This window comes from Vibrio sp. AH4 (assembly GCF_030710545.1).
In the GTDB taxonomy this organism is placed as follows: Bacteria; Pseudomonadota; Gammaproteobacteria; order Enterobacterales; family Vibrionaceae; genus Vibrio; species Vibrio metoecus.
This window is the reverse complement of the sequence record NZ_JALAIV010000001.1, coordinates 1,977,263-2,034,933: the sequence shown is the minus strand read 5'-3', so window position 1 is coordinate 2,034,933 and position 57,671 is coordinate 1,977,263. Positions and strand designations below refer to the sequence as shown.

The window sequence follows — 57,671 nt, the reverse complement described above, 5'->3', positions numbered from 1 at the left end:
CGCGAGCGGCCAGCATAAACCAAGCGCAACTGCCCCACCCACTGCACCGATAATTTTTATTGATTTCATAGTCGAATATTTCCTTGGGATTGAGTCTAATTAGTTTAGGGGACGAAAGTCGTACAAGATACAAATAATTGTCAACATTTGCGCAAACAGCGGGAAAAGTATGAAATAAATCAGAGTATTGAATTGCAACACTGTTGATTAGGAATTCTCCAACCCTGCTCCCACTTCACCAACCCTATCCCTGCTACAGTAACAACTTGAACCGTTGCCAGAGAAAAGGCTGTGAATCGCTACGCCCTGCTTATTTTAGATAGCAACCCGGTCAGTATTGAACAATGGCGTCAAGAGCTGGCTGGTTTTGCCAATAAATTCGATATCTGCAGTGCAGAATCCATCGAAGAAGCTCAACAATGGTTAGAGTTTCTTGAACAACATGAGCAAATCGTCGCTCTCGTCATCGCCAGCCACCATGAGGCACTCAACGGTGCCGAGTTTTTAATCCGATTGGATAAAATTTCCCACACTCGTTACGCACGTAAAGTTCTGGTCAGCTGCGGGCAAGATATCCAAGCTATTCTTAACGCCGTGAACGAAGGCCGTTTAGATTATTGCCTGACCAAGCCATTGCAAGATCACGTTTTACGCAAAACCGTACTACAAGAACTCACTTCCTTTGTGTTAGAGCACGACAAAGACAATATGCTTAGTTACAGCACGGTCTTGGATCAACAACGTCTACTGCGCGCGCACATTGATCATAAAATGCGTAGCTACAGTGAAGGCTTTATCACCGATTACCACCGGCTCTCCGATAATGAATTAGCCGAAAAAGTGATCGGCGCTTTGTACCAATTTTTTGATGAGAAAGACGAAACACAGGCGTGCCGAACCTATTCAGCACAACATTTGCTCACCCAAGAAGGCGAACCAAACCGATTTTTATGGTTTATTACGGAAGGGGAAGTCGCGCTCTACAAAAAAGATGACCTCGGTCAGCAACGTGAAGTGGTACGCCACAAAAAGGGCAATATTGTCGGAGGGATGTCATTTGTCACTGGTGAGCCTTCCTTTTCTACCGCGATAACCTTAACCAAAACGGAAGTGATTAAACTCGATCGCGATGTGTTTAGCAAAGTGATGCATAACGATACCAGCTTACTGCCACTGTTTACTAACCTACTTCTGCGCCACTTTAACCGGCGTTTGCAACGCAGCATCACCACCAAACTGGAACTGCAAAAAACCCTCGACTCTCTTGAATCGGCGCATAAACAACTCATGGAACGCGAGAAAATGGCCATGCTAGGCCAACTGGTCGCAGGGGTCGCACACGAACTCAATAATCCTGTGGCGGCCATTTTGAGAGGTACGGAAACCCTCTCTTCGCATATTCGTCTTCTGATTGAGGGAGAAGATCGAGCAGACACAGAGCAGCTCGGTGCACAATTGCTTTACCAAGCCATGCAAGCCAAACCGATCTCAACCTCGGAAGAGCGGGGCAAAGCGAAACAATTAGAAGAACTCATTCATCATCGTTTGATGGCGAAAAAAATGGTCAAGCTCGGCCTTGATAATGACGAGCCGATGATTCAGCTTGCCAGAAGCCGCCCTGAAACCGCCCAAAAACAACTCGAACAATTAGAAAGTTACCATATTACCGGCAGCACACTGCGATCAATTCAAGTTTGCGCACAGCGTATCGCAGATATGGTGAAAAGCCTTAAAGGCTATGCGCGTCCCGACGATGAAACTTATCGATTGGCCGATATTCATGAAGGCATCGAAGACACTCTGGTCATTTTCGAAAATCGTCTAAAGCGGCATAAAGTAGAAAAAGAGTACGCCCCACTGCCTCTCATTTACTGTTTACCTATCGCTTTGCAGCAAGTCTGGACCAACCTCATTTCGAATGCGATTGATGCATTTCCGGAACATGGCGTATTACGTATAGAAACTCAGCAACAACAACATCAAAATATCGACTATGCCGTCGTTCGTTTTACTGATAATGGTTGTGGTATTCCAGACCAGCTTAAAGAGCAGATATTCGCCCTCAATTACACCACCAAACGAGAAGGTAATTTTGGTCTTGGGATTGGGCTTTCTGTATGCCAGCAGATCATTCTGCAACATCAGGGATGGATTGAAGTCGAATCCGAACCCAATCTCTACACCACCATGACAGTGTGGCTACCGCTCGATGCATCCACGGTCACAAGGAGCTAATGATGAATAAATACCTGATTTTATGTGTAGACGATGAACGAGAAGTGCTCGACAGTGTCGTGCAAGATCTTGATTGTTTTGAACAACATTTCATCATTGAAGCGGCGGAATCCGTCGCTGAAGCAAAATCGGTTATTGATGACTATCGAGAAGAGAGCATTCCTCTTGCTCTGATCTTGTGCGATCACATCATGCCAGAGCAGACTGGAATCCAATTCCTGATTGAACTCAACCAAGACAGCGATACCGCTAAAACACGCAAAATGCTGCTCACTGGCCAAGCGGGGCTGGAAGATACCGTTCAAGCCGTTAACCATGCCAGTTTACACTTTTATATCCCTAAACCATGGCACGGTGAACAATTACGTCAGGTGGTAAAAGAACAACTGACCCATTACGTCATTGAAAATGCAGATGACTTAATGCCTTGGATTCAAATTTTGGATGCAGAAAAAATTCTGAATGCGATCTCAGCCAAAAGAATGAGCTTTGGTGAATAGCAATCTGGCATTTAACTTGCTTAAAATTCATCTCAACGACAAAACTCTGACATTTTTTGATAGTAGCTTGATACATCAATGCCTTATGATGTCAACCATGAGCTCGGAGTCGGTTTTATGGCTTCAGTCACTGTGGATATACAGGCAGTGGCCTTGGAATTAATCAGAAGATATAGGTTTATCTTAATTATGCGTAAAACAATCATTGCAACTGCACTACTTCTTACCGCGGGTTCAGCATTCGCTGTTGACGGTAATAATAATGATAGCCGTACCGTAATGAGCAACTTTAGCTATGACTACGTAGAAGCGCGCATCGGCGCTAGCCCGGTTACTTTTGGTGCTGCGATGAGCCGTTCTGTACACCCTAATGCTCATGCTATTGCTCGTATCGACTCTGAATTTGAGAGTGACTATGACGTCGCCGCTGGATTTGGCTTCCATGCACCAGTCAATAACTGGGCAGATGTGACGGGGGAAATGCTATTTCGTTTAGTGGATGACCGCAAACGTTCAAGCGCCGATACCGGTATGGAACTGAATGTTGGTATTCGCCAATGGTTAGGCCCTCAACTCGAAGTCGGTGGCAAGGCAGGTTATGTGTCTATCGATAACAACGATGATTGGTTAGGCTCAGTGTATGCACGTTTCCATTCTACCGAACTCTTTTCTCTCGGTGCTGAAGCTCGCTTTAATGACTTTTATGACGACCAGTTGATGTTTACTGCGCGCTTTAACTTCTAAGTTCTCAGATAAACTCTGACATTAATAAAGAAGCCGGGGGTTATCCCGGCTTCTTTATTAAACTTGTTCATCATTGGATTCGTTTAGCGACGTACTCTAACGTTGCTGACAGCTTTCAAGTAGCTGACGCTTACGTGGCTCTTGTAACAACTTCCAATGGATCCCTTCAATAGCTCCCGCAAATTTCCACAGCAGTTTGACGTCCACATCGCTACCGTAAGCTTGACGTACTTTATTAAACACTTCCGGAGCACCCATGCTCATGAAGGTTTCAACATCATCAATCCCCGCTTTTTTCACCATGCGCTCTAAAGTGAGCTGCATATTGGGCAGATCACGCAAACGACGGCTCGCGGCTGAACGTTGAAACTCACGCTGATTCACCGAAAACTGGATGGAACGTTCGATAATGGAGTCTAGCTCAGGGTGATTTTTTTCATATAAATCAGTGATGTCGTAATAGTTTACCGTTGCGGTTGTCTGCTTCTTCACATGGCGATATTTTTCACATCCCAAAGCAATCAGTTCAGGATCAAGCTCTTCGCCACCACGGACAAAAATTCGATCTTCACTGACTAACACGTACATTGCATCATGTTGAAACAAACCAATCCCACCAAACATCGAGCGTTTTTGGTAGGCGCCAAACTTGTTTACGTAATCGAAAAACTGTTGCTCATTCATATCCATTGATCCTTTAATCATATTCCCCGATTAAGGAAGATCACCAGATAGCAGCAATAAAGCGAAAAAATGAAATCGATAGCAAGTCTATTCAATCGTTAGTATGAGCTTGCTTATTTTATGTAGCTAATGATAGTTAACGATGAAAAATAAGTCCGGACTTATCTCACACCCGTGTGATCATTTTGCGCCACATTATGAGACCAGTATCACAGCGTCAATTTTTTGTTGTCTGGGATGCTTAAGCCCCGTTTATTAAATCGCTCAATAGTTCAACGAAAAAACTAGTACACTCTCCAAAACGTGTGGAACCGTTTGCTTATTTAGTTTAGCGATAGTTAAAATGCTCCTAACTTTGCTTGATCGTGTATTTTATGAGTCACCTATCTTTTTACTGGCTACCAGAAACTAAACATAAACTCATCCAAGGATTGGAAAGTGAATTTGCGCAATTGGTCGAGCTTTCTATCAGTACCGGAAAAATATCCCTTCCCCCTATCTCGGATGTCGTTTTAAAAATTCAGCGGTTGTGCTTAATGGAGTCGACCTCCATTACCGATGTAGCAGACTGCTTGATTGAAGACCCTGGCCTTTCGGCCACCGTTATTCGTGTCGCTAATTCGGTTGTGTTTAACCGTCGCAATATTACCTGCACCGATATTGTCACCGCCGTTTCTCGGCTAGGCATTTTGCGGGTTCGTGATATTGTCACTGCACAAGCCATTGAGCAGTTGAAGCATGCCGTCAACCTCAGCAAAGAGTGCAACCGAATACTGATTAAAAGTGCTACGATTTCTCGGGAGCTCGGGGCAACCATGCTGCTAGTGACACAAACGTTTAAATGTGTCGATGCGAAAAAATACCAACATCTTGAGCTAGAAAAGGCCTTACTCGTAGGGCTGCTCGCCGATATTGGTCTGTTTTGTTTGGTCCATGAGTACCACTTATATCTGCAAAATGGGAACTATTTGGATCCCAATATTGCGTTGCAAATTTTCCAATCGCAATGCTCCTCAATCAGCCAGTTAGTGTTGCGCCATTGGGGATTTGATAGCGACTTTTTAGAGGTTTCCTGCAATTGCGAATTAGTCGCTACTCGTCCAGAAGTGAGTTATCTGGATATCGCGCGTATTGCACATCACCTACTTATGTTTAGAAAACAGGATGAGGCGATTGACGATCACGATGTCGAAATCAACTCTGAAGGTGCCGAAGTGCTGTACAAACTCAGTAATTTGAGTGAATTGGAATTTAAAAGTAAGCTGAGCGATGTAATCAGTGCCAGTGGCATCTGAACAAGCCAGCCATGAGGATGTTATGCTGTCAGGGATGATCTTTATTTTTTTACCACTTGTTGTCGGTTATCTGTTCACTATTCATAACCCGTCTCGCCTTCAACGCTTAAGCCGTGCAACCTCTAATTTGGTGTACGTGATCCTATTCTTAATGGGCTTAAGCTTAGCGGGTTTGGATAACCTGCAAAGCAATCTACAAACCATTGTTCAATATACTGCGGTGTTTTTTATCCTCTTAGGCGCTTGTAATCTGATGGCGTTACCTTTGGTTGATCGCTATCTGCCGCTGAAAACGGATACCACTCACAAAAAACTCCCGTTATCTAGCATGATGCTAGAGTCCGCTAAGCTAATTCTTGTCGTCGGTGCAGGGTTGGCAGTAGGTGTGATATTGGATCAAGACTTACATTGGGTTGAATCCGCCAGCGGTTGGATTCTGTTCCTCCTTTTGTTTTTTATCGGTATCCAACTGCGCAATAGCGGCTTGTCGCTCAAACAAATTCTGCTCAATAAACACGGTATGGTGATCGCAGCGATCATTATTTCAACCAGCTGGTTAGGTGGAATCGTGGCCGCTTGGGTATTAGATATGCCGATCTATCAAGCTCTAGCCATGGCATCAGGCTTTGGTTGGTACTCTTTAGCGGGCATTTTGGTTGGGGAAGCGTTCGGTCCAGTGTTAGGTGGCGCCTCCTTTATGATTGAGTTGCTGCGCGAACTGGTTGCCTTGGTTCTTATCCCGATGTTGATTCGCCGCCATCCTTGCACTGCCATTGGATATGCAGGTGCAACAGCAATGGATTTTACCTTACCCGTCATTCAAACCACAGGAGGCGTAAAGTGTGTTCCTGTCGCCATCGTCAGTGGTTTCATTCTTAGCCTGTTGGTACCGGTTTTAATCCTATTCTTTGTTTCTCTTGCAAGCTAGATCTCAAGATTTCCTGAGTGTCTCATTTACAATGTTTCGCTTTGAGATTTACAATTTAGCAAACAATGTATTAACCAAACGTTCTCAAACGACCGGTTTAGCGCACAAGGTCGTTTGGGAGTAATACTTTATTTCAGTGAAGTCCCATCGGAACTAACCAACTATAACAATTCAAAAGGAAAGATTATGAAACGCCTGAGCACTGCTTTACTCATGTCAGTCATCTCAGTCTCTGCCTACGCAGATAATGCTTGCCTAAGTCAAAAATACGACGCCTACATCGATGCCTCTCTTAATTGGTATAGCGATCTTACGAAACTCACAAGCGATCAATACCCAGGATTAACCGAAGTCAGTCAATGGTTCTTGGAGGGCAGACAACATCACTTCGCATTGAATCGCGCAGCAGTACATTACTATTTACAACACGATCCTTCCAAGGTTGAAACCGCTCAGCACGTTGAATCATGGTTAAAGCTAGAGCAGCAAGATATTAAACAGCTAGCAACCCGTAGTGATGAACTCGGCAAGCTGGCGAGTGTCACTTTTGCAGATCGACAAGCTGCGCCGCATTCGCAAAATTATGAATTACGCTCAGCACTTGCTGATCTACTCAGCCACCCTAAACAAATTGAATCGGCATTAAATCGATATAACCAAGCGATCGAAAAAGTCGAAGCGATTGACTGCCCTTAATCGCTCGCGAATGCAATCAAGGCTTTCCGAATTAAGACGGGACATTGCTCCCGTTTTGAATTAGATTGTCCCGCTTGAAACCCATCAATCAAAATAATAACGACGCTGTATGGTATCAGAACAAAAATCTGCGCAAGTCAACTTCGATTCTCTGCTCAAGATCTTCACCGTGCCAGAAGGTCCAGATTCGACTTTAACCAAGATCGATGAGGAACTTTCTCGCAATTTAAATCAGTTCCTACGTAAACACATTGTCGCCGAAGAAAAACCACTCAAAGAGATTGAGAAAGATTTTTCGAATGCTCAAATACCAGAGCAGCCACAATTTGTTTCCGATCACACGCAACATCTGCTTGATACTTTGGTTTCACATTCGGTGCATACCGCATCGCCAAGTTTTATCGGCCATATGACCTCAGCGCTCCCCTATTTTTTAATGCCGCTGTCAAAAATCATGATTGCCCTGAACCAAAATCTGGTCAAAATTGAAACGTCCAAAGCATTCACACCGCTAGAGCGTCAAGTGCTCGGCATGATTCATCGGTTAATTTACGGGCAAAATGACCACTTTTATCAACAATGGATGCACAGTGCCGATCACTCTCTCGGCGCATTCTGCTCTGGTGGCACCGTTGCGAATATCACGGCGCTTTGGGTTGCACGTAACAACGCTCTCAGAGCCGAGGGACATTTCCCTGGCGTAGAAAAAGCGGGCCTGTTCAAGGCCATGCGCCATTACGGGTACGAAGGCCTAGCAATTTTAGTCTCCGAGCGCGGTCATTATTCACTCAAAAAAGCCGCCGATGTGTTAGGGATTGGGCAAGAAGGGTTGGTTGCCGTCAAAACAGACGCCTACAACCGTATTTGCCCTGAGCATCTCCAACAAAAAATTGCAGAGTTAACGGCACAAAAAATCAAAGTGTTTGCCGTTGTTGGTGTGGCCGGCACCACGGAAACCGGCAATATAGACCCACTAAGAACAATTGCTCAAATTTGTCAGCGTGAACAGATCCATTTCCATATTGATGCGGCGTGGGGTGGAGCAACCTTAATGTCGAACCACTATCGTCATCTTCTTGATGGCGTTGAACTCGCGGATTCTGTGACTATCGATGCACACAAACAGCTTTACATCCCGATGGGCGCAGGCATGGTTCTGTTTAAAAACCCAGATGCGATGCATTCTATTGAACACCATGCACAATACATTCTGCGTCAAGGATCCAAAGATCTAGGTAGCCACACACTAGAAGGTTCCCGCTCTGGCATGGCGATGTTGGTGTACGCCAGCATGCATATTATTAGCCGTCCTGGCTATGAGCTGCTCATAGATCAGAGCATAGAAAAGGCGCGCTATTTTGCTGATTTGATTGATGCCCAAACCGATTTCGAATTGGTTTCTCAACCTGAATTATGCCTGTTGACATACCGATACCTACCCGCGCATGTGCGCGGAGCATTGGAAATGTCGCAAGGTGCACAGCGTACAGCACTGAATGAGTTACTTAACGAGCTCACTAAGTTTATCCAGAAAAAACAACGGGAAACAGGCAAGTCGTTTGTATCTCGTACTCAATTGAACCCATATCAATGGGATAAATTGGCCACCATTGTGTTTCGTGTCGTGTTAGCCAATCCGCTCACAACGAAGGAAATTTTGCGCAATGTATTGGATGAACAGCGTGAAATCGCCTTGCAAGCCCCCAAACTGATGCAGCAGATTGAGCAATTGACTCAAACCATTCTTAATCAATAGTCCTCGCGAGGAGTTACAGCAAATAGAAATAAAATTTCAGATTGTTGTAACTCTTGCGTCAATCATGGGCTAGAAGCCGTCTATATGAGCCAAACTGAACACCAAAAGTGTAGTTTTTATAAAATTTAATTGAGGCTTGTCATATTCTCACGGTCTTAATGAGAGTTTCGTTTCTGGATTTATCACGCTTAGGTTTATACTCGGCTTATTGGCGTTGGTGGGTCAATCATCCGGAAACCATTGATTTCTCCCCTATTGTTTTCGAACCCCAGACCAACGAGTTGTTCTCTAGCCTGCGTGAACACTATGAATACATTAGAAAAAATTCAAAAAAACCTGGAAAATTTCAGCAAGTCCGAGCGTAAGGTTGCCGAAGTGATTATGGCATCACCACAAACGGCCATTCACTCTAGCATTGCGACATTAGCTAAGATGGCTGATGTCAGTGAGCCAACGGTGAACCGTTTCTGCCGCCGCCTTGATACCAAAGGTTTTCCAGACTTTAAACTGCACTTAGCGCAAAGCCTTGCCAACGGCACTCCTTACGTTAACCGTAACGTAGAAGAGGATGATGGCCCAGACGCGTACACGCATAAAATTTTCGAATCAACCATGGCGTGTCTGGATGTTGCTAAAAATAGTCTAGACCCTGTGCAAATTAATCGAGCCGTTGACTTACTTACTCAAGCTAAACGTATTTCGTTTTTTGGTTTAGGCGCATCCTCGGCAGTCGCACGCGATGCACAAAATAAATTTATTCGCTTTAATATCCCCATCAGCTGTTTTGAGGATATTGTGATGCAGCGTATGAGTTGCATTAACTGTACGGATAACGATGTCATTGTGCTGATTTCTCATACTGGCCGAACCAAAAGCCAGGTGGAAATTGCTAACCTTGCTCGTGAAAATGGCGCTACAGTCATCGCGATTACCGCCAAGGATTCACCACTCGATAAAGCAAGCTCGTTATCGATTTGTCTTGATGTGCCTGAAGATACGGATGTCTATATGCCAATGGCAAGCCGAGTGGTACAAATGACAGTGATTGATGTACTGGCGACGGGTTTCACCTTACGTCGAGGTTCCGGCTTTAGAGAAAACCTCAAGCGGGTCAAAGAAGTTTTAAAAGACTCTCGCTACGATAAGTTACCTCCTTATTAGTCACAAATCCTCTTCTGAAGCAAACGGAGCCATTAGGCTCCGTTTTTCAATACTTGCAGCAATCCCCTTAATGCTGGCCACTTAAACGACTGCTTTCCTCCTGCAGCAACTGACGAATCTCAACTTCACCATGTGAGGTTTTCGGCGCAACCGAATCGAGCTGATGACAAGCGCAAACTTGCTGAAGAATATGTAACAGTCGCTCTAGTGTAAGCGGTATCGGATTACCTTTAATGGCTGTTGATTTCAATGCATCCCCAGCAACACGCTCAAATGAGGTGGCACACACACCAAAATCGGTCAAATTAGGGATGGCGAGACGTTCTAACATCATATTCACCCACAAAATTCCATCCTCGACACACGCATTTTTACGCCCAGTAAGGATGCGGGAAATCGTTTTGTAGCGTTGTAAAATTTCACCACGTCCCACTTCTCTCGCCGCTTCAATATTTTCACGCATGACATAAGGCGCTAAGCGTGCGGTGATGACACTGTGGGGAGCATCCAGTTTGCCGCCAAGAGCAGAAGCCAGCCCGTGTGCCGCCCCCAATTTGGCATTCGTAGAAGCCATTCCCCCTAACATGGCGGCAAACGATAAATCACCGCGGGCTTTTTTATCATCCCTTAGACAGCCGGGTATCATTGATCGAGTTAACCGACGCAGCCCCTCTTCACAAATCATATCGGTTAGAGGATTCGGCTCACCGCACACGTAGGCTTCCATCAAATGCGTAAAAGCATCCATCGCACCTCGTCCTGAGGTCAACGGATCCGTTCCGTAGGTCAACGTCGGATCAACAATCGCGACATCAGCTAACATATCAGGGCTACGTAAGCTGATCTTCACACGATCTTGAGCTGATTTGAGAACCGCATTTCGAGTCACTTCCGAACCCGAACTTGCTGTCGTCGGGATGGCAATAAAAGGCAGAGGTTTGGTCTTGAGAGGCACACTCCGCCCGACAACTTCAACATAATCGTATACATTACCTTGATTAGGGATAACCGCCGCAACAGCTTTACCCATATCAAGCACGCTACCGCCCCCAATCGCAATAACCATATCCGGTTTAAATCGGCGCCCCAACATAGCCGTTTCTTCGACCATAGTGATGTTGGGCTCCCCTGAGACCGCCACATGCTGATAACGCATATTTTGCTGATGTAGATAGTTGATAAGTGGCGCATATCGCTCAGGATTTTTTCCTGAAACCAACAACACGCTATATCCATATTGGCTAATGACGGAAAGAGAACTCTCTAGCGCTCCTTCACCAAAGATGATCCGTGTTGCTGTCATGAACTGAAACATGCACCCTCCGATGTTCTCATAAAGCTATAGTGCTAGATTGCGCTCAAAGTAAGCAAATTTGTTTGACCGAGTGCAACTTGCCAAAAATAACCATAAAAAAACCATTGGTTCTTGCACAACCTCACACCTAAGTTGAGCTGTTTCAATCGCTTCCATCATAACTGCGAGTGAGAAAGTGTAGAAAAAACACATTCCCTCCTCTAAAAAACCATCGTTTTTACCTATTGAATCAAGTGGCTAAATCACACTTTATTTCCCACTTTGGATCGTGCATAGTACGCGCAAACAAAATGAAGGAGAAAGATATGTTTGTGGTCATTTTTGGTCGTCCTGGCTGTCCTTATTGTGTTCGTGCAAAAGAACATGCTGAAACGTTGAAAGCAAAACGTGATGATTTCAACTACCGCTACGTAGATATCCATGCGGAAGGCATCACCAAAGCCGATCTAGAGAAAACCATCGGAAAGCCTGTAGAAACCGTTCCACAGATTTTCATTGATGAACAACACATTGGTGGTTGTACTGATTTTGAAGCTTACGCAAAAGAAAATCTGGGTCTGTTCGACTAAGTCTTTCTTGATGAGCCAATTAGCCTGCGAATATCGCGGGCTTTTTGTTATTAGTGATTTCATACTGCTCAGCGCTTCTTTTAGCTATTTCGCTCCAAAGAATGCGCATTCGCGCAAAAATTCACTTATCTTTTTGCAATATTCGGATACAATTCCCAAAATTTTATTATTCCCTCTCTTGTCACGCGTGAATTGAGTTAAATCGTGAACATCGACGTCGTTTTATTGCTAGAGCAAAATCCAATTTTGCTGATTTTTGTAGTCCTCGCCATTGGTCTCTCTTTCGGGAAAATTCGCTTTGGCAGCTTCCAGTTAGGTAACTCCATCGGTGTATTGATCACCTCGTTAATTATGGGTCACCTCGGTTTCTCTTTCACTCCAGAAGCCCTAACCATTGGTTTCATGCTATTTATTTATTGTGTAGGCATTGAAGCAGGTCCGAACTTCTTCGGTATTTTTTTCCGCGATGGAAAACATTATTTAATTTTAAGTTTAGTGGTTCTGATTACCGCTACTTGGATCGCTTATTTCGGCGGTTATTATCTCGATCTCGATTACGGTTTAGCCGCTGGGATGATGGCGGGAGCCCTTACATCAACCCCGGTGCTGGTGGGCGCACAAGATGCGCTAAACTCTGGGCTCGCCGCAATACCAAGAAACATGGACCTTTCACTGATCCTTGATAATGTTTCTGTCGGCTATGCCATGGCTTACCTTATCGGCCTCATCAGCATGATCATGTTTGCCAAACTGCTTCCTAAGTTGCAAAAACAAAACTTGTCCGACTCTGCGCAGCAAATCGCGCAAGAACGTGGTCTGGGCAGTCAACGTAAAGTGTACCTGCCAATTATTAGAGCCTACCGCGTTGGCCCGGAACTGATTAACTGGATCGATGGTCGCAACTTACGTGAGCTTGGCATCTACCGTCAAACCGGATGCTATATCGAGCGTATTCGTCGTCATGGCATTCTCGCTCATCCTGATGGCGACGCAATTTTACAAGAAGGCGATGAAATTGCTCTGGTAGGCTTCCCTGATAGTCATGCACGCCTTGACCCGAGCTTTCGTAACGGTAAAGAAGTGTTTGACCGCAACTTGCTTGACCTGCGTATTTCTGAAGAAGAAATCGTTGTAAAAAGTGACAGCATCGCGGGGAAACGACTCTCTGACCTTAACCTTTCTGAATTCGGTTGTTTCCTCAACCGCGTTGTGCGTGCGCAAATTGAAATGCCGATGGATCTCGATATCGTCCTCGCCAAAGGGGATGTACTGCAGGTCAGTGGTGAAAAGAGCAAGGTAAAAGGGCTAGCGGATAAGATCGGTTTTATCTCAGTACACAGCCAAATGGCCGATCTGCTCGCTTTCTGCAGCTTCTTCATCCTGGGCATTCTGTTTGGTTTGGTCACCATGACCTTTGGCCAGGTTTCTTTCAGCCTTGGTAATGCCGTAGGGTTACTGCTCTCAGGCATCAGTTTGGGCTTCTTACGAGCCAACCACCCGACTTTCGGTTATGTTCCACAAGGCGCACTCAACATGGTCAAAGACCTTGGCCTTGCGATCTTTATGGTGGGCATTGGTCTTAATGCGGGGAGTAAAATGTTCCAACACCTCTCTGAAGTGGGTGTTCAAGTCATTGGTTTAGCTTTCTTAGTGAGCGTCGTGCCAGTCGTGTTTGCCTATTTGGTCGGCGCTTACATTCTAAAGATGAACCGCGCCCTATTGTTTGGTGCGATTATTGGCGCGCGAACCTGTGCTCCTGCGATGGATGTGGTTAATGAATACGCCAAGTCCACCATTCCGGCACTGGGTTACGCAGGCACCTATGCTATCGCCAATATTTTGATGACGTTAACCGGTACCATTTTTATCTTACTCAGCTAACGACTCAATGATCAAATATTGGGGATTAAAAAAGGCACCTTACGGTGCCTTTTGTCTATTTGGATAACTCGTTTAGTGAACAACCTCTTCACGAGTACCAAAATACTCAAAAGCCAATCGATCATCACTGAGCGTTACTTTTACGGTACCACCATCGACGAGTGAGCCAAACAGCAGCTCATTGGCAAGTGGTTTCTTCAACTGATCCTGAATCACACGTCCCATCGGACGAGCGCCCATTTCTCGGTCATAGCCTTTCACGGCCAACCAGTGACGCGCATCTTCAGAGACTTCAAGAGAGACACCACGAGCATCTAATTGGGCTTGCAGTTCCACAATAAACTTATCAACCACTTGATGAATCACGCGTTCATCCAAGCTGTTGAACCAGATAATGTGGTCAAGACGGTTACGGAATTCAGGAGTGAATACTTTTTTGATTTCCGACATCGCATCATGGCTATTATCTTGTTGGATCAAGCCAATCGATTTTTTCACCGTTTCCGCCACCCCCGCGTTAGTGGTCATCACTAAAATCACGTTACGGAAATCGGCTTTACGACCGTTGTTGTCAGTTAGCGTACCGTTATCCATCACCTGTAGGAGCAAGTTAAAGATATCGGGGTGCGCTTTTTCAATTTCGTCCAACAAAACAACCGAGTGCGGGTGCTTAATCACAGCATCAGTCAGCAGACCACCTTGGTCATAACCCACATAACCCGGAGGAGCACCAATCAACCGGCTTACCGAATGACGCTCACCGTATTCCGACATATCAAAACGTAGCAGTTCGATACCGAGCAGTTTAGAAAGCTGCAGAGTCACTTCTGTTTTGCCCACCCCTGTTGGGCCAGCAAACAGGAAAGAACCGACTGGTTTATGTTCCGCGCCCAATCCGGCACGAGTCAGTTTGATTGACTCAGTCAGTACATCGATTGCAGCATCTTGACCAAACACCAACATCTTCATCTTCTGATCCAAATTCTTCAGAATATCTTTGTCAGAAGACGAGACGGATTTCTCAGGGATTCTCGCCATTTTGGCGACCATAGATTCGATTTCCGCCACACCGACCGTTTTCTTACGACGGCTTGCTGGCATCAAACGCGCACGCGCGCCAGCTTCATCAATCACGTCAATCGCCTTATCCGGCAGATGACGTTCATTAATGTACTTCGCCGACAACTCCACCGCCGCACGCAGTGCTTTATTGGTATAGCGTACATCATGGTGAGCTTCGTATTTGTTCTTCAGCCCCATCAATATCTTGGTGGTGTCATCGAGCGAAGGCTCAACAATATCAATCTTTTGGAAGCGGCGAGACAAAGCGCGCTCTTTCTCAAAAATGTTGCTGTATTCTTGATAGGTGGTAGAACCGATGCAACGCAATTTGCCGCTACTGAGCAGAGGTTTTATCAGATTCGCTGCATCAACTTGTCCACCAGAAGCCGCACCAGCACCAATGATGGTATGAATTTCATCAATGAACAGGATCGCGTCTTTTTCTTTCTCAAGCTGTTTCAAGATCGATTTGAAACGTTTTTCAAAATCACCTCGATATTTGGTACCCGCCAACAGCGACCCAATATCGAGTGAATAAATCACGCTGTGCTGAATCACTTCCGGCACGTTGCCTTCCACAATTCTCCACGCTAAACCTTCAGCAATGGCGGTTTTTCCTACGCCAGCCTCACCCACCAATAGCGGGTTGTTTTTACGGCGGCGGCACAAGACTTGAATCGTACGTTCCAACTCTTTATCACGGCCTATTAACGGGTCAATTTGACCTTGTTTAGCCAGTTGATTCAGGTTAGTCGCAAAGCTTTCCAAACGTTCATCAGCACTCACTTCTTCGGAACCATCGCTGCTACCAAACGAATCAGAAGAAGAGTCTTCACTGTGATTAGAGGCTTTAGTAATACCGTGCGAGATAAAATTGACAATATCCAAACGGCTGATGTCATTTTTCTTGAGCAGATACGCCGCATGTGACTCTTGCTCGCTAAAAATCGCCACCAACACGTTCGCCCCTGTCACTTCACTGCGACCAGAAGATTGCACGTGGAACACTGCACGTTGCAGTACACGTTGGAAGCTCAGGGTCGGTTGAGTCTCACGGGTTTCATCGTTTTTGGGGATAAGGGGCGTGGTCTGGTCGATAAAAGTATCCAGCTCACGGCGTAACACATCGATATCAGCTTGGCAGGCTAACAAGGCTTCCCGCGCTGCATCGTTTTCCAACAATGCAAGTAGGAGGTGCTCGACGGTCATAAACTCATGTCTTTTGTCTCGTGCCCGAGCGAACGCGCCGTTTAGACTAGACTCTAATTCTTTGTTAAGCATAAGGCCTCCTTAAGGAACAACCACGTTGTCTGGCAAGCTTACGCTTGCTCCATCGTGCACAAGAGTGGATGCTCATTTTCCCTTGAGTACATCGTTACTTGAGCGACTTTCGTCTCTGCAACTTCTGCAGTAAACGTGCCACATATTGCTTTTCCTTCGTAATGCACTTTGAGCATCACTTGTGTCGCCCTCTCTATATCCATAGAAAAAAAGCGCTCAAGAATCTCAATTACAAAGTCCATCGGGGTGTAATCATCATTGTTTAATACAACGTGATACATAGATGGTGGCTTAACCGCCGTCTTTTCTTTCTCCAGCAAATCGAGGTCTGGAGATATCCATTCAAAATTTTTACTCATAACACTTCAGTATTTGAGGACTTGTTACCGAGAATTCAACTATAAAGTGCTGTAAACCTAGCTTTTTTAACTAACTTACTGAGTTCGCACTTCGATGATTTTCGCCTCTTACTTAGAGACTAATGCAGCAATTGTAACGCTGCAAATAAAACATTGCGAATGGCGATCACGAATAGCGCGATTGCTTATTTTACCAACACCAGTATGCAACCTTGCTAGTAATTTGCTTCGCGATTTGCAAATGACAAATTTATATAATTGCAATTGCAAAATTGAGTTTTCATATCAAACTGTGTGCTTTTATACGTTCGTCCTATTGACTGCGTTCAATCATCGTCTAAATTGGTCAATTAGTGACTAACGTTAAGCATAAGCTGAATCGCTATTCACTTTTGAGAAGTCAGAGAGTCCTTGGGACGAATTGACGTTTCTCTTAAAACATCAGTTATAAAATGCATGAGGGATGTATAGCATGGCTACAGGTACAGTGAAATGGTTTAATAATGCCAAAGGCTTCGGTTTTATTTGCCCGGAAGGTGAAGACGGAGACATCTTCGCTCATTACTCAACCATTCAAATGGACGGATACCGTACACTCAAAGCCGGACAACAGGTTTCTTATCAGGTGGAGCAGGGGCCTAAAGGATACCACGCTAGCTGCGTTGTGCCGGTCGAGGGACAAGTGGCTAAGTGATAGGTGCACTGCCGCACTCGGTGTGTTTGATATTGATCAGCACCCAAAATAGAAACCCGCCAATGTGGCGGGTTTTGTTTTGCAATAGCGCACTATTAACGATCAATCACAGCGTTAAAGGTCACACTAGGTCGCATTAGCTGAGATGCTTTAGCAAATTCAGGCGCATAATAACCACCTAAATCAGCTGGCTTACCTTGTGCGCCATTAAGCTCAGCAACAATCTGTGCTTCTTTTTCTTCCAACTGTTTTGCAATTGGAGCAAATTCAGCCGCGAGATCTGCATCTGCCGTTTGTTCAGCCAGTGCTTGTGCCCAGTAAGTCGCAAGATAGAAATGACTACCACGGTTATCAATTTCACCAACACGACGAGAAGGCGACTTGTTCATGTCGAGGAACTTGCCGGTCGCTTTGTCGAGTGCATCCGCCAACACTTGTGCTTTGCTATTACCCGTAACAACGCTTAAATGCTCCAGAGATGCGGCTAGCGCTAAAAACTCACCCAGTGAATCCCAACGCAAGTGGTTCTCTTTTTGTACTTGTTGTACGTGCTTCGGAGCAGAGCCGCCCGCGCCCGTTTCAAACAAGCCACCGCCATTCATCAACGGAACGATGGAAAGCATTTTCGCTGAAGTACCCAGTTCAAGGATTGGGAATAAGTCAGTTAAATAGTCACGCAATACGTTGCCCGTTACGGAAATGGTATCTTGTCCTGCTTTCATGCGTACTAGTGAGTATTGCGTTGCATCAACAGGAGACAGGATCTTGATTTCCAAGCCTGATGTATCGTGATTTGGTAGATACTGATTCACTTTTTTGATCAGTTCAGCATCATGTGCACGCTCTGGATCAAGCCAGAAAACGGCAGGTGTACCTGAAGCACGAGCACGAGTTACCGCCAGTTTTACCCAGTCTTGGATAGGGGCATCTTTTACCTGACACATGCGGAAGATATCGCCCGCTTCGACAGTTTGCTCCAGCAGCACTTTGCCCGCTTCGTCAATCACACGCACCACACCTTCAGAATCAAGAATAAAGGTCTTATCGTGTGAGCCGTATTCTTCTGCTTTTTGCGCCATCAAGCCAACGTTTGGCACACTGCCCATGGTGGTCGGATCAAATGCGCCGTTCTGTTTACAGAAATCGATAACGGTTTGGTAAACACCCGCGTAACAGCGATCTGGAATCGTCGCTTTGGTATCTTTCTGCTTACCATCTGGACCCCACATTTGGCCAGAAGTACGGATCATTGCAGGCATGGAGGCATCAACAATCACATCACTTGGTACATGCAGGTTGGTAATGCCGCGATCTGAGTCCACCATCGCCAGAGCGGGTTGAGTGGCATATACCGCTTGAATCGCCGCTTCAATCTCTGCGCGTTGCGCTTCTGGTAGCGATTGAATTTTCGCGTAAACATCACCTAAGCCGTTATTGACGTCCACACCCAGTTGGTCGAACAGTTGGCCATACTTATCAAAAACCGCTTTGTAGTACACCTTCACCGCATGACCGAAGATCACTGGATCCGAGACTTTCATCATGGTCGCTTTCATGTGCAGTGAGAACAGCACGTCTTGCGCTTTCGCATCCGCGATTTCTTTTTCAAAGAAAGCAATCAGCGCTTTTTTGCTCATCACGCTGGTATCGATGATTTCTTTATCTTGCAGCGCGAATGGCTTTTTCAGCACTTTCACCGCACCATCTTTACCCACAAACTCAATCGCCACTTTGGTTGCGCCACTGACCGTGACTGACTTTTCACTACCAAAGAAATCTTTATCGCTCATGCTCGCGACATGAGATTTAGAATCCTGACTCCAAGCGCCCATTGAGTGTGGGTTCTTCTTGGCGTAGTTTTTCACCGAGGCAGGTGCACGACGATCAGAGTTACCTTCACGCAAAACTGGGTTTACCGCACTCCCCTTGATCTTGTCATAAGTCGCTTTAATCACTTCTTCTTTATCGTTGCTCGGTTCTTCTGGATAATTTGGCAGTGCGTAGCCTTTGTCTTGCAGTTCTTTAATTGCCGCTTTGAGCTGCGGAATTGAGGCTGAAATATTCGGCAGTTTGATGATGTTAGCTTCCGGTGTTTGTGCCAACTCACCCAATTCAGTTAACGCATCACCGATACGTTGTTCTTCGGTCAGATACTCAGGGAAATTAGCCAAAATACGGCCAGCTAATGAAATATCGCGTGTATCGATATCAATGCCTGATGAGACAGTAAACGATTGAATAATTGGCAGTAATGAATACGTGGCTAGAGCCGGGGCTTCGTCAGTAATGGTATAAATAATTGTAGGTTTATTGGTAGGCATGAACTTTCCCTATCTGTTCTAACAGCACCATTGGATGCAATGACACTGTGTGACTGTCCGTACTCAAGTCGGCGACATCCCCTCAACCTGAGTACGATCTTCTCACTCTTGCAAATCCTGTGTTCGAATGACGTTGAGCCGCCTTCGAGCTCATCCTTGAGTGAAGGTATTTATAATTAAACAAATTGAAGACAATAGTCTATTATCTTGTTCGCTAAACCTTTTCCAGGGCGCGCAAATGATAGCCGATATCGCTCCTGCGGAAAACTTTCAAACACAGTTTCTTTACATTTTTGCAAGGTGCTTAACATGTCATCTCGCTCTCCTAGCGACAATGCTCTCTCTTCTCCTGCGCAACGAAAATCGCATTTCAAACAGAAGGCAACAAAAAACACCGCTCGCGCCAATAACACATCAGGAAAGAGAAACTCTTCTACCAAGAGAAGAGCAACATCTAACGACATTGGCTCCCCTAAACGCACGATTTCGCCCAGTGAACGGAAAGTGATCCTATTTAATAAACCATATGACACTTTAAGCCAATTTACCGATGGGGATGGAAGAAAAACCTTGGCCGACTACATCCCGATTAAGGATGTCTACGCCGCAGGACGTTTGGATCGCGATAGCGAAGGGCTACTGATTTTAACCAATGATGGAATTTTGCAGGCCAGATTGACTCAGCCGCAATCCAAAGCGCCAAAAACTTACTGGGTGCAAGTTGAAGGTGCGCCACAAGAGAGCGACCTTGAGGCATTGCGCCACGGAGTGACCTTAAAAGATGGTCCGACTTTACCGGCGAAAGTAGAAATCATGCCCGAACCCACGCTTTGGCCACGCAATCCGCCGGTGCGTTTTCGCGCTGCGATTCCTACCACATGGTTAGCCATTACCTTGATGGAAGGGCGCAATCGCCAAGTACGACGCATGACGGCGCACATCGGTTTCCCGACTCTACGTTTAATTCGTTACTCCATGGGCGATTGGAACTTGGGTGATTTGCAGCCCGGCGAGTGGCGGGAAGTGACTCTTTAATACTTTTGCCAACTAAAAATATAACGCCCCAATAGTGGGGCGTTATCGTTTGGATCGCGATTAGCCCTAAACTACTTGTGACGTTCTTTCAGCTTATTGATCACATCATTCATGGCTAAGCCTTGCTCTTGCAGCAACACCAGCAAGTGGTACATCAAGTCGGCGGATTCGCAAATCAGCTCCTCCTTATCCCCTGCCGTCGCCGCCAGCGCGACTTCAACCCCTTCTTCACCCACTTTCTGCGCAATACGTTTGGTGCCACGCGCATACAAAGAGGCCGTGTAAGAAGAACTGGGATCGGCATTTTTTCGCTCAGCCAACAATTGTTCAAGCTGATGAAGCCAAACCATTTGCGACTCTTCTTGTGCATCACCATCCCAACAGGTCACGGTGCCTGTGTGGCAGGTTGGGCCAATCGGGTTCACTTTCACCAATAGCGTATCTTGGTCGCAATCCAGCGCGATATTTTTCAGTTGCAACACATGACCTGAGGTTTCCCCCTTAGTCCACAAACGCTGTTTGCTGCGCGAGAAAAAGGTCACTTGTTGAGTATCAAGGGTTTTTTGCAACGCCTCAGGGTCCATATACCCCATCATTAAGACTTGGCTGGACTGAAAATCCTGCACAATCGCTGGCACAAGTCCATCGACTTTCTGCCAATCAATACGGTCGGTTAGCGTGGCAAATAGGCTTGCTGGATTCATCGTCTCACCTCAATTCCTTGTTGTTTTAGATACTGCTTGAGTTCACCGATATTGATGATCTGCTTGTGAAAAACCGAAGCGGCTAAAGCGCCATCGACGTTCGCTTGAGTAAAGGCTTGCGCGAAATGTTCCATCGCGCCTGCACCACCGGAGGCGATCAGTGGAACTCGGCACACCGAGCGCACTAAATTGAGCTGCTCAAGATCGTAACCATTGCGCACACCATCTTGGTTCATCATGTTCAGTACAATTTCCCCAGCGCCGCGCTTTTGCACCTCTTGCACCCAATCACAAGTTTGCCACTGCGTCGCTCGGGTGCGGCTTTCATCACCGGTAAACTGATAAACCTGATATTGACCTGTTTCTTTATCAAAATAAGAGTCGATGCCAACCACGATACATTGCACGCCAAAGCGATCCGCAAGATCGGTGATCAGTTGTGGATTCGCCAGTGCAGGCGAGTTAATTGACACTTTATCTGCACCGAACTCCAAGATTCGCGCAGCATCTTGCGCCGACTTGATCCCGCCCGCGACACAGAAAGGAATGTCGATCACTTCCGCGACTCGCGCGACCCAGCTTTTATCGACCACGCGGCCATCACTGGAAGCGGTAATATCGTAAAACACCAGCTCATCCGCGCCTTCTTCGGCGTAACGTTTTGCCAGTGGCACAATGTCTCCAATGATTTCGTGGTTACGAAACTGAACGCCTTTCACTACCTGTCCATCACGTACATCCAGACAAGGAATTATCCGTTTTGCCAACATGCGAATGCCTCCTGCGCGGTAAATTTGCCATCCAATAGCGCGCGACCGACAATCACACCCGCAACGCCTGTGCCTTTCAGTGCCTCAATATCGGCGAGTGAACCAATGCCACCGGACGATTGAAACTGCACTTGTGGGTATTGACGGCAGAGATCGCGATACAGCTCAACGTTCGAGCCGGCTAGCGTGCCATCGCGGGAAATATCGGTACACAGTACGTGCTTTAAGCCAACCGTTAAGTAGTCATCAATCAAAGCTTCGATCGTCACGCCGGAATCTTCCTGCCAGCCAGAAATCGCGACTTTGCGCGTACCTTGTTCATCAATGTTGATGTCCAACGCTAAAACAATTTTCTCAGCACCGTATTTTTCCATCCAGCTTTTGACCAATTGCGGCTGTTTAACCGCGGTTGAACCCACCACCACGCGCTGCGCACCTGCTTCAAGCAGATCCACCACGTCTTGTTCACTGCGTACTCCACCACCAATTTGAATATTGGCGGGTGTGCTCGCGAGCAGGCGAGCAATCAAATCCAGTTGGCGTGCTGCGGTATTTTTCGCGCCAGTTAAGTCCACCAAGTGCAACCAACCTGCCCCAGCTTGGTGGTACAAATTAAACTGCTCCGCTGGGTCTACTTTATATTCGGTCACTTGTCCGTAATCACCTTGATACAGACGCACAACCTGACCTTCAATCAAATCTAATGCGGGAATAATCATTGTGGTTCCTTGTATTGCGCCAGCCTTCACCAGCGCTTGTCCCTAAAGCTCAAGAAAGTTTTGAATCAAGCGTGCGCCCGCTTTTGAAGAGCGCTCAGGGTGAAATTGCACCCCGTAATAGTTCCCCGCTTGAATTGCCGCGCTGAACGGCTGGCCATACTCGCACTGGGCTATGGTGTAATCGCCAACGGGCATAGCAAAGCTGTGCACGAAGTAGAAATAGGCATCAGATTCAATGCCCTTAAACAGTGGATGCGCCTCTTTGACTTGCACCGTGTTCCAGCCCATGTGTGGCAACGGCAGATCGCCAGTTTGCAGCAAACGGACCTCGCCATCGACTAACCCTAAACACTGCACAATCTCATCGGCTTTCTGGCCTTTCTCTTCGGACAATTTGCCAAGCAGTTGCATGCCAAGACAGATGCCAAGCAATGGCTTTTCAACCCGCTTCACTAGCTCGATCAAATCGCGTTCGGTGAGGTTTTTCATTGCTTCGCTTGCGGTGCCGACACCGGGCAGAAACAGTTTGTCAGCGGCGAGCACCACTTGCGGATCGCGCGAAATCGTCACTGCATAGCCTAATCGCTCAATGGCGAATTTGACTGAGGAGATATTGGCGCAGCCAGTATCAATAATCACCACATTCTGAGTCATCAGAGCACCCCTTTACTGCTCGGCAGATCGTTACCTTGCACCCTGATGGCTTGACGTAGCGTGCGACCAAACGCTTTAAACAGGCTCTCAATGATGTGGTGATCGTTATCGCCACTGGATGAGAGGTGCAGAGTGCACGCCAAGGTATCGGTCAATGAGCGGAAGAAGTGATACACCATCTCGGTCGACAGATCGCCAACTTGCGGGCGACTAAAGCTCGCATCAAATTTCAGATACGGACGACCCGAGAGATCCAACGCGCACTGTGCCAAACACTCATCCATGGGCAATGTGAAACCAAAGCGCCCAATACCACGTTTGTCACCCAGAGCTTCACGCAGCGCTTGACCCAGTGCCAAGGCGGTATCTTCCACTGTGTGGTGATCATCGATGTGCAGATCTCCAGCCACTTTCAGCTGCAGTTGAAAACCACCGTGAGTGGCGATTTGATCCAGCATGTGGTCAAAAAAGCCCAAGCCAGTTTCAATCTGATTACCACCGGTTTGGTCAAGATTAACGGTGACTTGAATATCGGTTTCTTTGGTTTTACGCACCACTTGGGCAACACGCGGCTTAGTGGTGAGATCTTTCACGATATCCAGCCAACCCATGGTTTGTGGGTGGTATTGAATACCGCGAATCGCCATATTTTCCGCCAGTTGCAGATCGGTCATGCGATCGCCAATCACGGCTGACGATTTGAAATCGACTTTGCCACCTTGCAGATACTCTTTGACCAAGCCCAGTTTCGGTTTGCGGCACGAACAGTTATCACGCTCAAAGTGTGGGCAAATCAGCACATCATCAAACTTCACGCCTTGCGATTCAAAAATGTCCATCATCATGTTATGCGGCGCATCGAAATCCGCTTGCGGGTAGCTTGAAGTGCCTAAACCATCCTGATTAGTCACCATCACTAAGCGATAGCCCGCCTCTTGTAGCTTGAGCAGGCTTGGGATCACATAAGGCTCAAGTTTGAGTTTGTCCAAACGGTCGACTTGAAAATCCACTGGCGGCTCAACAATTAAGGTGCCGTCGCGGTCGATAAAAAGAATTTTTTGTTGTTTGCTCACAAGAATGTCCTTTTCATCAGCAGCCCGCTCTGCGAGCTGCTGTAAACAAAATTACTGGTAGTAGTTGCGAATAAACGCGACGGTTTTTTCACACTCTTCGCGATTGCCAACACTGATACGCACACAGTTTTCAATCGGAGAATTTCGCAAAATAATGCCGTGCTCCCACGCCGCTTTAAATAGCGCATTGCCATCAGGGAATTTCACTAAGAGATAGTTACCCCAACCTTCAAAAACCTGCACACCCGGAACCATAGAGAGCCCCACTTGTAGGTATGCTCGATTCGCGCCGAGATCCAATACTTGGTATTTGGCGCGCGCGAGACCAGCAGGTGATAAGGCTTGCACCGCGATTTCGGCAACCGGCACCGGCACCGGATAAGGCGCAATCACTTTGAGCAAGACATTGATGAGCTCAGCATTGGCAAGCGTGAAGCCACAGCGTAGTCCCGCCAAAGCAAAGGCTTTAGAGAGTGTGCGTAGAATCGCCAAGTTCGGATATTGGGCGAGCAAATCGACCGTCGATGCCTCTGGGCAGAAATCGATGTAGGCTTCATCCATCACCACAATGGCGCGATCTTTGGTCATCTCCAGCAGTTTGATGATGTCGGCACGTTTGACCAAGTTCCCAGTCGGGTTATTCGGGCTACACACAAATACCAATTTAACGCGATCCAGATTGGCTTCAATGCTCGGTAAATCGAGTTGCCAATCGGCAGTCAGCGGCACTTTTTTACGCTCAACGCCAAAGGTTTCTGCACTGATCGCATACATACCGTAGGTTGGAGGGCAAAAAAGAATCGCGTCCTGATTGGGTTCGCAGAAAGCACGGATCAAAAGCTCAATCCCTTCATCCGCGCCGCGCGAAGTCAGTACTTGCTCCGGAGCTACCCCAGCGTAATTGGCGTAGGCTTGGATCATCGCCTTAGGTTGGCAATCACTGTAACGATTAAGGCGCGCAAAATCGGTTTTGTATTCGTTATTGAAAGGCGATTCGTTAGCATTGAGCCAGACATCACCACTACCACCAATACGACGCGCAGAAAGGTATGGGGTTAACGCTTGAATTTGTTGACGAGCCAGTTTTTCCATAATTTATTGAGCCTTCTGTAATTTTTCTACTCGAATCGTAACCGCACGTTTGTGCGCGTCTAACCCTTCTGCTTCCGCCATCGTTACCACAGTTGGCGCGAGCAATTGCAAGCCATCAGCGGTCAGCTCTTGCACTGTCATGCGTTTACTGAAATCGGCCAAACCTAAGCTGGAATAGGTGCGGGTGTAACCGTAAGTGGGTAGCACATGGTTAGTACCTGAAGCGTAATCTCCTACCGATTCTGGCGACCAATCGCCAAGGAAAATGGAGCCTGCGTTATCGAGCAGTGGAACCAACTCACGCGGGTTGCGCGTCTGCACAATCAAGTGCTCAGGGCCGTAGTAGTTAGAAATCGACACTGCTTGGGTGAGTGATTCAGCAATAATGATCAGACTGGAAGCCAAGGCTTTTTCAGCAATACTGGCGCGCGAAAGCACTTTAAGCTGCTTTTGCACTGCGTCCGTTACCTGATCGGCTAACACCGGAGATGGCGTCACCAACACCACCTGAGAATCAGGGCCGTGCTCTGCCTGACTGAGGAGATCGGCGGCAATAAAATCGGCATCCGCCGTTTCATCAGCAATCACCAATACTTCTGAAGGTCCTGCAGGCATATCAATCGCTGCACCGCGGAAATCGTTACTCACTTGGCGTTTTGCTTCCGTCACATAGGCGTTACCGGGGCCAAAGATTTTGTCGACTTTAGTCACCGTTTCCGTGCCATAAGCCATTGCGGCGATTGCCTGACCGCCGCCTAGGTTGTACACCTCATCAATGTTACACAGCTTAGCGACGTAGAGAATTTCATCCGCAATTGGCGGTGGTGAGCAGAGCACCACTTTACGGCAACCGGCGATTTGCGCAGGCACACCGAGCATTAGCACAGTTGATGGTAACGGTGCGCTGCCACCCGGAATATACAGACCCACTTTATTTATCGGGCGAGTCACTTGCTCACACACCACTCCGGGCATGGTTTCCACTTTGATTGGCTGCGCTTTTTGCGCCTTGTGGAATTTGCTGATGTTGTTGTATGCCTGCTCCAACGCCTGTTTCATTGTTTCCGACAAACGCGCGGCTGCGGCATCCATCTCTTCACGAGACACGCGCAGTGAAGCCGGTTTTACACGATCAAATTTTTCGGTTAATTCAAACAGGGCTGCATCACCTTCACTGCGGACTTTCGCAATCACTTGCGCAACCGCAGCGGTGATGTTTGCCCCTTCAGTAATCGCAGGGCGTTCTAAAATCGATTCTTGCTGAGCTTCACTCAACGATTGCCAAACAACGGTTCTCATTGCCTTACTCCATCATTTTTTCAATCGGTAACACCAAAATTGAGCTAGCACCGAGGGCTTTGAGCTGCTCCATGGTTTCCCAAAACAGGTTTTCTGAACTCACCATGTGCACTGCAACTTTGGATTTGTCGGCTGATAAAGGCAGAACGGTTGGGTCTTCTGCTCCGGGCAGCAAGGTTTTGATTTGAGACAGCTTCTCAACCGGAGCATGCAGCATGATGTACTTCGATTCTTTGGCTTGTTGTACGCCGTGCATACGAGTGAGGAGCTTATCAATTAGTGCCGCTTTATCTTCAGCAAAAGCGCCAGGACGTTGAATCAGGGTGGCCTTGGACTCGAAAATCACTTCGACTTCTTTAAGACCGTTGGCTTCTAAGGTTGCACCAGTGGAGACGAGATCCGCAATCGCATCGGCTAACCCCGCACGAGGAGCCACTTCGACGGAACCTGTCAACATACAAGCGCTGAAGTCCACGCCTTGGCGATCCATATAAGCTTTGAGCAGTTGAGGGTAAGTGGTGGCAATGCGTTTACCATTCAGATCTTGCGGGCCACGATACTCTGCATCTTTTTCAATCGCGATGGAAAGACGGCAACCACCAAAATCCATACGGCGCAGAGTGATAAATTCGTTACGTTGGTTGAGCGCCAATCGGTCTAAACGTGTTTCTTCAAGCACGTTCTCACCGACAAATCCTAGGTCAACGACGCCGTCCATGATCAGCCCAGGAATATCATCGTCACGCACTAACAGCAGGTCAATCGGCATATTGAGTGAATGAACCACCAAACGCTCACCCATGATGTTGAACTTCACACCGCATTTTTTCAGCAGCTCTTGGCACTCTTGGCTCAGACGGCCTTTTTTCTGTACCGCGATTCTTAGTCGTTGTGTTTGCATCTTATTCTTCCTTTGCAATTTGTTGAATTTAATAATTTTTTCAAAGCTTAAAACGAAAAACCCTCGGGAGGTTTGGTCTCCCGAGGGTTAGAATCTTTTTGTGGCTCTGATTTCAACTCCGGGAGATTCCTGTCCCCCGGGTATGCGTACATCTCCCGAAAGACACCTTAGGGATGATGATGGTGATGAATGTTCATTACGAAATTACGCATACTTAGTTACTTTCTATTTTTTTGAGAACTGCATTCACACTAACCAAGCTGAGTTTTTTTTTCAACCACAAATTGATACTTTTCTGGTTATTTTTTCATGACACCTTGTTTGAATCGAAAAAAGAGGCCGAATGGCCTCTTTTCTATATAACGATCATGCTGTGAATTAAGCGGAGACTTGCTTACTGACTTTCGCCTTAGAGAGTAAAGCGAAGATAAAGCACACTACCACAAAAGCTACAGAGGTTGCACCTAATGCTAACCACAGTGAGCCAAACATGCCTAACACTACGTAGCCCAATGCGGAAACCAGAGCAACGGCTAATGCATATGGCAGCTGAGTAGAGACGTGATCAATGTGGTGGCAACGCGCGCCTGTCGATGACAGGATGGTGGTATCTGAAATCGGCGAGCAGTGGTCACCGAAAACTGAACCCGCAAGCACCGCACCGAGCATCGGTAGCATCAGCGCAATATCTGTAGCGCCAGCCATATCACCAGCAATCGGCAGCATAATGCCAAAAGTACCCCATGATGTGCCGGTGGAAAATGCCATTGCGCCAGACAAGATGAACAGAATGACAGGTAACCAATGTGAGTCAATATTGCCTTGCACTAACGATGAAAGGTAAGCACCTGTCTTCATGTCACCAATCACCGAGCCAATCGTCCATGCGAAAATCAGGATCAGAATCGCACCAAACATCGATTTAGCACCAGTCCACAAGGTTTTTGCGATTTCAACGGTTGGCAATTTTTGACGAAGTACGGTGACAAAGGCCATCGCCAGACCAACTAATCCGCCATAAACCAATGAAGTACCGACATTGGTATTTTCAAACGCCCCAAAAATATTAAAGGATTGACCGCTTTCTGCTAATGCGCTCGCACCAGTCCAAATCATTGCGCTAATCGTCGCAACAACAAGGAATACGATAGGTAGAACCAAATCTAAAACAGTGCCACCTTCACTTTCGTGAATATCGAGCTCTTCATTTAGCTCATGCGCTTCTTTCGCATCGGTGCTAGGGTCTTCTTCAAAACCACGACCTTGAGAGGCGGCTATTTCATGTTTGCGCATCTGGCCGATATCCATTTGGAACCACACCACAGCAAACACCATTAACAACGCAAAGATCGCATAGAAGTTCATCGGCACTAGGCGAAGATAAGCGCCTAATGCAGAGTAATCTTCAATGCCGTGTGAAACCAAAATACCGCCGATAATGGTCATGATATAAGCACCCCAACTTGAAGCCGGCATCACCACACACATTGGTGCCGCTGTAGAATCAAGAATATAGGCTAACTTAGCGCGCGAAACGTAAAAACGATCCGTCACCGGACGGGCGATAGAACCAACAGCTAGGCTATTAAAATAGTCGTCAACAAAAATGAATACGCCTAAGAATGCTGCCAGTAATTTCGAACCTCGTTTACTTTTGACTCGAACCTGTGCCCACTGAGCAAACGCTCGGGTTCCCCCAGAGAGAGTCAACAACGCCGTCATCATACCCAGTAACAGTAGAAAGCCGACAATGCTCATATTCCAAGCATTGAGTGCTCCGTCTTTCACAAACACGCTACCGACTTGAGTGGCAATATATTGCAACGCTTGACCAACCGAATAGTCAGCCAACAGTAAAGCACCTAAGAAAATACCCACACCGAGAGAAAGTAATACGCGGCGAGTAATGATAGCCAGACTCAACGCCACAAGAGGTGGCACAACTGAGAACGGCGAAGAAGCAAAATCGATTAAATTCATGATCTTCCTAAACCAGTAAAAAATGGTTAGAGATCTACTGCAGACAAACTAAGTGACTTCATGTCAACTTAATTTATGTTGAACTAAGCGAAAGGGAAGCGAACACTTCACCCAACCCTACAGTAGCGCTCCATAGTTTAACAACAATATAGACTATGGCAGTGTTACACCTATTTGATGTAACCCCAGCCAGTTGCTTTGATCGGCAAACTGACTTCGGCGACAACGCCTTTCTCCACAACTCATAGGCATCACCCTAATTGTGGATACTCTTCGTAACCGCTCCTCTACAGCGAAAACCTCGTGGCTGACTATTCCAACTCATTTGGATCAAGTTCAGCCCGCTTTTCGCATTAGGTAAGAAACATTTTACTTAACAAAAATATCAATGCAACTAGGCATAGGTGAGAAAAACAAGTGGCACAGCTCACAAATCAGCCATACCATTGATACCTATTTCATAAAAAATTCTCACACCTTGATATATAGGTCTAATATTATTTATCTGTGTGATAAGTTTTCTGCAGTTACTTTTATATGCCTTGTGTAAATTTTCCAAAAACTAGGAAATGCCAATATAAATAAACTTTATATTTTTACTTTCTTACTATTTTGACTTAATATTTGCAGCGAAAACTTGTCAGTATAATAAGCTAGGTTTAGTATTAACTCGTTATCCAAATTGTGAACAGGAAATGGTAATGTCGGAAATCACTAAGACTTTATTAAATATTCGTAGCCTACGTGCTTATGCACGCGAACTGACTATTGAGCAACTTGAAGAAGCTTTAGATAAATTCACTACAGTTGTTGAAGAGCGTAAAGAAGCCGAAGCGGAAGAAATTGCTGCTCGTGCAGAACAAGAAGCGAAATTAGCCGCGATTGCAGAGCAAATTGCTAAAGATGGTATTGATCTAGAAGCGCTTATTTCTGCGCTGTCTGGTGAAACAAAAACGAAAGCAAAAGGCAAACGTGCTCCTCGCCCTGCAAAATACAAGTACATTGACACCAACGGTGAAGAAAAGACTTGGACAGGTCAAGGCCGTACTCCTTCTGCTATTCAAAAAGCACTGGATGAAGGCAAATCTCTCGAAGAGTTTGCTCTCTAATTCAGCGTTTCAAACGAATATGATAAAGGCTCCCAAAGGAGCCTTTTTATTATCTTTATCTTTCCCAATAAGCCTCTTCAAGGCTATCTTCCCGCTCGGGAAGACCACGTGAAAGACGTGGAGAATGTTGAGCCAACACCTCATAACTCGCACGGTTTGAATATTTACACACTTGAGAAAAAGAGGAATAGGTTAAAAACTCATGTTGATGCTTACTTGAGTTAGGTACATTTTCTTTGTGGTATTTATTGGCAGCCATATCGTGTAACAAGGCCGATAATGCTGCATCACCCGCACCATTGGTATTTTTTATCTTCTCTGGCCCACCCATGTACGGTGAAATATGTGAATAAACACGAATCGGGTTTATACAACTGTCTTTACGTGCAGGGCGACTAAATTCATAGCGATTAAATTCCGCTACTGAACCTGGTAATAATGGGAGTGATGTTTCACGCTTGGCGGATTCTTCTGTATATCCGGCCATAAATAAACCAACTGGGCCAGCAGTACATAACACTAAATCTACCCAATCCAAGGTTTTATCAGACGCAGCTAGAGGATCACTTTCTCCGGTTAACGCCAATGCTTCATCTTCATTCATTGCAACGACAGTGACATGATCACGTAAAAAGTCTTGCCAGAATTTAGGATCATCCTGAATAACAAATTTGGTTCCTAGGGTTAATACCACAGGAACATCGTATTTTTTGGCATATTCAATGGCGCGCATTGTCGCTTCTGGCATCGGGTCGCCTTCTTTACAGCGAACTAAATAAGCGGTGATCACTAATGCAGATGCACTGGCAAATATTTTCTCAGGAATACTGTCTGGGTGTAATTGGTTCATTTGACCTTCGCTGATCGCAAAAGTACGTTCACCATCTTCGGTAATCAGCGCAAAACAGCGCCCAATTGCACCTTCAACACCTTGTAAATAATTCAGATCCATACGGCTAGAAGTATTACATAGGTAACGATAACCATAGCTGCCAATTTTAATGTCTTGGCTCATCACACCCAGTAGGGTTGAGCGGTCATCGGCTAACACTGAATAGTTGTGCAGCGTATTCCCTATGGTTCCACCTGCATATTCATTAGTAATTAAGCGCTGATCTTTTAATTCGTTATATAAGGCTTCAGCCGCTTGATCATCGATCACTAATGAGTGTCCCTTACTCAGGCCATAACGCTCAATCAAATCGGAATCCACCTTGGCCTCAATATCCACCAACGTTTGATCAATACCGATAATATGAGTGCGCGACATCTTCTTATTTTCTTGCGCTTGAATCACTAAAGGGTCACGCGCGTGAACCGGAAAATAATGCTTAGATTTGCGTTGGCCAGGAAATTTCATAAGGGTTACTAGGCTTCTGGGATGAAAGGAGCGCCGATTCTACCGCGCACCTTTTAGTGCAGCAACAAAGGAAAAAATAGCAAACGTTTGCATGGTGATGATTTTATTTCACTCCCTATCTTTAGCGCTTGGAGCACAAGTGATTCAATGATTTAGCAACATTTGTTTAAGGCTCGATGAAGTGTGATTACCGTCTCGGATCTGTCCTCGAAAAATTCTTTCTGTTAGAATCCTCGTCCAAGTTCCTCAAGTGGTAGAAAAGTGATGTCTGTAGAGCACAGCGCAAACAGCCAAAAGAAAGTGATTGTCGGTATGTCTGGAGGGGTTGATTCCTCAGTTTCAGCCTATCTTCTCAAGCAACAGGGTTACCAAGTGGAAGGCCTGTTTATGAAAAACTGGGAAGAAGACGATAACGAAGAGTATTGTACTGCGGCAGAAGATCTCGCCGATGCTCAGGCTGTGTGTGACAAACTCGACATTCCACTGCATACCATTAACTTTGCTGCGGAATACTGGGATAACGTATTTGAATACTTCCTTGCTGAATATAAAGCCGGACGTACCCCAAACCCAGATATTCTGTGTAACAAAGAAATCAAATTCAAAGCCTTCTTAGAATTTGCCGATGAAGTGTTGGATGCCGATTATATTGCTATGGGGCACTATGTGCGCCGTACTTTCCCGCACAATGGCGAAAAACCGCAAATGCTGCGCGGCTTGGACAACAATAAAGATCAAAGTTACTTCCTTTATACGCTGAGCCACGAACAAGTAGCGCGTAGCCTATTCCCCGTTGGGGAGCTCGAAAAACCAGAAGTACGCCGCATTGCGGAAGAACAAGGTTTAATCACGGCGAAAAAGAAAGATTCTACCGGCATCTGTTTTATCGGTGAGCGCAAATTTACTGACTTCTTATCTCGCTATTTGCCAGCCCAACCGGGTAAAATTGAAACCCCCGAAGGGAAAGTGATTGGTGAGCACCAAGGCTTGATGTACCACACGCTCGGACAACGTAAAGGTCTGCACATTGGTGGTATGAAAGAGAGTAGCGAACAGCCATGGTATGTCGCGGACAAAGATCTCAAACGCAATGTGCTCATCGCAGTACAAGGTGCCGATCATCCACTGCTCAAATCTCATGGTTTGGTCGCGGCACAACTGCATTGGGTTGACCGTACCCCCATCACTGAGCCTGTACGTTGCAGTGTAAAAACCCGCTATCGTCAAAGTGACATCGCTTGTACCGTCGTTCCCGTTGGTGATGACCGAATTAAAGTGATGTTTGACGAGCCACAAGTGGCTGTGACTCCGGGACAATCCGCCGTATTTTATCAAGGTGAAATCTGCCTTGGTGGCGGCATCATCGAAGAACGCATTTGATAGTCGATATTTAGGAGATTTACGTGGCTAACGCAATTTACGACCGTACCATCGCTTTCGCTGGCATTTGTCAGGCAGTGGCACTTGTTCAACAAGTCGCCCAAAATGGTCACTGTGATTCAGATGCGTTTGAAACGTCGCTTAAAGCGATTACTTGTACCAATCCAAGTAACACGCTAGAAGTCTTCGGTCACGAAAGTCAACTCAAACTCGGTTTGGAGTGCTTGGTCAAAGGGATTGACAGCACTCCAACGGGCAGTGAAATCACCCGTTATCTGATTAGCCTAATGGCGCTTGAACGTAAGTTGAGTGGCCGCCGTGACGCGATGAGCCAACTCGGTGACCGCATTCAAATGATTGAGCGACAACTTGAGCATTTTGACTTATTTGATGATCAGATGATCAGTAACCTCGCCAGTATTTACCTTGATGTGATTAGCCCGATTGGCCCACGCATTCAAGTCACTGGCACTCCAACCGTATTACAGCAAACCGCTAACCAGCACAAAGTGCGCGCCCTACTCCTATCAGGGATCCGCTGCGCCGTATTGTGGCGTCAGGTTGGTGGACGCCGTCGTCACCTGATTTTCGGTCGTAAAAAGATGATCGAACAAGCGCAGCTTTTATTAGCGCGAATCTAAATGATGACGACCCATTCAAATTACTCACACCTTTAACTCAATATTCAGGAGAAGAACATGGAACTGTCAGCATTGACTGCTGTTTCACCGGTAGATGGCCGCTACGGAAGTAAAACGATTGCGTTACGCAGTATCTTCAGTGAGTTTGGTCTCCTAAAGTACCGCACTATCGTTGAAATTCGCTGGCTACAAAAGCTAGCCGCCACTGCTGAGATCGCAGAAGTGCCTGCATTCAGTGCCGAAGCGAATCAATTCCTTGATGCGATTGCCGCCAACTTCAATGAAGCGGATGCGCTGCGTATCAAAGAAATTGAACGCACTACCAACCACGATGTAAAAGCCGTGGAATACTTCCTGAAAGAAAAAGTGGCTGCCATGCCTGAGCTGCATGCGGTCAACGAGTTCATTCACTTTGCTTGTACTTCAGAAGACATCAACAACACTTCACATGCGTTGATGCTCAAGGAAGCGCGTGACACGGTGATCCTGCCTGAAATTCGCAACGTGATTGACGCAATTCGCAAACTGGCTGAAGAGTACCGCGATATTCCGCTGCTTTCTCGTACTCACGGTCAACCAGCCTCTCCCTCGACCATGGGTAAAGAGATGGCAAACGTGGCATACCGTATGGAACGCCAGTACAAGCAGATCGCTAACGTTGAAATCCTAGCCAAAATCAACGGTGCAGTCGGTAACTACAACGCACACCTTTCTGCCTACCCAACCGTGGATTGGCACAAATTCAGCGAAGAGTTCATCACTGAATCTCTGGGCGTAGACTGGAACCCGTACACCACGCAAATCGAGCCGCATGATTACATTGCTGAGCTGTTTGAAGCGGTGGCGCGTTTTAACACCATCTTGATCGACTTTGATCGTGATGTTTGGGGTTATATTGCTCTGGGTCACTTCAAACAAAGAACCATCGCGGGTGAAATTGGCTCTTCTACCATGCCACACAAAGTCAACCCAATCGACTTTGAAAACTCAGAAGGTAACTTGGGTCTGGCGAACGCGATGTTTACTCACCTAGCGCAAAAGCTGCCTATCTCTCGTTGGCAACGTGATCTGACGGATTCTACCGTGCTGCGTAACCTAGGTGTTGGTGTGGGTTATGCGATCATTGCCTACACTTCAACCCTCAAAGGCATCAGCAAACTGGAAGTGAACCGCGATGCGCTGCTTGCAGAACTGGATCACAACTGGGAGGTTCTGGCTGAACCAATCCAAACTGTGATGCGCCGCTACGGCATTGAAAAGCCTTATGAGAAGCTCAAAGAGCTGACTCGTGGTAAGCGTGTAGATGGCGAAGCGATGCGTCAATTTATTGATGGTTTAGAGCTGCCAACCGAAGAGAAAACGCGCCTGAAAGCCATGACACCAGCCAGCTACATTGGCTATGCGATTGAGCTGACGGACAAGCTGTAATCTCAACAAGAGAGAGCAAATGACTAAGGGGAGCAACGGCTCCCCTTTTACTTATCGACTTGGTTTATACCAGACCATTTCACTCCTGCTTTTCAAAAAACAGAGTAATCCGACCGACTTCAAGACCAAATTTGCGAATTTTGGTTAAGTTGAACACCCGCTTCTCATCTTGTCGATACAACCAGTCATCAAAGTGTACTTGCACATCACCACTGTCGCGTTGCAGCACAAAATCGTATTGCCACTGCAGTGCATTGCCCACTTCTTTACCGCGAGCCGTTCCAACAATATCATCCGCTCGTCCTTCGTACTCATCGTTAGCCGTTCGGTTAATCGTCCAGATCCGTTGATCCTTCTCCCCATCATCAAAAACGAAATCTTCGACTAAAATCAGTTGGTTACTCTCAACTCGGCCTTCTATTACCACCTCAAAACGGCGCGTCTGCTTCTCGGTGTAGTCTTGTACCATACCCCAAGCATGAGTTGTGCCGACAAAGTAATTGAACAGATCAAACTTGGGCGTTGCCACACGGTAATCATCGATATCCGCTGAACATCCGCTAAGCCCTAAGAAGAACAATAACAGCCAAGTTGAGTAGTATTTCATTACCGATTCATTCCTATCAGTTGATTACGTAAGGCTAAATATTCAGTTTGTGGGGAAAGCCAAATTGATAAAAAGGCATCGTTGAATGCTTCATCCATAACCACTCCAATGCTTTGTTGTGCCTCTTGCTCACGAGCAAAGAAAAACTCACCGCTTTTCCCATCAGAAACGTAGATCAGGCGATCACCTATCGAGACATCCGGTAACATTTGCTGTAATTGATCCAGCCAAGACTGGGTTTGTGGCTCTTTGAACCCAAGCTTGTGCCATTGGTCTTTAGTGGCATCAATTAACTGTTGACGTTTAATGTTACGCAGATAACGAATCTCCAATGCCATGGGATGTGGAGAAATATCCTGTGATTCATGGTACTGCCCATCGGGTGCTCTCAGTTGTGAAGAGTAAATATCCAACCAAAACCACGAAAGCGTTGCCTGCCCGACCACAGGCCAATCCGTCCATGTACTGGACGGTTTATGCTCAGCTTGTGCTGCACTAGCGGCGTCGGCGTATCCCAAACCGCTCATCAGCAAAACGAATAGGGTTATAAGTCCTTTTTTCATGCCTCATTACCTTCAACAGTAACCAAGTGATACCTATCCATTCCAAAAACAGTGCCAACATCACCAGCAATGTGGGGTATTCCCAACTCACTGCGCCGATTCGATAGCCGAACCAATAACTTAAGCAACCTAAACCACCACCCGCGATACACAATAAAGTCTTAGAATATCGGGTAAGCTGCGGCAGCAAATGGCCTGCATACCAAGTAAAGGCAAACCAAAGTGCCATTAACCACAGCGGAAATTGCCCGTCGGCAAAGGTCAGCACCCCTAATAACATATTGCCGCTGTCAATTACGATGCCAACGACCGCCATCCATACCATCTTTTCAAATAGTGGGTGATGCTGCATCGCGGTTAAACCATAAGTGGCCACCACCAATAATGCGGTAAGCCATAACCAAGTGTGCTGGCCCCATACTGCCAGCGCCCAAAGTAGGTCAAACCATAATGAAGTCACCACTAACGCCATGATTAATCTCGTTCAAACGTCATATGTACTGTGCTGATACTGCGGGCTAAAAAACCCCCTTCGCAATAACAAAAGTAGTAACGCCACATGCGAATAAAGCGTTCGTCATAACCCAGCTCACGCACTTGGGGCAATTGCTGTTCAAAGCGTTCACGCCAATGTTGCAATGTCACCGCGTAATCCATACCGATGTCGTGCAGATTACGCACCACAAATCCTGTGCGTTTCGCTGCCAGCGTAGTTAACGCGCTGACCGACGGCAAAAAGCCGCCCGGGAAAATATACTTCTGAATAAAATCTACGTTATTGCTGTAGCTTTCATAACGTTGGTCAGCAATGGTAATCGCCTGAAGTGCCATCTTGCCGTGAGGTTTGAGCAAGTCGTAACACTGAGTAAGGAAGGAGGGTAAAAACGCTTTGCCAACCGCCTCAATCATTTCAATTGAAACCAGTTTGTCGTACTGACCTTCCAATAAACGATAGTCTTGTTTCAGAAGCGTAATTTGCTCACTCAAACCCAACGCTGTAATTTGCTGTTTTGCGTAAGCAAATTGCTCTTCAGAAATCGTGGTTGTGGTAACTTTACAACCATAGTTTTGCGCAATGTAAATCGCCATTGCGCCCCAACCTGTGCCAATTTCTAACACGTGATCGGTCGGTTTAAGCTGTAATTGCTCACACAAACGCTGCATTTTTGCCTGTTGCGCCTGCTCCAAAGAGGCATCAGGATCACTAAACAGCGCGCTGGAATACAACATGCTGTCATCTAAGAACAGTTGGTATAGCGCATTACCTAAATCATAGTGTTGATGGATATTGTTTTTCGCTTGCTCGATCGTGTTACGTTTTAACCAATGGGCAATCCGGTTTAACCATTGAGTTACTGGGCTACTTTGGCTTTCCAATTTATCGAGCGTACCGAGGTTGGCCGCCATCAACTGCATCAAGGCCGTCAGATTAGGGCTTTCCCACCAACCATCCATATAGGCTTCGGCCGCGGCAATACTTCCACCTTTCAGAATACGACTGTAAAAATCCGGGTGCTTAACCTCGATTACGGCATGAATAGCATCAGGCTTATCTTGGCCAAATTGCTCATGCGATGTTTGCGTTTGCCCAGGAAAATGCTCAACCACGGTTAAATTGCCTTCGAGATACTGCAATGCACGATGAATGACACTGCGTGCGCCTTTTTGCCAACTAGTGAGAGAGCGGGATATTTCTATTGATGAGCTATTTAACATGAGTTTGCTCCTTATTATTGTTTTGGCTCTGGTTTGGGTGCGCGTAAAACGGCGCGCCTTTACGCCACAGTTTGAAGGCGTGCCAATAAATTCCCAGTACCACTTTTACTGCCATAATCGGCGTTTTGATCAATCGAGGTAATAAATTGCTAGCAACCAAAGGTTCTGCCTGCATGGCTAATGTTGCATCAAACTCTTTGCCGCTCCGATGGCACTCTAAATGGATCATCAGCGCGCGGGTTAAGGGTTTGATTTTCCAGTGGTATCTCTGTTCGATGGGATTGAATGGCGACACATGAAACGCTTTCGCATGCTGCCACTCAATCACGGCAGCCTTTTCAGAGGTTAATGCTGTCTGTGCTGGAACCGCGTAGTAGTGGCGCTCATTCCACGGTGTATTGCTGACTTCAGCCAACAGATAACGCCAACGCTTTTCGCTATCGTAGACATAGTAAAAATTGACTGGGCTGAAGTAGATACCGAGATAACGCAGATGAATCAAAGCCACCACTCGGCCGCCTTCTATTCGCTCTCCCGTCAGTTGCTCAACCTTATCAAGCACCGCTTGTTTGAGCGGACCTTGACCGAGGTAATCTTCACGTCGAAAACGCGCCCAATGCCACCAACGCTCACCCAATCCCCACTCTTTATCCGCCAGCTGTGGCCATTCATCTAGATCAATACAAGGCATAAACAGCGGAGAGTTGAGTGCATGTTCCACCGGTCTAAAACGTCGGTGTCTGACTTGCCCCACCATCAAACAACTTTGCCCAACCACCACCTTTTGCACCACTGGCATTAGGCCGCTCCTTGCTCACGGCGCTGTGCGTAAGCTTCCAATTGGGTCACCACATCCAACGCGCTGCGTACCCCATCTTCATGAAAGCCGTTATGCCAGTATGCGCCACAAAACCATGTATGGTTGACACCGCTGATCTGCGCTTTTTTCTGCTGTGCTTCAATTGCAGGACGAGAAAACACCGGATGATGATAGGTAAATCGGCGCAGTATCTTGCTCGGGTCAATGTCCTCACTACTATTGAGTGTGACGCAGAACGTCTCTGGCGCTTCAATATGCTGCAAAATATTCATGTTGTAGGTCAAAGATGGCAAGCGCGTCTCCTGATTGGTCTCACCTTTCAGCCAGTAATTCCACGATGCCCATGCCGCTTTGCGTTTGGGTAACAAACGAGTATCGGTATGCAATACCACTTCATTGGCTTGATAAGCCAATGTAGAAAGCAGTTGTTGTTCGGTGGGGCTTGCATCACTGAGCATGGCGAGGGCTTGGTCACTATGGCAAGCAAAAATCACCTCATCAAAACGTTCACTCTGACCATTGACCACAACGTCTACCCCACTTGGTAAACGCGTCACTTGAGTGACCGCGCTATTGAGGCGAATTCGGTCACGAAAGCCTTGCGTTAGTGGCTCAATATAACTGCGCGAACCGCCGGGGATCACATACCACTGTGGACGATGGGTGACATCCAGTAGGCCATGGTTTAGGAAAAAGCGCGCGAAAAACATCAGAGGGAAAGCTCGCATATCCGCCAGAGAGGAAGACCAAATCGCCGCCCCCATGGGTAGAATGTAGTTTTCACAGAAGTATTCAGAAAACTGATGCTGAACCAGAAAATCACCTAAGGTTTGCTCATTCGCCAATGGGTTATCAACACACGCTTTCGCTAAGCGGTTAAAACGTAAAATTTCCCTGATAAATCGGTAAAACTTAGGGTTCAGCCAGTTACGTTTTTGAGCGAATAAGGTCGTCAGGGTATGCCCGTTGTACTCCAAACCATTGGCATCATTCCGCACACTGAAGCTCATCTGTGTCGGGTTACCTTGCACGCCAATCTCATCCATCATTTTGATGAAATTTGGATAGGTTCTGTCGTTATAAACGATAAAGCCCGTATCCACTGCGTACGGCTTACCCGCAAGCTCAACATCCACCGTCGCAGTGTGCCCGCCAATGTAGTCATTGGCTTCGAATAGGGTGATATCGTGATAACGGTGCAGATAGTAACCACAGGTTAAACCTGAAATGCCCGAGCCAATGATTGCAATTTTCATCAAAAAATCCTTATTAAGCCTTCAACAGACGTCGAACTAAGCGACCTTGCCATGCATAAGGCAAAGCACCGAGTAGCCGAATCAGCCAAGTAAATCGTTTAGGGAAATAGAGTTGTGACACACCGCGCGCCAAGCCAGCTTTGATCTCTTGGGCGGCACGCTCTACTGTGATGATCATCGGCATGGCAAAAGTATTGCGATCCGTGAGTGGTGTGGCGACAAAGCCCGGAAAAATGGTGGTCACTTCAATACCAAGCGGACGCCAATCGAGTTGCAGCGCTCGTGCTAAATAAGCGACGGCCGCTTTGGAAGCGCCATAAGCTTCTGCTCGCGGCAAGGCCAATTCACTGGCAATTGAGCCAACAATCGCCACACGGTGGCCACGCGACAAATGTGGCTGAATGCCCTCAATCACCGCCGCCACGCCAAGCACATTGATATTGAACACGCGTGCCATCAGTGTGACATCCATCTTGCCATCATCGATGTATTCACAATCGCCCGCATTTAAAATCCAGAGTTCTGGCTGACATGGAAGCTGCGCTAATGCCGCTTTGGTGCCAATATGATCGGTGACATCAAACGCCAAGGGAAAAATGTTGGCGTGTTGTGCCTGCAAGCTGTCTAACACTGGCTGATTGCGTCCACACGCAACCACTTGCCACCCCTGTTTGGCATAATCCAATGCCAATTGTTTACCAATTCCGGAGGTCGCACCGGTAATGAACACAGCGCTCATTGTCCTAGCCTCCGCTTAATCGCGCGGATAACTTGCCCCAACACAGGTAACTGCTCATAAAGCATTTCCCCCATATCGAAATAATCGCGATGGTAGGTCACTTTGCCCTCGGCAAAGCGCAAGTGGCTCACGCCTTTCACATCCACCTGTTCGCCCTTGGCTAATTTTGGGTGACGTAAATGCATGGTCCAGACCAAAAAAGCGCCCTCATTCACCGCATACTGCTCATGAATGGTAAAAGTACAGGTATGAACGTTTTGGTAAAGATTCAAAAAATACTGGTAAAGGGCATCAAACCCTTCGATGCGATGTGCAGCATCTTCAAACACCACATCAGGATGATAGATTTCAATTAGCCTATGTAATTGGCTTTTATCTAATTGTTGATAAAACTGCGCGACGTGTTGTACGTCCATGATGCCCATCCCTAAAGTTATACAAATTTAAGATTCGTATAATGCATTACAACCATAGTTGAGTTTACAAAGTTGTACAATATTTTTTCTGTACAACTTTATAGTTCATACTACGAAACTTAGAGCGCGGGGGATCACTGCAAAGAGTTAATAGAGCGAGTAGAAGAGAAATTAAAGCAGAGATAAAAAAACCAGCCCGAAGGCTGGTTCTAAAACATTACAGATTACGCAGGGCGGCGATACGTTTTTCCAATGGTGGGTGAGTCATCATTAATTCAGACAGAGAGCGTTTACCCGTAATACCAAACGCCATCATCGAACCTTCAAGATGCGATTCTTGACCCATTTTCAACCGCTCCAATGCAGCAATCATCTTGTGTTTACCAACGAGCTGAGCCGCACCGGCGTCGGCATAGAACTCGCGACGGCGGCTGTACCACATAGTAATAAAGCTTGCTAGCAAACCAAATACCAGCTCTAGAGCCATCGAGACCCCAAAGTACACCATTATATTGCTACCTTCACCCTCTTCAGAGTCACGTGAAGCAACGATATTGGCGATAAAACGTGACAGGAAGATCACGAAGGTATTTACCACGCCTTGCATCAACGTCATAGTGACCATGTCACCGTTCGCAATATGGCTAACTTCATGCGCCAACACAGCTTCGGCCTCATCACGCGTCATGTTGTGCAACAAGCCGGTAGAAACCGCGACCAGAGAATCATCACGCTTAGCCCCCGTCGCAAACGCATTCATATCTGGTGCATCGTAAATCGCCACCGTTGGCATACCAATACCCGCTTGGTTTGCTTGGCGGCGTACTGTTTCTAATAACCAATGCTCAATTTCATTCCGCGGAGTATCAATGACCACACCACCCACTGAGCGTAGCGCCATACTTTTAGACATCAGCAGTGAAATAAACGCACCACCAAAGCCAAATACCGCCGCCATCACCAACAACCCAGACAAACTGCCCGGTTGCATGCCGGTAACAGCATAAACAATATTCAAAACAACACTAAGCACCAATACGACAGCAAGGTTGGTTGCTAAGAATAACAATATACGTTTCATGACTTACTCTCCGAAGGACACTTCTCAGCTGATGCGATGCGCGACTTTACCACACATCGTTTGTTCTTATTTACAACATATGTTCTTTCATTTGAAAAACAAGGTTAAGCAGGAAATTGCAACATTTAATGTCTAGCTAACCTAGCAGGCGTTTTAAATGAGCAGAGATATAGACTTTGGTCGTATTGAGATAGGCATAGCGAAAGAATAGAGTGCGGAAGTCAATGGAATTTCACCATAAACAAAGGAAAACACATGGCTGAAGCACATAGCTATCAAATGGCGATTGATTTACTTTGTTGTCATTTAGGTATCAGTGAACAAGAAGCTCGTACTCAACTCGGATTGGAAGCCAAAGAGCAGACACTGCAACAGCAGATTGTTGAGACTCAACAATCCCTGATGGGACTGAGTGCAGAAAAATAAGCACTTCGGATACTAAAAAGGCAGCTCACGCATGAGCTAATGCCGATCAGTTAAGACTTTAATCGGCAGATCAGTTGAACGATCCTGCCTGTATGTAAAAATCCGGTAGACCCTGTTTATCGGATTTTTTTATGCACGTTTCTCAAGCCCTCGACATCATCAACAGTTATAAACCCAATCACGTTGAAACACTCGCAGACCTCCTGCCCATTGAACTCATCAATAGTGCTTATCAGCTTACGGATACCGTGACTCTAAGAAAACGAAAGCTCACTTTAGAGTCGATGGCATGGTTACTGGTTGGCATGGCTATCTATAACGATAAATCCATGGCTGACATTGTAAATATGCTCGATATTGTTGACCGCACAGGCAAGCCATTCGTTGCTCCAAGTGCATTAACACAGCGAAGAAAAAACCTTGGTGAGTCAGCGGCTAAAGCGCTCTTTGAGTGTACGCAACGTCATTGGTTCAAACAGGCTAACTTACCAAACTGGAACGGACTTACGTTACTGGGTGTTGATGGGGTTTTATGGCGAACAGAAGACTCAAAAGATAACGCTGAAGCGTTTGCTAAGCCCACTAATCGGGATGGTAAAGAAACACAGTACCCACAGGTACGTATGGTCTGTCAGATGGAGCTGAGCAGTCACTTAATCACAGGCAGCGCTTTTGGCTGTTATACCGTTAATGAAATGAAGCTGGCAGAGCAGCTTATCGACACAACCCCCGATAACAGCTTAACGCTCTTCGACAAAGGCTTTTACTCCCTAGGTTTACTTCAAGCATGGTGTTCGCAAGGCATCAATCGACATTGGCTTATCCCCATGAAAAAAGGGCTGATTTATGAAGTTGTTCAGTCTTTTGGCCGACAAGATAAACTGATAAAACTGAAGAGTAACCCGCAAGCGCGTAAGAAATGGCCAGAGCTAGAAGAAGAGGTAGTGGTACGTTTAATCACGAGAGCTAAAGAGGGGAAACAATACGATGTTCTCACCTCAATGGTTGACCCGATGCGTTATCCGAAATCAGATATAGTCGGTTTATATGAATACCGTTGGGAAATTGAACAGGGGTACCGAGAGCAAAAGCAATACATGCTTGGTAACCGTCTTACACTGCGAAGCCGACTCCCAGAGCTGGTGAGACAAGAGCTCTGGGGAATACTCCTGACATACAACTTAGTCAGATATCAAATGGTGCAGATGTGTAATACGTTGAATGGAGACTACTTGCCATACCAACTGAGCTTCAATGGAGCCTTAGCCCACATCATGCGCCTAATAGTGGGACTTCCCTACTCGTCACCAGGAGCAATACCAAGGCAACTGCAAAACTTCTACGCAATGAGTGGAAGCTTAATACTTGAGCCAAGGCGAGAAAGAGCCTTCCCTAGAGTCGTGAAGAAGAAGCCAAGCCGATACCCTAGAAAATACAATGCCGCTCACCTTAAGTGAACGGCATTAGCTCACGCATGAGCTGCCTTTTTGTTTTGTCACTTTTCTATACTTACGCGGTAGGAGTGACTTCTAACACCTGTTCAAGATGGATGAATTTGCCCAATTCCTGACGCTTCGCGCTCGGCATATAGGGAATTTCACCCAGCTTAGGCGCACCAATTCGTCCTTCCAGATGTTCAATAATCTCCGCATAATGCTCCGTGCCAGGATTGACTCGGTTAGCAACCCAGCCGATCAACTCAAGGCCATCGGCACGAATCGCTTCCGCCGTTAAAATTGCATGGCTCAAGCAACCTAACTTAATTCCAACGACTAAAATCACGGGCAAGCGCTCTTGTTTAACCCAAGTGGATAAACAATCAGAATCCGATGTGGGTACTCGCCAACCACCCGCCCCCTCAACTACCACCAACTCCGCATTTTGTTTATGTTTCGCTAGCTTATTGCTCAGCAACGCATAATCAATCTCCACATTTTCATGTTTAGCTGCAATGTGAGGAGATGTCGGTAGAGCCAAAGCGTAAGGATTCACATCGTCATACGGCATTGTCACGGTTGCTGCTTTCATAAGATGCAAAGCATCTGAATTGCGATAGCCAAATTCCGTTTTATCACTACCCGCCGCCACTGGTTTGTAGCCAATTGTGGCAATATTCTGCGCCGCTAGCGCCTGAAGAATCGCTTTTGATGCGACTGTTTTCCCAACGTCGGTATCCGTCCCTGCGATAAAAATAGCATTTCTCATCGGTGAATAACCCCTAAACAAACTTGATATGTGGCAGGCACAAGACCCTGTTGGTTACGAAATGATTGGTAGGCCAACTCAACTTTTGCCAACGTTCGGCGACTGATCAGCCCGGTTGAACGCCCATTGACATGATTGGCACCGATCCCTTTTAGATCGCGCATCAGTGCGAAGGCTGTCTCATACCAAACGGTGATTGGCGCTAAGTCTAAGTGATGTTGCGCACACTCGGCTTGCGCTAACGCAATTTTTACCTGATTGATGGAAATGAACTGATTGATATGACGATGGTGATCAACACTTCGCCAAGCTTCTTGTAGCTCAAACAAGGAGCCATCGAGCAAGGTCGAAACAAAGGCTTGACCTTGTGGTTTGAGCACTCGCCGTATCTCGCCCAGCGGCAAAGATAAATCTTCACACCATTGCAGCGCTAAGCTAGAAAACACCAAATCGAAACTGGCTGGTGTGAAAGGCAGTTGCTCGGCATCCGCTAACTGGTAATGCATACCCTCATCGCCACAGCGTTGCCTTGCTTGCTCAAGCATGGCTAAGGAAATATCGGCGCATACCACCTGCGCACCACGTTCACGCAACAACGCAGAAAAATAGCCCGTTCCACAACCGAGATCGAGCACCAACAAGCCATCCATTCGACTCGGCATTTTATCGAGTAAACGCAATCCAACATCGCGCTGAAAGGCCGCATGTCGATCATAATGCTCGGCGGCTTTGCCGAAAGCTTGAGCAATAGCACTTTTATCTTTCAGCTCTGTATAAAGTTCGCAAGCGGTCATACTCATGCGCGCTTCTCCATCACTCTTTGTAACTGTTCAGCCAGATAGCGGACTTGTTGCTTTGAGTGTGCTGCTGTCAAGGTAATGCGTAATCGCGCGCTACCGACAGGCACAGTCGGTGGACGGATTGCACTCACCCAAATACCTTGCTGTTTCAGTTGATGGGATGCCGCCATTGCTTGCTCGCTGCTGCCTAATAGCCAAGGTTTGATTGGCGTTGACGTCGACACGTAACCCGGCGTGTCACTACACCATTCATCAAAACACGCCATCAGCTCAGCCAGTTTTTCTCTGCGCCAAGACTGGCTTTGGATCATCCGCGCAGCATGAGTCAGAGCATGTACTTGCGCGGGAGGTATTGCCGTTGAGTAGACATGGTGACGAGCAAACTGGGTCAGATAATCACCGACTTGTGCATCACACAATACCGCAGCTCCAGCTAAACCGAACGCTTTGCCAAACGTGACGACCAGAATATCGGGATGAATACCTGCCGCTTGGCAGCTACCCGCTCCATTCTCCCCAAGCACGCCAATGCCATGCGCATCATCCACCATCAACCACGCGCGCTGTTTCAGCGCAGCCACGATTTGTGCTAAAGGTGCGCAATCGCCATCCATGCTAAACACCCCTTCCGTCACCACTAAGCTGTTGCTCTGCTCATTCAGTAATTGGCGAAGATGGTCAGGATCATTGTGCTTAAAGCGTTTCATGGTGGCAGGGCTTAGCATGCCCGCTTCCATCAAAGAGGCGTGATTGAGTTTGTCTTGCAGCAGCAAGTCCTCTTTTTCGAGCAGAGTAAACAGCAGGGCTTGATTGGCACTAAAGCCAGAGCTGAACAAGACTGCTCGCTCGTAACCAAGCCAGTGACACAACTCATGCTCTAACTCAGCATGGGCGGAGCTAAAACCAGTCACCATCGGCGAAGCGCCACTGCCTGCGCCAAAGCGCGCCAGACCTGTTTGCCAAGCCTGCACTAACTCAGCATCACTGGCTAAACCAAGGTAATCGTTGCTTGAGAAGTTCAGGTAAGTACGATCTTGCTGAATCAGTTCACCTTGTGCGCTTCGCTCTAAAAGCTGAATACGGCGAGTCAGCCCTGAATGTTCACGCTCATTCAGAGCTTGCTCAATCCGCGACTTAAAGCGCAGCATCATAGAATAAATCGTCAGCGGTTGGGCGAGCGGCTACCCGTTCAACGACACGATCCAGCAATTCATTTTCCGTGATTTCATCAGGCTTTTGCGCCACTTGTTCACGGTTAATACCTAGCTTTTTAAACAGCAGCATATCGCTGTCTTCCGCGGGGTTGGGTGTGGTCAGCAGTTTGCAACCGTAGAAAATCGAATTGGCTCCGGCCATAAAGCACAGCGCCTGCATCTGCTCATTCATCTTCTCGCGTCCAGCTGAAAGGCGAACCGCAGATTTCGGCATCATAATGCGCGCCACTGCAATCAAGCGAACAAAATCAAAGGGTTCCACATCATCCACTTGTTCCAGTGGCGTACCTTTCACTTTGACCAGCATGTTGATCGGCACACTTTCAGGATGAGTCGACAAGTTCGCCAGCTCCACCAATAACCCAGCGCGGTCATTGGTGCTTTCCCCCATGCCGATAATGCCCCCCGAGCAGATCTTCATCCCAGCATCACGCACGTGCGACAAGGTATCTAGGCGATCTTGGTATGTGCGTGTGGTGATGATGTTGCCGTAAAATTCCGGAGAGGTATCAAGGTTGTGGTTGTAATAATCCAGCCCCGCTTGCGCCAATTGCTGCGCTTGATCTGGCGTCAACATACCCAGCGTCATGCAGGTTTCTAGCCCCATATCCTTGACGCCGCGGATCATCTCTTTGAGCAGCGGCATATCACGCTCTTTCGGATTCTTCCACGCCGCGCCCATACAGAAACGGGTCGAACCTGAAGTTTTGGCTTTTTGCGCCGCATCCAACACGCGCTCGACTTCCATCAAACGCTCTTTATCTACATCCGTACGATAGTGAGCACTTTGTGGGCAATATTTGCAATCTTCTGGACAAGCGCCGGTTTTGATCGACAGCAGCGTGCTGACCTGCACATGATTGTGCGGATGATGAAGACGGTGCACCTGCTGCGCTTCAAACAGCAGATCCATAAAAGGTTTATCCAGTAACGCTTTGACCTCAGCGACCGTCCAGTTATGACGAACTTCCACGTGTAATCCTTATTGGGGTTATTGGTTTTATGCTTGGCTAGTCTACTGACAGGCGTTAGACTGTCAACAACAAGAAAATCACAAGGTTTACATGTGATTATTAATTAATCTTCTATTGCTTTTGGAATGATGATGGATTTAGCCTTCGACCGTTGCCACATCTGGCATCCCTACACTTCGACCTTGACACCTCTGACCTGTTATCCGGTAAACCGAGCCGATGGCGTAATGATCACGCTTGAGGATGGGCGCAGCTTAGTCGACGGCATGTCCTCTTGGTGGGCAGCGATCCACGGTTACAATCACCCCAAACTCAATCAAGCGGCGCACCAGCAAATCGAGCAGATGTCACACATCATGTTTGGTGGGTTAACTCATCAACCGGCGATTGAGCTTTGCCAAAAGCTGCTCAAGCTCGCGCCCAACAATTTACAGCAAGTGTTTCTCGCTGATTCGGGTTCAGTCGCCGTAGAAGTGAGCCTGAAAATGGCGTTGCAGTATTGGCACAGCAAAGGTCAGCCGAGAGCAAAGTTTCTCACCCTACGCCACGGCTACCACGGCGATACCTTTGCGGCGATGTCAGTGACCGATCCAGATAACTCCATGCACAGCCTTTACAAGGGTTTTCTGCCCGAGCATATTTTCGCTAATTCGCCAGAAGGTGGATTTTTTGATGCGTGGGATGAGCGTGATATTGCCGATTTTCGTCACAAATTGGCTGAACATCACCACCAGATTGCCGCAGTAATTCTTGAGCCTATCGTGCAAGGGGCTGGCGGTATGCGCATCTATCACCCCGAGTTTTTACGCCAAGTTAGAGCTTTGTGTGATGAATTTGGTGTGCTGCTGATTTTGGATGAGATTGCGACCGGCTTTGGTCGCACAGGCAAAATCTTTGCCTGTGAACATGCAGGAATTCAACCAGATATTTTGTGTGTGGGCAAAGCACTGACTGGCGGCTATATGACACTGTCAGCCACTCTCACCACCAAACAAGTGGCCGATACTGTGTGTGCGGGAGAAGCCGGTTGCTTCATGCATGGCCCTACTTTTATGGGCAATCCGCTGGCTTGTGCGGTAGCAAGCGCGAGTTTATCGCTGATTGAGCAAGGCGATTGGCAACAGCAAGTCGCGGACATTGAAGCGTTTTTTGCCGAACATCTACCTAAACTCAATAATTTTCCACTAGTGAAACAAACTCGTTGGCTAGGCGCGATTGGTGTGGTGGAGACACGTTTTCCGGTCAATATGGAGGTGATTCAGACTCTCTTTGTAGAACATGGGGTTTGGATCCGACCCTTTGGTCGATTGATTTACCTGATGCCACCGTATATTAGTCAACCTGAACATCTGCAAAAACTGGTGGATGCCATTGCAGCCGCGTTAAACCAACCAGACTGTTTCAAGCAATAAGCTATGCACTGAGCTAATATTTCAAGCACAAAAAAGCCGACATCATCATGTCGGCTTTTGTCGTTCTTATGTGCTTTGAGCACTGATTTCCCTTACAGGAAAACGGGATTAACCGATATGGGTTAAACCGCCCATGTACTTTTGCAGTACCGCAGGAATCGCAATGCGACCATCGGCTTCTTGGTAGTTTTCCAAAATCGCGACCATGGTACGACCCACTGCCAGACCAGAGCCGTTCAGCGTGTGCACCAACTCAGGTTTCTTCTCACCTTTGCGGCGGAAACGCGCTTGCATACGACGCGCTTGGAAATCCCACATGTTTGAACAAGAAGAGATTTCACGGTACGTCTTCTGCGCTGGAACCCAAACTTCCAAGTCGTAAGTTTTGCACGAGCCAAAGCCCATGTCGCCCGTACACAGAATCACTTTGCGGTAAGGCAGCTCCAGCAGTTGCAGAACTTTTTCTGCATGGCCAGTCAACTCTTCCAATGCCGCCATGGAATCTTCAGGGCGAGTGATTTGTACCAGTTCCACTTTATCAAACTGATGCATACGGATCAGACCGCGAGTATCACGACCATAAGAACCCGCCTCAGAGCGGAAACAAGGCGTGTGTGCGGTCATTTTCAGAGGCAGTTCAGCTTCATCTAAAATGGTGTCGCGCACTAAGTTCGTCACTGGCACTTCTGCGGTTGGGATCAGTGATAGACGGCGTGGCTCTTCATCACTGGCTTTCTCAGTCAGAGGCTCCGTGTGGAATAGATCTTGACCAAATTTTGGTAATTGGCCTGTACCGAACAGCGTTTCAGCGTTCACTAGATAAGGCACATACAGCTCAGTGTAGCCGTGTTGATCGGTGTGCAGATCCAACATGAACTGTGCGATAGCACGGTGCAGACGAGCAAATTGACCTTTCATCACCACAAAACGCGCACCCGTGATCTTAGTAGCGCTCGCGAAATCCAGACCGTCGCCCATTTCACCCAAGTCCACATGATCTTTCACTTCAAAATCATAGGTTTTTGGGGTGCCCCAACGAGAAACTTCTACGTTTTCGCTGTCATCTTTACCGTTTGGTACAGCATCGTCTGGAATGTTAGGCACGGTTTGAGTGATCGCATCCAACTGCGCCATGACCGCATCCAACTCAACTTTTTTCGCATCCAGATCGTCACCCAAGGTGCCGATTTGTTGTTTAACCGCTTCTGCGCCCGCTTTGTCGCCAGACGCCATCAGTTGACCGATTTGCTTGGAGATGGAGTTACGCGTGGATTGTAAATTCTCAACTTCTACTTGAATGGACTTACGTTGTTCTTCAAGAGTACGGATAGTCTCCACGTCGAGTTTAAAACCGCGACGTGCCAATTTTGCAGCTGTTTCGTCCAGCTCAGTACGAAGTAATTTAGAATCCAGCATTGCTAATCCTATGCTTTAAGAGTTGCGAGAAAGCGCGTGTGCTTCCTTTTTAGCCAAAGCCACGCGTATTGAAATTTACCCTGCCAAAGATAACCAAAAGGCACTACTTTTCATAGCGCTTTTGTGGGCTTTTTGCGTTCAAATCCGCCAGATACGCTAACTTTTCAGCAATCTTAGTTTCTAGCCCGCGTTGAGTAGGCTGATAGTAGCGAGTTCCACTCATTTCTGGTGGGAAATAGCACTCCCCTGCAGCATAAGCGCCCGGTTCATCATGGGCGTAACGGTATTCCTCACCATAACCGAGATCTTTCATCAATCGCGTTGGGGCATTACGCAGATGCGGCGGTACTTCAAACTCAGGCAGATTATGCGCATCCGACAGCGCTTGTTTCCACGCGGTGTACACCGCATTGCTTTTCGGTGCGCAGGCGAGGTAGACAATCGCTTGAGCAATCGCGCGCTCGCCTTCTGCAGGCCCCACACGGGTAAAGCAATCCCACGCTGCGAGTGCCACTTGCATGCCCCGTGGGTCGGCATTACCAACATCTTCAGAGGCAATCGCGAGCAGACGGCGCGCGATATACAAAGGGTCACAGCCTGCGGAAATCATCCGCGCAACCCAGTACAGTGCCGCATCGGGATCGGAACCTCGAATCGATTTGTGTACAGCGGAAATCAGGTCATACCAAATATCGCCCTTGTTATCAAAGCGCGACACTTTTTCACCGGCTACTTCGGCAAGCAGAGGCAAATCAATTTGTTTGCGTCCCTGATCATCCTCACGAGCCATGTCATACAGCAGCTCAAGATAGTTGAGCGACATGCGCGCATCGCCATTGGCCAGCTCGGCTAAGCGATCCAACACGTTATCAGCAAATACCGCCGCCACTTTGCCAAGCCCGCGTTCAGTATCGGCAATCGCTTGATGCAGAGCTTGCAGAATTTCTTGTTGATTGAGTGAGGTGAGCTTATAAACCCGCGCGCGGGAAAGCAGCGCGTTATTAAGCTCAAAAGAAGGGTTCTCCGTGGTTGCGCCAATAAAAGTGACCGTACCGTCTTCAATATGCGGCAAAAACGCATCTTGCTGCGATTTATTAAAGCGATGGACTTCGTCGACAAACAAAATGGTGCGACGACCACTGAGTTTGTTCTCACGTGCTTTTTCGATCGCGGCACGGATCTCTTTGACTCCGGACGTCACCGCCGACACGCGTTCTACTTCCGCATTCGCGTAGTTAGCAGCCACTTCAGCTAAGGTGGTTTTTCCAGTGCCCGGAGGGCCCCAAAGAATCATCGAGTGAATATGCCCCGCTTCTAATGCACGGCGCAGCGGTTTTCCCGGCCCTAAGATGTGTTGCTGACCAATATACTGCTCCACGGTTTGTGGGCGCATACGGGCAGCTAACGGACGAAAATCTTCGTCGCCGGAAAAATCTAAGCTGTAATTACTCACTCGACTCGCTTCCTCGGTTCGGTTTTAGTTGCGCTGATCGTCAACTTCCACGCCTTTCGGCACTTTGTAGTTAAATACGCTAGCGTTGGGTTTTTGCTGCTTCACCTTGTTAAAGATAAATTCGCTCTGCTGACCATCTTGCTCAATCACTTTAAACCCTTGCACTACCCCTTTCTCACTGATGGTGATTTGGAAACGGCCTTGGTTTGAATCCAGCGCGGTAGGCGTCAGAGTAAACACATCGCCCTTTTCTTCCACATGGTAGGCATCCCAATCGCTGGCTTTATTACGAGTCAGCAGCACAAAAGGCGTCTGCTCTAAAGCTTCTTCGGCGCGGTACAAGGTGACCTGTTCCACGAAAGGATCGAAATGCCATAACGTCGTACCGTCGGAGACCAGTAAGTTTTCATCCGGCGTTTCGGTTTCCCAACGAAATAGGCTCGGACGAGCAATATCCACCTTGCCGTTTCCGGTCAGGATCACTTTGCCTTCAGGGCTTAATACTTGCTGATTAAAGTTCGCGCTGAAGCCTTCACTCATGGCTAAACGCTCACTTAAGGTATCTTTAGGGGCGGCAATCACCGAGAAACTACAAAATAACAGGGCTAACCATTTGTTCATGCTGACTCTGCTCCAAGCAATTTAGCAATGAGGAAGATAATAAAGCAAAAGCCTAAGCGTTTGCCTTCTCTAACGTGTCAGTGATGTGTAATAAACTATTGCCCACAACACTGTTTGAATTTTTTACCGCTTTCGCAAGGGCAAGCATCATTGCGACCAATGCCTTTAAACGGGTTCACACTTTGTGCTTTCGCGCCAAGCATAGCTTCGTCCGCGGCAAGCGCGACTTCATGTACCATTAGGTTCAGTTGTTCAATTAAATCCGCGAGCGCAGGGACTTGTTCATAACCTGCTTCGCGCATTTGCGCTTGGGTTTGCGCTTCATCAATCGCCAACATCAAGGTGGTCAATAATGCTTGCAGCATACGAATCGAACCATCTGCAAATGCACCCTGCTGCCACATAGGTTCTAGTTGTGGCCATAACTGCATAAAGCCTTCCGCAAAATCTGCCAAACCTTGCTCACGCGACGGTGCATGCTCAGCCAGCAGCGCCAACAAATCGTACCCATTGCCTTTAAGTTGCTGGTATTGGAGATGAATTTGCTCAGTTACAGGCTGTAATAGCGCTTGATGTTGCTCGGCAAACAGCTCTGGTAGCCACTGCTCAGGATCGAGCGGACGAGTCGCCAAGTTAGCAGCAAGCACCACACCTTCAATAAAAAGAGCCGACTCAGGGCATTCAACAGCACTGAGCTCGATCAGGGAATAATTCATAGAAAACGCTTAATACAAGGAAAGTTGCGCCGCATTATATACTCAAAGCGCCCGAAGTGGCAGGTCGTCTCGCCGAACTTGAATCGCAAACGATGGGTGACATTTATCAGTGCTACTACTACAATCTCGCTCCCTTTTCTCAGCGCTAGCCGGTATTCATCACTATGCGAGTTATTTTAGGCCCGATGGAGGGCGTGTTAGATCATTTGATGCGTGACATGCTGACACAAATCAACGACTACGATTTCTGCGTCACCGAATTTGTACGCGTAGTGAATCTGCTCTTGCCTGATCATGTGTTTTATCGCCTCTGCCCAGAGCTTCAGCACGGTTCTAAAACCCCGTCCGGTGTTCCGGTAAAAGTACAACTGCTTGGCCAAGATCCACACTGGATGGCAGAAAACGCTATTCGCGCAGCTGAGCTTGGGGCTTATGGCATCGATCTGAATTTTGGTTGCCCAGCGAAGATGGTCAATCAAAGCAAAGGCGGCGCGGCTCTTTTGCAGCATCCCGAGTTGATTTATCAGGTGGTCAAAGCGTGTCGTGACGCAGTGCCTGCGCACATTCCTGTGTCGGCGAAAATCCGCTTAGGTTGGGAAGATCCGGAAGATTGTTTTGAGATTGTCGATGCCGTTGCGCAAGCTAAAGCCGATGAGCTCACTGTGCACGCGCGCACCAAAGCCGGAGGCTACAAGGCCAGCGAAATCAAATGGCATTACATTGACCAGATCCGCCAAAAATGCAGTATTCCATTGATTGCTAACGGTGAAGTGTGGAATTACGCCGATGGTCAAGCTTGCATCCAAACCACAGGTGTCGATTCACTCATGGTGTGCCGCGGCGCGCTCAACGTGCCGAACTTAGGCAATGTGGTCAAACACAATCACGCGGCCATGCCTTGGCATGAAGTGGTGGATTTGTTGCTGCGCTACACGCAATTTGAGGTGCGTGGTGATAAAGGCAAATACTACCCAAACCGCATCAAACAGTGGTTTGCCTATCTGCGTCACGCTTACCCTCAGGCTAATGAGCTGTTTGGTGACTTACGTACCTTGACTCAAGTCGAGCCTATCGTGGACCAGTTGCATCGCTATCGCGATCAACTCCATCATGCCGCGACCGAGCAGCCAGTCTAATTAGTAAACCAACTGATTTTTGCCGCTGGTTTTCGCCACATACAACTTTTTATCAGCGGCTTTAAACTGTTCTTCAAAGCTCAGCGCTTTTTTACTTTCCACGATTTCAATCCCACCTGAGATAGTAAAGCCTTGCTCTAGGATGTGGGTTGAATCTTGGCAAACCGCGTCAAAAATTCGCTGCATGATTTTTTGAATTTGTTCTTGTTCTTTGGCCGTAACATAAACCACAAACTCTTCCCCACCAAACCGCGCCACCGCATCTGAGCTACGAATATGAGTTTCAATTTGCTCACCGATGTAGCAAATCACTTTATCGCCCATATCATGACCATAAGCATCATTGATCTGCTTGAAGTCATCTATATCCAACACCGCAATGGCTAAATATTGACTGTGCCGTTTGCCTTTCAGAAAGCTTTCCATACCACGTCGATTGAGTAAACCAGTCATCGGATCACGTGCGGCGAGCTGCGCATAATGCTGGCGATCCCAGCGAGTGTTGAGATAGATCAGAACGCCGGTGAGAAACAGGTAAACGAGTGCAACCACAAATAAGTTACCGCTTTTCTGTGTGAAAAAGTGTGACAACTCAGATTGAAGGTGCAGCTTATAGAACATGACCTGATGGTAATCCGCATAATCGCTGGCGAGCTTATAAGGACGATAAGCAAAATGGGGGATGGCCGTTTCATCCAAATCAATCATCTCAAAGCGAGAAGCCAAATGTGGCATACGGGTGAGTAATTCTCGTAAGCCAATATCTACCGCCACTAAGCCTTGATATTTCGACTGTATATAAACGGGTAGAATCAGCGTTAATAGCCATTCATGTTGCTCCCGGATCACCGAGCGATAAGGCCCATCAACCGCAATCATGTTCGGCGCAGCAATCGCCTGATTCCAGAGCGGGCTGCTTTCTATAAAATCTCTAATTTGCTGATAAGTGACATTGGCACCCAAAGTATCCGGAGATGAGATGATGTACCCACTGGTATCGACATAATGGACACCATAAATGTACTCATCCATATCATGTAAGAAAGAGAGCATCGGAGCCATGGCGAGTTTGACTTGTAAGCTGGGATCATTGTTAGGATTAGAATCACAGAGCGAAGCTTCCCCAATCAACATATAGCTTAAATCTAGCTTAGGTACAGCAAGGTTGGAGCTAAAACCCTGCGAGAGTACGAGTGCATCTATTGGTTTGATTTGACAGACATTTTATACAATCCTAGCACTGTGCTTAAATAAGATATTATCCGCAGGACGCTGATTATGCGTAAACGTGTAATCAAGTGCTGTCACCACTTTCTCTGCGCGATCCAGTTGCTGTTGAATGTCCGCGTAAGCATCATCAATTTCTTCATTAAGATCAAACAGATATTGCTGAAACACAGAAGCGGTCAAGACGAAAGCGACAAACAATGGCGCGCAGATAATCCAAGTTAAACTCATGCGCTGATTCATAATTGCCTGCTAACCTCTAGAAATGAAAAACCCATCATAAACCAATAACGCTTATGATGGGTGGGGATATTGCGTTGCGGAGATTATGCCAAAAAAACACAAAAAATTGCTAGCGCTTGTTGGTAAGAACGCCGCAAGTTTTCATTTTTTCTCATTAAAAGCCGTCATTAACTGAGCAGAAGGCTATCATCCGCCAACTCTTCTCCACGCACTTTCGAGAACATCTCCAACAGCTCGGGAACCCCCATACTGGCACGCTGTTCACCCATGACATCCAATACAATCTGACCTTGGTGCAGCATGACGGTACGATCACCACAAGCCAGAGCATCTTTCATCGAGTGCGTTACCATCATCACCGTCAGATTGAACTCTTTAACGATTTTTTTCGTCAGATCAATGATGAATGCTGCCATTCGCGGGTCAAGTGCTGCGGTATGTTCATCGAGTAGCAAAAGTTTACTTTCTGACAATGTCGCCATCACCAGACTTACCGCTTGACGCTGGCCACCAGAAAGCAAACCAATATTGTCACCGAGGCGATTTTCTAGCCCCAAGCCAAGAATGCTAATACGCTCTTGAAACAATTTGCGACGTTGGCTTGAGAGCGCCAAACTCCAACCGCGGTTTTTGCCACGCATATAAGCCAAAGCCATGTTCTCTTCAATCGTCAGGGCGCCACAGGTCCCAGCTAACGGATCTTGAAACACTCGCGCACAAAGGTTAGCGCGTTGATCGACACTCTGTTTAGTTACATCAATTTCATCAATCAATACTCGGCCACCGACGATCGGAGTCTCTCCCGTTACTGCGCCGAGCAAGGTTGACTTACCGGCACCATTCGAGCCGATCACGGTTAAAAATTGATGCTCAGGCACCTCTAACGATACACCGCGTAACGCGCGATTCTCCAAAATCGTGCCAGGGTTAAACGTCACCTGAATATCTTGTAAACGGATCATACTGCTTCTCCTGAGGCGCTTCCCTGCTGAGAGACTTCGGAC

General features: G+C 47.1%; 55 protein-coding genes, 1 pseudogene, 1 riboswitch and 1 other annotated feature (2 of these 58 running past the window's edge). Of the genes and pseudogenes, 20 read left to right on the top strand and 36 right to left on the bottom strand.

Annotation, left to right across the window (positions count from 1 at the left end):
• Nucleotides 1-69, bottom strand: partial view of a DUF945 family protein gene (locus MKA69_RS09575; RefSeq protein ID WP_055028625.1) — the 5' portion only. It extends 1,197 nt beyond the left edge of the window; the window shows 69 of its 1,266 coding nt (coding positions 1-69); it begins with the start codon at nucleotides 67-69; the stop codon falls past the left edge of the window.
• A gap of 222 nt (nucleotides 70-291) precedes the next feature.
• Here MKA69_RS09575 and MKA69_RS09570 point away from each other — a divergent pair, with 222 nt between their 5' ends.
• The 3 genes from MKA69_RS09570 (at nucleotide 292) to MKA69_RS09560 (ending at nucleotide 3,479) form a co-directional block, all read left to right on the top strand.
• On the top strand, nucleotides 292-2,235 hold the full coding sequence (locus tag MKA69_RS09570; protein WP_305847918.1) for an ATP-binding protein: 1,944 nt from the start codon (nucleotides 292-294) through the stop codon (nucleotides 2,233-2,235).
• A gap of 2 nt (nucleotides 2,236-2,237) precedes the next feature.
• Nucleotides 2,238-2,735: a response regulator gene (locus MKA69_RS09565; protein ID WP_305847917.1), complete on the top strand. Its 498-nt coding sequence runs from the start codon at nucleotides 2,238-2,240 to the stop codon at nucleotides 2,733-2,735.
• Nucleotides 2,736-2,924: 189 nt separating this feature from the next.
• Nucleotides 2,925-3,479: a hypothetical protein gene (locus MKA69_RS09560; RefSeq protein ID WP_001232587.1), complete on the top strand. Its 555-nt coding sequence runs from the start codon at nucleotides 2,925-2,927 to the stop codon at nucleotides 3,477-3,479.
• Between the two features lie 96 nt (nucleotides 3,480-3,575).
• Here MKA69_RS09560 and MKA69_RS09555 read toward each other — a convergent pair whose 3' ends face one another.
• On the bottom strand, nucleotides 3,576-4,163 hold the full coding sequence (locus tag MKA69_RS09555) for a TfoX/Sxy family DNA transformation protein (RefSeq protein ID WP_001005361.1): 588 nt from the start codon (nucleotides 4,161-4,163) through the stop codon (nucleotides 3,576-3,578).
• Nucleotides 4,164-4,537: 374 nt separating this feature from the next.
• Here MKA69_RS09555 and MKA69_RS09550 point away from each other — a divergent pair, with 374 nt between their 5' ends.
• From MKA69_RS09550 to MKA69_RS09530, 5 genes are all read left to right on the top strand, one after another.
• Nucleotides 4,538-5,458, top strand: coding sequence for an HDOD domain-containing protein (locus MKA69_RS09550; protein ID WP_305847916.1), 921 nt, complete (start codon nucleotides 4,538-4,540; stop codon nucleotides 5,456-5,458).
• A gap of 22 nt (nucleotides 5,459-5,480) precedes the next feature.
• On the top strand, nucleotides 5,481-6,386 hold the full coding sequence (locus MKA69_RS09545; protein WP_305848238.1) for a lysine exporter LysO family protein: 906 nt from the start codon (nucleotides 5,481-5,483) through the stop codon (nucleotides 6,384-6,386).
• Between the two features lie 186 nt (nucleotides 6,387-6,572).
• Nucleotides 6,573-7,082, top strand: a complete 510-nt coding sequence (locus tag MKA69_RS09540) for a hypothetical protein (RefSeq protein WP_305847915.1) — start codon at nucleotides 6,573-6,575, stop codon at nucleotides 7,080-7,082.
• A gap of 109 nt (nucleotides 7,083-7,191) precedes the next feature.
• Nucleotides 7,192-8,838 (top strand): pyridoxal-dependent aspartate 1-decarboxylase PanP, encoded by a 1,647-nt coding sequence (panP, locus tag MKA69_RS09535; RefSeq protein WP_305847914.1) that lies wholly within the window; start codon nucleotides 7,192-7,194, stop codon nucleotides 8,836-8,838.
• A gap of 306 nt (nucleotides 8,839-9,144) precedes the next feature.
• Nucleotides 9,145-9,999 (top strand): MurR/RpiR family transcriptional regulator, encoded by an 855-nt coding sequence (locus MKA69_RS09530; RefSeq protein WP_001093848.1) that lies wholly within the window; start codon nucleotides 9,145-9,147, stop codon nucleotides 9,997-9,999.
• A 67-nt stretch (nucleotides 10,000-10,066) separates the two neighbouring features.
• Here the strand turns inward: MKA69_RS09530 and MKA69_RS09525 are convergent, their stop codons facing one another.
• Entirely contained in the window at nucleotides 10,067-11,314 is a 1,248-nt protein-coding gene (locus tag MKA69_RS09525; RefSeq protein WP_055033261.1) for an iron-containing alcohol dehydrogenase, read from the bottom strand.
• Between the two features lie 305 nt (nucleotides 11,315-11,619).
• On the opposite strand from MKA69_RS09525, the gene MKA69_RS09520 reads away from it, so the two are divergent.
• Both MKA69_RS09520 and MKA69_RS09515 read left to right on the top strand, forming a co-directional pair.
• Nucleotides 11,620-11,883 carry a GrxA family glutaredoxin gene (locus tag MKA69_RS09520; RefSeq protein ID WP_000498418.1) on the top strand — a complete coding sequence of 88 codons (264 nt, stop codon included), beginning with the start codon at nucleotides 11,620-11,622 and terminating at the stop codon, nucleotides 11,881-11,883.
• 204 nt (nucleotides 11,884-12,087) lie between these two features.
• Nucleotides 12,088-13,764 (top strand): aspartate:alanine antiporter, encoded by a 1,677-nt coding sequence (locus MKA69_RS09515; RefSeq protein WP_095457047.1) that lies wholly within the window; start codon nucleotides 12,088-12,090, stop codon nucleotides 13,762-13,764.
• Nucleotides 13,765-13,836: 72 nt separating this feature from the next.
• Here MKA69_RS09515 and clpA read toward each other — a convergent pair whose 3' ends face one another.
• A complete protein-coding gene (gene clpA, locus MKA69_RS09510) occupies nucleotides 13,837-16,107 on the bottom strand; it encodes an ATP-dependent Clp protease ATP-binding subunit ClpA (protein WP_095474852.1) in 2,271 nt (756 codons plus the stop codon).
• A gap of 38 nt (nucleotides 16,108-16,145) precedes the next feature.
• Nucleotides 16,146-16,466 carry an ATP-dependent Clp protease adapter ClpS gene (clpS, locus tag MKA69_RS09505; RefSeq protein ID WP_000041730.1) on the bottom strand — a complete coding sequence of 107 codons (321 nt, stop codon included), beginning with the start codon at nucleotides 16,464-16,466 and terminating at the stop codon, nucleotides 16,146-16,148.
• A 472-nt stretch (nucleotides 16,467-16,938) separates the two neighbouring features.
• Here clpS and cspD point away from each other — a divergent pair, with 472 nt between their 5' ends.
• On the top strand, nucleotides 16,939-17,160 hold the full coding sequence (gene cspD, locus MKA69_RS09500; RefSeq protein WP_000190604.1) for a cold shock domain-containing protein CspD: 222 nt from the start codon (nucleotides 16,939-16,941) through the stop codon (nucleotides 17,158-17,160).
• Nucleotides 17,161-17,255: 95 nt separating this feature from the next.
• Here the strand turns inward: cspD and MKA69_RS09495 are convergent, their stop codons facing one another.
• Nucleotides 17,256-19,481, bottom strand: coding sequence for an NADP-dependent isocitrate dehydrogenase (locus MKA69_RS09495; RefSeq protein WP_305847913.1), 2,226 nt, complete (start codon nucleotides 19,479-19,481; stop codon nucleotides 17,256-17,258).
• Nucleotides 19,482-19,790: 309 nt separating this feature from the next.
• Between MKA69_RS09495 and rluE the strand changes: the two genes are divergently transcribed.
• Entirely contained in the window at nucleotides 19,791-20,516 is a 726-nt protein-coding gene (rluE, locus tag MKA69_RS09490; RefSeq protein ID WP_305847912.1) for a 23S rRNA pseudouridine(2457) synthase RluE, read from the top strand.
• A gap of 71 nt (nucleotides 20,517-20,587) precedes the next feature.
• Here the strand turns inward: rluE and hisIE are convergent, their stop codons facing one another.
• The 9 genes from hisIE to MKA69_RS09445 form a co-directional block, all read right to left on the bottom strand.
• Nucleotides 20,588-21,220 carry a bifunctional phosphoribosyl-AMP cyclohydrolase/phosphoribosyl-ATP diphosphatase HisIE gene (gene hisIE, locus MKA69_RS09485; protein ID WP_305847911.1) on the bottom strand — a complete coding sequence of 211 codons (633 nt, stop codon included), beginning with the start codon at nucleotides 21,218-21,220 and terminating at the stop codon, nucleotides 20,588-20,590.
• A complete protein-coding gene (hisF, locus tag MKA69_RS09480; protein ID WP_000880146.1) occupies nucleotides 21,217-21,990 on the bottom strand; it encodes an imidazole glycerol phosphate synthase subunit HisF in 774 nt (257 codons plus the stop codon). The genes hisIE and hisF overlap by 4 nt, the downstream gene beginning before the upstream one ends.
• Nucleotides 21,972-22,709, bottom strand: a complete 738-nt coding sequence (gene hisA / locus MKA69_RS09475) for a 1-(5-phosphoribosyl)-5-[(5-phosphoribosylamino)methylideneamino]imidazole-4-carboxamide isomerase (protein ID WP_000586508.1) — start codon at nucleotides 22,707-22,709, stop codon at nucleotides 21,972-21,974. The genes hisF and hisA overlap by 19 nt, the downstream gene beginning before the upstream one ends.
• Before the next feature lie 42 nt (nucleotides 22,710-22,751).
• On the bottom strand, nucleotides 22,752-23,363 hold the full coding sequence (hisH, locus tag MKA69_RS09470; protein WP_305847910.1) for an imidazole glycerol phosphate synthase subunit HisH: 612 nt from the start codon (nucleotides 23,361-23,363) through the stop codon (nucleotides 22,752-22,754).
• Entirely contained in the window at nucleotides 23,363-24,436 is a 1,074-nt protein-coding gene (gene hisB / locus MKA69_RS09465; protein WP_305847909.1) for a bifunctional histidinol-phosphatase/imidazoleglycerol-phosphate dehydratase HisB, read from the bottom strand. The genes hisH and hisB overlap by 1 nt, the downstream gene beginning before the upstream one ends.
• Nucleotides 24,437-24,487: 51 nt before the next feature.
• Nucleotides 24,488-25,528: a histidinol-phosphate transaminase gene (gene hisC / locus MKA69_RS09460; protein WP_305847908.1), complete on the bottom strand. Its 1,041-nt coding sequence runs from the start codon at nucleotides 25,526-25,528 to the stop codon at nucleotides 24,488-24,490.
• A 3-nt stretch (nucleotides 25,529-25,531) separates the two neighbouring features.
• Nucleotides 25,532-26,827, bottom strand: a complete 1,296-nt coding sequence (gene hisD, locus MKA69_RS09455; RefSeq protein ID WP_001261308.1) for a histidinol dehydrogenase — start codon at nucleotides 26,825-26,827, stop codon at nucleotides 25,532-25,534.
• Nucleotides 26,828-26,831: 4 nt separating this feature from the next.
• A complete protein-coding gene (gene hisG / locus MKA69_RS09450) occupies nucleotides 26,832-27,728 on the bottom strand; it encodes an ATP phosphoribosyltransferase (RefSeq protein ID WP_001194710.1) in 897 nt (298 codons plus the stop codon).
• Between the two features lie 55 nt (nucleotides 27,729-27,783).
• Nucleotides 27,784-27,917 (bottom strand) — a sequence feature (His leader region).
• 189 nt (nucleotides 27,918-28,106) lie between these two features.
• Nucleotides 28,107-29,708, bottom strand: a complete 1,602-nt coding sequence (locus MKA69_RS09445; RefSeq protein ID WP_305847907.1) for a Na+/H+ antiporter NhaC family protein — start codon at nucleotides 29,706-29,708, stop codon at nucleotides 28,107-28,109.
• 115 nt (nucleotides 29,709-29,823) lie between these two features.
• Nucleotides 29,824-30,006: riboswitch (Lysine riboswitch) on the bottom strand.
• A gap of 403 nt (nucleotides 30,007-30,409) precedes the next feature.
• Between MKA69_RS09445 and MKA69_RS09440 the strand changes: the two genes are divergently transcribed.
• On the top strand, nucleotides 30,410-30,817 hold the full coding sequence (locus tag MKA69_RS09440) for an H-NS family nucleoid-associated regulatory protein (RefSeq protein ID WP_001290196.1): 408 nt from the start codon (nucleotides 30,410-30,412) through the stop codon (nucleotides 30,815-30,817).
• Between the two features lie 55 nt (nucleotides 30,818-30,872).
• Here the strand turns inward: MKA69_RS09440 and MKA69_RS09435 are convergent, their stop codons facing one another.
• Nucleotides 30,873-32,177, bottom strand: coding sequence for an inosine/guanosine kinase (locus MKA69_RS09435; RefSeq protein WP_305847906.1), 1,305 nt, complete (start codon nucleotides 32,175-32,177; stop codon nucleotides 30,873-30,875).
• 264 nt (nucleotides 32,178-32,441) lie between these two features.
• Here MKA69_RS09435 and mnmA point away from each other — a divergent pair, with 264 nt between their 5' ends.
• From mnmA to purB, 3 genes are read left to right on the top strand one after another with little or no spacing between them, the layout of a single operon-like run.
• A complete protein-coding gene (gene mnmA, locus MKA69_RS09430; RefSeq protein WP_055030969.1) occupies nucleotides 32,442-33,557 on the top strand; it encodes a tRNA 2-thiouridine(34) synthase MnmA in 1,116 nt (371 codons plus the stop codon).
• A gap of 23 nt (nucleotides 33,558-33,580) precedes the next feature.
• A complete protein-coding gene (gene hflD, locus MKA69_RS09425; RefSeq protein WP_001262245.1) occupies nucleotides 33,581-34,198 on the top strand; it encodes a high frequency lysogenization protein HflD in 618 nt (205 codons plus the stop codon).
• A 57-nt stretch (nucleotides 34,199-34,255) separates the two neighbouring features.
• Nucleotides 34,256-35,626, top strand: coding sequence for an adenylosuccinate lyase (purB, locus tag MKA69_RS09420; protein WP_000423488.1), 1,371 nt, complete (start codon nucleotides 34,256-34,258; stop codon nucleotides 35,624-35,626).
• 79 nt (nucleotides 35,627-35,705) lie between these two features.
• Here purB and MKA69_RS09415 read toward each other — a convergent pair whose 3' ends face one another.
• The 9 genes from MKA69_RS09415 to htpX all read right to left on the bottom strand — a co-directional run bounded on the left by MKA69_RS09415 (nucleotide 35,706) and on the right by htpX (nucleotide 42,824).
• Entirely contained in the window at nucleotides 35,706-36,233 is a 528-nt protein-coding gene (locus tag MKA69_RS09415; protein WP_055027212.1) for a DUF3833 domain-containing protein, read from the bottom strand.
• Entirely contained in the window at nucleotides 36,233-36,766 is a 534-nt protein-coding gene (locus tag MKA69_RS09410) for a chalcone isomerase family protein (RefSeq protein WP_305848237.1), read from the bottom strand. The genes MKA69_RS09415 and MKA69_RS09410 overlap by 1 nt, the downstream gene beginning before the upstream one ends.
• A complete protein-coding gene (locus MKA69_RS09405) occupies nucleotides 36,729-37,268 on the bottom strand; it encodes a DUF2878 domain-containing protein (protein ID WP_055030966.1) in 540 nt (179 codons plus the stop codon). Before MKA69_RS09405 ends, MKA69_RS09410 begins: the two co-directional genes overlap by 38 nt.
• A 2-nt stretch (nucleotides 37,269-37,270) precedes the next feature.
• Entirely contained in the window at nucleotides 37,271-38,512 is a 1,242-nt protein-coding gene (locus MKA69_RS09400) for a cyclopropane-fatty-acyl-phospholipid synthase family protein (protein ID WP_000935145.1), read from the bottom strand.
• The gene (locus MKA69_RS09395; RefSeq protein WP_305847905.1) at nucleotides 38,502-39,311 is read right to left on the bottom strand and encodes a DUF1365 domain-containing protein; all 810 of its coding nucleotides are present in this window, start codon (nucleotides 39,309-39,311) and stop codon (nucleotides 38,502-38,504) included. The genes MKA69_RS09400 and MKA69_RS09395 overlap by 11 nt, the downstream gene beginning before the upstream one ends.
• A complete protein-coding gene (locus MKA69_RS09390; protein WP_305847904.1) occupies nucleotides 39,311-40,588 on the bottom strand; it encodes an NAD(P)/FAD-dependent oxidoreductase in 1,278 nt (425 codons plus the stop codon). The genes MKA69_RS09395 and MKA69_RS09390 overlap by 1 nt, the downstream gene beginning before the upstream one ends.
• Nucleotides 40,589-40,601: 13 nt before the next feature.
• Nucleotides 40,602-41,327, bottom strand: a complete 726-nt coding sequence (locus MKA69_RS09385; RefSeq protein WP_055064480.1) for an SDR family oxidoreductase — start codon at nucleotides 41,325-41,327, stop codon at nucleotides 40,602-40,604.
• Nucleotides 41,324-41,743: a nuclear transport factor 2 family protein gene (locus MKA69_RS09380; protein WP_000383062.1), complete on the bottom strand. Its 420-nt coding sequence runs from the start codon at nucleotides 41,741-41,743 to the stop codon at nucleotides 41,324-41,326. The genes MKA69_RS09385 and MKA69_RS09380 overlap by 4 nt, the downstream gene beginning before the upstream one ends.
• Before the next feature lie 217 nt (nucleotides 41,744-41,960).
• Nucleotides 41,961-42,824 (bottom strand): protease HtpX, encoded by an 864-nt coding sequence (htpX, locus tag MKA69_RS09375; protein ID WP_305847903.1) that lies wholly within the window; start codon nucleotides 42,822-42,824, stop codon nucleotides 41,961-41,963.
• A 255-nt stretch (nucleotides 42,825-43,079) separates the two neighbouring features.
• Between htpX and MKA69_RS09370 the strand changes: the two genes are divergently transcribed.
• Both MKA69_RS09370 and MKA69_RS09365 read left to right on the top strand, forming a co-directional pair.
• A complete protein-coding gene (locus MKA69_RS09370; RefSeq protein ID WP_000796533.1) occupies nucleotides 43,080-43,250 on the top strand; it encodes a hypothetical protein in 171 nt (56 codons plus the stop codon).
• Between the two features lie 131 nt (nucleotides 43,251-43,381).
• A complete protein-coding gene (locus MKA69_RS09365) occupies nucleotides 43,382-44,707 on the top strand; it encodes an IS4 family transposase (RefSeq protein ID WP_305847582.1) in 1,326 nt (441 codons plus the stop codon).
• Between the two features lie 52 nt (nucleotides 44,708-44,759).
• Here the strand turns inward: MKA69_RS09365 and bioD are convergent, their stop codons facing one another.
• The 4 genes from bioD to bioB are packed head-to-tail and all read right to left on the bottom strand — an operon-like array spanning nucleotide 44,760 to nucleotide 48,442.
• Complete coding sequence (gene bioD, locus MKA69_RS09360; RefSeq protein ID WP_001243134.1) at nucleotides 44,760-45,455, bottom strand: dethiobiotin synthase; 696 nt, start codon at nucleotides 45,453-45,455, stop codon at nucleotides 44,760-44,762.
• The gene (gene bioC / locus MKA69_RS09355; protein ID WP_055034386.1) at nucleotides 45,452-46,255 is read right to left on the bottom strand and encodes a malonyl-ACP O-methyltransferase BioC; all 804 of its coding nucleotides are present in this window, start codon (nucleotides 46,253-46,255) and stop codon (nucleotides 45,452-45,454) included. The genes bioD and bioC overlap by 4 nt, the downstream gene beginning before the upstream one ends.
• Nucleotides 46,252-47,406, bottom strand: coding sequence for an 8-amino-7-oxononanoate synthase (gene bioF / locus MKA69_RS09350; protein WP_305847902.1), 1,155 nt, complete (start codon nucleotides 47,404-47,406; stop codon nucleotides 46,252-46,254). Before bioF ends, bioC begins: the two co-directional genes overlap by 4 nt.
• Nucleotides 47,390-48,442 carry a biotin synthase BioB gene (bioB, locus tag MKA69_RS09345; RefSeq protein ID WP_305847901.1) on the bottom strand — a complete coding sequence of 351 codons (1,053 nt, stop codon included), beginning with the start codon at nucleotides 48,440-48,442 and terminating at the stop codon, nucleotides 47,390-47,392. The genes bioF and bioB overlap by 17 nt, the downstream gene beginning before the upstream one ends.
• A 132-nt stretch (nucleotides 48,443-48,574) precedes the next feature.
• Between bioB and bioA the strand changes: the two genes are divergently transcribed.
• The gene (gene bioA / locus MKA69_RS09340; protein ID WP_305847900.1) at nucleotides 48,575-49,855 is read left to right on the top strand and encodes an adenosylmethionine--8-amino-7-oxononanoate transaminase; all 1,281 of its coding nucleotides are present in this window, start codon (nucleotides 48,575-48,577) and stop codon (nucleotides 49,853-49,855) included.
• Between the two features lie 108 nt (nucleotides 49,856-49,963).
• Here bioA and serS read toward each other — a convergent pair whose 3' ends face one another.
• The 4 genes from serS to MKA69_RS09320 all read right to left on the bottom strand — a co-directional run bounded on the left by serS (nucleotide 49,964) and on the right by MKA69_RS09320 (nucleotide 54,061).
• Nucleotides 49,964-51,271: a serine--tRNA ligase gene (gene serS, locus MKA69_RS09335; protein WP_000887349.1), complete on the bottom strand. Its 1,308-nt coding sequence runs from the start codon at nucleotides 51,269-51,271 to the stop codon at nucleotides 49,964-49,966.
• A gap of 103 nt (nucleotides 51,272-51,374) precedes the next feature.
• Complete coding sequence (locus MKA69_RS09330) at nucleotides 51,375-52,724, bottom strand: replication-associated recombination protein A (RefSeq protein ID WP_305847899.1); 1,350 nt, start codon at nucleotides 52,722-52,724, stop codon at nucleotides 51,375-51,377.
• A gap of 24 nt (nucleotides 52,725-52,748) precedes the next feature.
• A complete protein-coding gene (gene lolA / locus MKA69_RS09325; RefSeq protein WP_305847898.1) occupies nucleotides 52,749-53,345 on the bottom strand; it encodes an outer membrane lipoprotein chaperone LolA in 597 nt (198 codons plus the stop codon).
• Between the two features lie 95 nt (nucleotides 53,346-53,440).
• Nucleotides 53,441-54,061: a YecA family protein gene (locus MKA69_RS09320; RefSeq protein WP_305847897.1), complete on the bottom strand. Its 621-nt coding sequence runs from the start codon at nucleotides 54,059-54,061 to the stop codon at nucleotides 53,441-53,443.
• Between the two features lie 164 nt (nucleotides 54,062-54,225).
• On the opposite strand from MKA69_RS09320, the gene dusC reads away from it, so the two are divergent.
• Complete coding sequence (dusC, locus tag MKA69_RS09315) at nucleotides 54,226-55,197, top strand: tRNA dihydrouridine(16) synthase DusC (protein WP_305847896.1); 972 nt, start codon at nucleotides 54,226-54,228, stop codon at nucleotides 55,195-55,197.
• On the opposite strand, the pseudogene MKA69_RS09310 reads toward dusC, so the two are convergent.
• The 3 genes and pseudogenes from MKA69_RS09310 to MKA69_RS09300 form a co-directional block, all read right to left on the bottom strand.
• A pseudogene (locus MKA69_RS09310) lies at nucleotides 55,198-56,667 on the bottom strand (diguanylate cyclase).
• A gap of 167 nt (nucleotides 56,668-56,834) precedes the next feature.
• Entirely contained in the window at nucleotides 56,835-57,629 is a 795-nt protein-coding gene (locus tag MKA69_RS09305; RefSeq protein WP_000620371.1) for an ABC transporter ATP-binding protein, read from the bottom strand.
• A protein-coding gene (locus MKA69_RS09300; protein ID WP_095458918.1) for an ABC transporter permease crosses the window boundary here: on the bottom strand, nucleotides 57,626-57,671 show its end. It continues 899 nt past the right edge of the window; the window shows 46 of its 945 coding nt (coding positions 900-945); its start codon lies beyond the right edge, outside the window; it ends in the stop codon at nucleotides 57,626-57,628. Before MKA69_RS09300 ends, MKA69_RS09305 begins: the two co-directional genes overlap by 4 nt.

Bases quoted from the DNA above. Each gene is read 5' to 3' on its own strand.
- MKA69_RS09365 (WP_305847582.1), top strand. From the start codon at position 43,382: ATGCACGTTTCTCAAGCCCTCGACATCATCAACAGTTATAAACCCAAT.
- hisA (WP_000586508.1), bottom strand. From the start codon at position 22,709: ATGATTATTCCCGCATTAGATTTGATTGAAGGTCAGGTTGTGCGTCTG.
- MKA69_RS09435 (WP_305847906.1), bottom strand. From the start codon at position 32,177: ATGAAATTTCCTGGCCAACGCAAATCTAAGCATTATTTTCCGGTTCAC.
- rluE (WP_305847912.1), top strand. From the start codon at position 19,791: ATGTCATCTCGCTCTCCTAGCGACAATGCTCTCTCTTCTCCTGCGCAA.
- bioF (WP_305847902.1), bottom strand. From the start codon at position 47,406: ATGATGCTGCGCTTTAAGTCGCGGATTGAGCAAGCTCTGAATGAGCGT.
- MKA69_RS09565 (WP_305847917.1), top strand. From the start codon at position 2,238: ATGAATAAATACCTGATTTTATGTGTAGACGATGAACGAGAAGTGCTC.
- MKA69_RS09305 (WP_000620371.1), bottom strand. From the start codon at position 57,629: ATGATCCGTTTACAAGATATTCAGGTGACGTTTAACCCTGGCACGATT.
- hisH (WP_305847910.1), bottom strand. From the start codon at position 23,363: ATGACTCAGAATGTGGTGATTATTGATACTGGCTGCGCCAATATCTCC.
- hisF (WP_000880146.1), bottom strand. From the start codon at position 21,990: ATGTTGGCAAAACGGATAATTCCTTGTCTGGATGTACGTGATGGACAG.
- hisC (WP_305847908.1), bottom strand. From the start codon at position 25,528: ATGGAAAAACTGGCTCGTCAACAAATTCAAGCGTTAACCCCATACCTT.
- MKA69_RS09415 (WP_055027212.1), bottom strand. From the start codon at position 36,233: ATGAAATACTACTCAACTTGGCTGTTATTGTTCTTCTTAGGGCTTAGC.
- purB (WP_000423488.1), top strand. From the start codon at position 34,256: ATGGAACTGTCAGCATTGACTGCTGTTTCACCGGTAGATGGCCGCTAC.
- lolA (WP_305847898.1), bottom strand. From the start codon at position 53,345: ATGAACAAATGGTTAGCCCTGTTATTTTGTAGTTTCTCGGTGATTGCC.
- hisG (WP_001194710.1), bottom strand. From the start codon at position 27,728: ATGCAAACACAACGACTAAGAATCGCGGTACAGAAAAAAGGCCGTCTG.
- MKA69_RS09525 (WP_055033261.1), bottom strand. From the start codon at position 11,314: ATGTTTCAGTTCATGACAGCAACACGGATCATCTTTGGTGAAGGAGCG.
- MKA69_RS09495 (WP_305847913.1), bottom strand. From the start codon at position 19,481: ATGCCTACCAATAAACCTACAATTATTTATACCATTACTGACGAAGCC.
- bioA (WP_305847900.1), top strand. From the start codon at position 48,575: ATGGATTTAGCCTTCGACCGTTGCCACATCTGGCATCCCTACACTTCG.
- MKA69_RS09530 (WP_001093848.1), top strand. From the start codon at position 9,145: ATGAATACATTAGAAAAAATTCAAAAAAACCTGGAAAATTTCAGCAAG.
- panP (WP_305847914.1), top strand. From the start codon at position 7,192: ATGGTATCAGAACAAAAATCTGCGCAAGTCAACTTCGATTCTCTGCTC.
- MKA69_RS09320 (WP_305847897.1), bottom strand. From the start codon at position 54,061: ATGAATTATTCCCTGATCGAGCTCAGTGCTGTTGAATGCCCTGAGTCG.
- MKA69_RS09445 (WP_305847907.1), bottom strand. From the start codon at position 29,708: ATGAATTTAATCGATTTTGCTTCTTCGCCGTTCTCAGTTGTGCCACCT.
- MKA69_RS09540 (WP_305847915.1), top strand. From the start codon at position 6,573: ATGAAACGCCTGAGCACTGCTTTACTCATGTCAGTCATCTCAGTCTCT.
- MKA69_RS09400 (WP_000935145.1), bottom strand. From the start codon at position 38,512: ATGTTAAATAGCTCATCAATAGAAATATCCCGCTCTCTCACTAGTTGG.
- MKA69_RS09385 (WP_055064480.1), bottom strand. From the start codon at position 41,327: ATGAGCGCTGTGTTCATTACCGGTGCGACCTCCGGAATTGGTAAACAA.
- MKA69_RS09380 (WP_000383062.1), bottom strand. From the start codon at position 41,743: ATGGACGTACAACACGTCGCGCAGTTTTATCAACAATTAGATAAAAGC.
- hisIE (WP_305847911.1), bottom strand. From the start codon at position 21,220: ATGAATCCAGCAAGCCTATTTGCCACGCTAACCGACCGTATTGATTGG.
- MKA69_RS09390 (WP_305847904.1), bottom strand. From the start codon at position 40,588: ATGAAAATTGCAATCATTGGCTCGGGCATTTCAGGTTTAACCTGTGGT.
- MKA69_RS09560 (WP_001232587.1), top strand. From the start codon at position 2,925: ATGCGTAAAACAATCATTGCAACTGCACTACTTCTTACCGCGGGTTCA.
- hisD (WP_001261308.1), bottom strand. From the start codon at position 26,827: ATGAGAACCGTTGTTTGGCAATCGTTGAGTGAAGCTCAGCAAGAATCG.
- MKA69_RS09440 (WP_001290196.1), top strand. From the start codon at position 30,410: ATGTCGGAAATCACTAAGACTTTATTAAATATTCGTAGCCTACGTGCT.
- MKA69_RS09405 (WP_055030966.1), bottom strand. From the start codon at position 37,268: ATGGCGTTAGTGGTGACTTCATTATGGTTTGACCTACTTTGGGCGCTG.
- clpS (WP_000041730.1), bottom strand. From the start codon at position 16,466: ATGAGTAAAAATTTTGAATGGATATCTCCAGACCTCGATTTGCTGGAG.
- MKA69_RS09395 (WP_305847905.1), bottom strand. From the start codon at position 39,311: ATGCCAGTGGTGCAAAAGGTGGTGGTTGGGCAAAGTTGTTTGATGGTG.
- htpX (WP_305847903.1), bottom strand. From the start codon at position 42,824: ATGAAACGTATATTGTTATTCTTAGCAACCAACCTTGCTGTCGTATTG.
- mnmA (WP_055030969.1), top strand. From the start codon at position 32,442: ATGTCTGTAGAGCACAGCGCAAACAGCCAAAAGAAAGTGATTGTCGGT.
- bioD (WP_001243134.1), bottom strand. From the start codon at position 45,455: ATGAGAAATGCTATTTTTATCGCAGGGACGGATACCGACGTTGGGAAA.
- cspD (WP_000190604.1), top strand. From the start codon at position 16,939: ATGGCTACAGGTACAGTGAAATGGTTTAATAATGCCAAAGGCTTCGGT.
- MKA69_RS09520 (WP_000498418.1), top strand. From the start codon at position 11,620: ATGTTTGTGGTCATTTTTGGTCGTCCTGGCTGTCCTTATTGTGTTCGT.
- bioC (WP_055034386.1), bottom strand. From the start codon at position 46,255: ATGAGTATGACCGCTTGCGAACTTTATACAGAGCTGAAAGATAAAAGT.
- MKA69_RS09555 (WP_001005361.1), bottom strand. From the start codon at position 4,163: ATGAATGAGCAACAGTTTTTCGATTACGTAAACAAGTTTGGCGCCTAC.
- serS (WP_000887349.1), bottom strand. From the start codon at position 51,271: ATGCTGGATTCTAAATTACTTCGTACTGAGCTGGACGAAACAGCTGCA.
- MKA69_RS09550 (WP_305847916.1), top strand. From the start codon at position 4,538: ATGAGTCACCTATCTTTTTACTGGCTACCAGAAACTAAACATAAACTC.
- MKA69_RS09370 (WP_000796533.1), top strand. From the start codon at position 43,080: ATGGCTGAAGCACATAGCTATCAAATGGCGATTGATTTACTTTGTTGT.
- MKA69_RS09545 (WP_305848238.1), top strand. From the start codon at position 5,481: ATGCTGTCAGGGATGATCTTTATTTTTTTACCACTTGTTGTCGGTTAT.
- clpA (WP_095474852.1), bottom strand. From the start codon at position 16,107: ATGCTTAACAAAGAATTAGAGTCTAGTCTAAACGGCGCGTTCGCTCGG.
- dusC (WP_305847896.1), top strand. From the start codon at position 54,226: ATGCGAGTTATTTTAGGCCCGATGGAGGGCGTGTTAGATCATTTGATG.